General features: G+C 39.3%; 55 protein-coding genes and 1 tRNA gene (1 of these 56 running past the window's edge). 18 read left to right on the plus strand and 38 right to left on the minus strand.

Annotated elements, in window-relative coordinates:
* The first annotated feature begins 121 nt into the window (after positions 1-121).
* Positions 122-197, plus strand: a tRNA-Val gene (locus ACXVWB_RS04720).
* A gap of 117 nt (positions 198-314) precedes the next feature.
* Here ACXVWB_RS04720 and ACXVWB_RS04725 read toward each other — a convergent pair.
* The 3 genes from ACXVWB_RS04725 to ACXVWB_RS04735 form a co-directional block, all read right to left on the minus strand.
* On the minus strand, positions 315-1,307 hold the full coding sequence (locus tag ACXVWB_RS04725; RefSeq protein ID WP_049374946.1) for an amidohydrolase family protein: 993 nt from the start codon (positions 1,305-1,307) through the stop codon (positions 315-317).
* A 190-nt stretch (positions 1,308-1,497) separates the two neighbouring features.
* A complete protein-coding gene (locus ACXVWB_RS04730) occupies positions 1,498-3,240 on the minus strand; it encodes a DUF3413 domain-containing protein (protein ID WP_458485222.1) in 1,743 nt (580 codons plus the stop codon).
* Between the two features lies 1 nt (position 3,241).
* Complete coding sequence (locus ACXVWB_RS04735; RefSeq protein WP_014064863.1) at positions 3,242-3,460, minus strand: YejL family protein; 219 nt, start codon at positions 3,458-3,460, stop codon at positions 3,242-3,244.
* A gap of 140 nt (positions 3,461-3,600) precedes the next feature.
* On the opposite strand from ACXVWB_RS04735, the gene yejK reads away from it, so the two are divergent.
* The 4 genes from yejK (at position 3,601) to cpxA (ending at position 7,257) form a co-directional block, all read left to right on the plus strand.
* Positions 3,601-4,617, plus strand: coding sequence for a nucleoid-associated protein YejK (gene yejK, locus ACXVWB_RS04740; protein WP_289901517.1), 1,017 nt, complete (start codon positions 3,601-3,603; stop codon positions 4,615-4,617).
* A gap of 61 nt (positions 4,618-4,678) precedes the next feature.
* Complete coding sequence (gene bamE, locus ACXVWB_RS04745) at positions 4,679-5,092, plus strand: outer membrane protein assembly factor BamE (RefSeq protein WP_289901518.1); 414 nt, start codon at positions 4,679-4,681, stop codon at positions 5,090-5,092.
* A gap of 63 nt (positions 5,093-5,155) precedes the next feature.
* Positions 5,156-5,854 (plus strand): response regulator, encoded by a 699-nt coding sequence (locus ACXVWB_RS04750; protein ID WP_458485223.1) that lies wholly within the window; start codon positions 5,156-5,158, stop codon positions 5,852-5,854.
* On the plus strand, positions 5,854-7,257 hold the full coding sequence (gene cpxA, locus ACXVWB_RS04755; RefSeq protein WP_289901520.1) for an envelope stress sensor histidine kinase CpxA: 1,404 nt from the start codon (positions 5,854-5,856) through the stop codon (positions 7,255-7,257). The genes ACXVWB_RS04750 and cpxA overlap by 1 nt, the downstream gene beginning before the upstream one ends.
* Positions 7,258-7,294: 37 nt before the next feature.
* Here cpxA and ACXVWB_RS04760 read toward each other — a convergent pair whose 3' ends face one another.
* Together ACXVWB_RS04760 and ACXVWB_RS04765 are read right to left on the minus strand one after the other, a co-directional pair.
* Positions 7,295-9,463: a heavy metal translocating P-type ATPase gene (locus ACXVWB_RS04760; RefSeq protein ID WP_289901521.1), complete on the minus strand. Its 2,169-nt coding sequence runs from the start codon at positions 9,461-9,463 to the stop codon at positions 7,295-7,297.
* On the minus strand, positions 9,450-9,659 hold the full coding sequence (locus ACXVWB_RS04765) for a heavy-metal-associated domain-containing protein (protein WP_289901522.1): 210 nt from the start codon (positions 9,657-9,659) through the stop codon (positions 9,450-9,452). The genes ACXVWB_RS04760 and ACXVWB_RS04765 overlap by 14 nt, the downstream gene beginning before the upstream one ends.
* A gap of 80 nt (positions 9,660-9,739) precedes the next feature.
* Here ACXVWB_RS04765 and cueR point away from each other — a divergent pair, with 80 nt between their 5' ends.
* A complete protein-coding gene (gene cueR, locus ACXVWB_RS04770) occupies positions 9,740-10,126 on the plus strand; it encodes a Cu(I)-responsive transcriptional regulator (protein ID WP_289901523.1) in 387 nt (128 codons plus the stop codon).
* Between the two features lies 1 nt (position 10,127).
* Here the strand turns inward: cueR and metJ are convergent, their stop codons facing one another.
* From metJ to ACXVWB_RS04815, 9 genes are all read right to left on the minus strand, one after another.
* Positions 10,128-10,445, minus strand: a complete 318-nt coding sequence (metJ, locus tag ACXVWB_RS04775) for a met regulon transcriptional regulator MetJ (protein WP_049356368.1) — start codon at positions 10,443-10,445, stop codon at positions 10,128-10,130.
* Positions 10,446-10,576: 131 nt separating this feature from the next.
* Positions 10,577-11,464, minus strand: coding sequence for a UTP--glucose-1-phosphate uridylyltransferase GalU (galU, locus tag ACXVWB_RS04780; protein WP_049356366.1), 888 nt, complete (start codon positions 11,462-11,464; stop codon positions 10,577-10,579).
* 221 nt (positions 11,465-11,685) lie between these two features.
* On the minus strand, positions 11,686-11,877 hold the full coding sequence (gene csrA, locus ACXVWB_RS04785; protein ID WP_049363188.1) for a carbon storage regulator CsrA: 192 nt from the start codon (positions 11,875-11,877) through the stop codon (positions 11,686-11,688).
* A gap of 78 nt (positions 11,878-11,955) precedes the next feature.
* Positions 11,956-14,580: an alanine--tRNA ligase gene (alaS, locus tag ACXVWB_RS04790; protein ID WP_458485225.1), complete on the minus strand. Its 2,625-nt coding sequence runs from the start codon at positions 14,578-14,580 to the stop codon at positions 11,956-11,958.
* Positions 14,581-14,766: 186 nt separating this feature from the next.
* Positions 14,767-15,192, minus strand: a complete 426-nt coding sequence (gene uspA, locus ACXVWB_RS04795) for a universal stress protein UspA (RefSeq protein ID WP_005696761.1) — start codon at positions 15,190-15,192, stop codon at positions 14,767-14,769.
* 104 nt (positions 15,193-15,296) lie between these two features.
* Positions 15,297-16,589, minus strand: a complete 1,293-nt coding sequence (gene pepP, locus ACXVWB_RS04800; protein WP_458485226.1) for a Xaa-Pro aminopeptidase — start codon at positions 16,587-16,589, stop codon at positions 15,297-15,299.
* A 12-nt stretch (positions 16,590-16,601) separates the two neighbouring features.
* The gene (locus tag ACXVWB_RS04805) at positions 16,602-17,150 is read right to left on the minus strand and encodes a YecA/YgfB family protein (RefSeq protein ID WP_289901527.1); all 549 of its coding nucleotides are present in this window, start codon (positions 17,148-17,150) and stop codon (positions 16,602-16,604) included.
* A 111-nt stretch (positions 17,151-17,261) separates the two neighbouring features.
* Positions 17,262-18,908, minus strand: a complete 1,647-nt coding sequence (gene groL, locus ACXVWB_RS04810; RefSeq protein WP_005696764.1) for a chaperonin GroEL — start codon at positions 18,906-18,908, stop codon at positions 17,262-17,264.
* 22 nt (positions 18,909-18,930) lie between these two features.
* Positions 18,931-19,221, minus strand: a complete 291-nt coding sequence (locus tag ACXVWB_RS04815; protein WP_126470663.1) for a co-chaperone GroES — start codon at positions 19,219-19,221, stop codon at positions 18,931-18,933.
* Positions 19,222-19,389: 168 nt separating this feature from the next.
* Here ACXVWB_RS04815 and ureA point away from each other — a divergent pair, with 168 nt between their 5' ends.
* The 8 genes from ureA to aspA all read left to right on the plus strand — a co-directional run bounded on the left by ureA (position 19,390) and on the right by aspA (position 26,288).
* Positions 19,390-19,692, plus strand: a complete 303-nt coding sequence (gene ureA / locus ACXVWB_RS04820) for an urease subunit gamma (RefSeq protein ID WP_049356356.1) — start codon at positions 19,390-19,392, stop codon at positions 19,690-19,692.
* A 76-nt stretch (positions 19,693-19,768) separates the two neighbouring features.
* Entirely contained in the window at positions 19,769-20,074 is a 306-nt protein-coding gene (gene ureB, locus ACXVWB_RS04825) for an urease subunit beta (protein WP_289901529.1), read from the plus strand.
* A gap of 11 nt (positions 20,075-20,085) precedes the next feature.
* Complete coding sequence (gene ureC / locus ACXVWB_RS04830) at positions 20,086-21,804, plus strand: urease subunit alpha (RefSeq protein ID WP_289901530.1); 1,719 nt, start codon at positions 20,086-20,088, stop codon at positions 21,802-21,804.
* Between the two features lie 69 nt (positions 21,805-21,873).
* Positions 21,874-22,431: an urease accessory protein UreE gene (ureE, locus tag ACXVWB_RS04835; RefSeq protein ID WP_126470655.1), complete on the plus strand. Its 558-nt coding sequence runs from the start codon at positions 21,874-21,876 to the stop codon at positions 22,429-22,431.
* Positions 22,416-23,123, plus strand: coding sequence for an urease accessory protein UreF (locus ACXVWB_RS04840; protein ID WP_289901531.1), 708 nt, complete (start codon positions 22,416-22,418; stop codon positions 23,121-23,123). Before ureE ends, ACXVWB_RS04840 begins: the two co-directional genes overlap by 16 nt.
* An 84-nt stretch (positions 23,124-23,207) precedes the next feature.
* Positions 23,208-23,843, plus strand: a complete 636-nt coding sequence (gene ureG, locus ACXVWB_RS04845; protein ID WP_126470651.1) for an urease accessory protein UreG — start codon at positions 23,208-23,210, stop codon at positions 23,841-23,843.
* A 53-nt stretch (positions 23,844-23,896) separates the two neighbouring features.
* Positions 23,897-24,709, plus strand: a complete 813-nt coding sequence (locus ACXVWB_RS04850) for an urease accessory protein UreD (protein WP_297568806.1) — start codon at positions 23,897-23,899, stop codon at positions 24,707-24,709.
* A gap of 160 nt (positions 24,710-24,869) precedes the next feature.
* Positions 24,870-26,288, plus strand: coding sequence for an aspartate ammonia-lyase (gene aspA, locus ACXVWB_RS04855; protein ID WP_049356345.1), 1,419 nt, complete (start codon positions 24,870-24,872; stop codon positions 26,286-26,288).
* A 54-nt stretch (positions 26,289-26,342) separates the two neighbouring features.
* On the opposite strand, the gene ACXVWB_RS04860 is transcribed toward aspA, so the two are convergent.
* The 14 genes from ACXVWB_RS04860 to pyrH all read right to left on the minus strand — a co-directional run bounded on the left by ACXVWB_RS04860 (position 26,343) and on the right by pyrH (position 41,274).
* Complete coding sequence (locus tag ACXVWB_RS04860) at positions 26,343-28,199, minus strand: SLC13 family permease (protein WP_458485227.1); 1,857 nt, start codon at positions 28,197-28,199, stop codon at positions 26,343-26,345.
* 34 nt (positions 28,200-28,233) lie between these two features.
* Complete coding sequence (rnhB, locus tag ACXVWB_RS04865; RefSeq protein ID WP_289901534.1) at positions 28,234-28,836, minus strand: ribonuclease HII; 603 nt, start codon at positions 28,834-28,836, stop codon at positions 28,234-28,236.
* On the minus strand, positions 28,829-29,998 hold the full coding sequence (lpxB, locus tag ACXVWB_RS04870) for a lipid-A-disaccharide synthase (RefSeq protein ID WP_289901535.1): 1,170 nt from the start codon (positions 29,996-29,998) through the stop codon (positions 28,829-28,831). Before lpxB ends, rnhB begins: the two co-directional genes overlap by 8 nt.
* Before the next feature lie 95 nt (positions 29,999-30,093).
* The gene (gene lpxA / locus ACXVWB_RS04875) at positions 30,094-30,882 is read right to left on the minus strand and encodes an acyl-ACP--UDP-N-acetylglucosamine O-acyltransferase (RefSeq protein WP_128787711.1); all 789 of its coding nucleotides are present in this window, start codon (positions 30,880-30,882) and stop codon (positions 30,094-30,096) included.
* 23 nt (positions 30,883-30,905) lie between these two features.
* Positions 30,906-31,355 (minus strand): 3-hydroxyacyl-ACP dehydratase FabZ, encoded by a 450-nt coding sequence (gene fabZ / locus ACXVWB_RS04880; RefSeq protein WP_128787712.1) that lies wholly within the window; start codon positions 31,353-31,355, stop codon positions 30,906-30,908.
* Positions 31,356-31,451: 96 nt separating this feature from the next.
* Positions 31,452-32,477 (minus strand): UDP-3-O-(3-hydroxymyristoyl)glucosamine N-acyltransferase, encoded by a 1,026-nt coding sequence (gene lpxD / locus ACXVWB_RS04885; RefSeq protein ID WP_297568815.1) that lies wholly within the window; start codon positions 32,475-32,477, stop codon positions 31,452-31,454.
* 12 nt (positions 32,478-32,489) lie between these two features.
* Positions 32,490-33,098: an OmpH/Skp family outer membrane protein gene (locus ACXVWB_RS04890; protein WP_297568817.1), complete on the minus strand. Its 609-nt coding sequence runs from the start codon at positions 33,096-33,098 to the stop codon at positions 32,490-32,492.
* A 101-nt stretch (positions 33,099-33,199) separates the two neighbouring features.
* A complete protein-coding gene (gene bamA, locus ACXVWB_RS04895; protein ID WP_297568819.1) occupies positions 33,200-35,587 on the minus strand; it encodes an outer membrane protein assembly factor BamA in 2,388 nt (795 codons plus the stop codon).
* A 25-nt stretch (positions 35,588-35,612) separates the two neighbouring features.
* Positions 35,613-36,944 carry a sigma E protease regulator RseP gene (gene rseP, locus ACXVWB_RS04900; protein ID WP_128787714.1) on the minus strand — a complete coding sequence of 444 codons (1,332 nt, stop codon included), beginning with the start codon at positions 36,942-36,944 and terminating at the stop codon, positions 35,613-35,615.
* Between the two features lie 8 nt (positions 36,945-36,952).
* Entirely contained in the window at positions 36,953-37,819 is an 867-nt protein-coding gene (locus ACXVWB_RS04905) for a phosphatidate cytidylyltransferase (protein WP_128787715.1), read from the minus strand.
* Between the two features lie 11 nt (positions 37,820-37,830).
* A complete protein-coding gene (gene uppS, locus ACXVWB_RS04910) occupies positions 37,831-38,550 on the minus strand; it encodes a polyprenyl diphosphate synthase (RefSeq protein WP_128787716.1) in 720 nt (239 codons plus the stop codon).
* A gap of 39 nt (positions 38,551-38,589) precedes the next feature.
* Complete coding sequence (ispC, locus tag ACXVWB_RS04915; RefSeq protein ID WP_289901539.1) at positions 38,590-39,789, minus strand: 1-deoxy-D-xylulose-5-phosphate reductoisomerase; 1,200 nt, start codon at positions 39,787-39,789, stop codon at positions 38,590-38,592.
* A gap of 89 nt (positions 39,790-39,878) precedes the next feature.
* A complete protein-coding gene (gene frr / locus ACXVWB_RS04920) occupies positions 39,879-40,436 on the minus strand; it encodes a ribosome recycling factor (RefSeq protein WP_049356323.1) in 558 nt (185 codons plus the stop codon).
* Positions 40,437-40,560: 124 nt separating this feature from the next.
* Positions 40,561-41,274 (minus strand): UMP kinase, encoded by a 714-nt coding sequence (pyrH, locus tag ACXVWB_RS04925; RefSeq protein ID WP_005696785.1) that lies wholly within the window; start codon positions 41,272-41,274, stop codon positions 40,561-40,563.
* Positions 41,275-41,399: 125 nt separating this feature from the next.
* Between pyrH and ACXVWB_RS04930 the strand changes: the two genes are divergently transcribed.
* Positions 41,400-42,959, plus strand: a complete 1,560-nt coding sequence (locus tag ACXVWB_RS04930) for a phosphoethanolamine transferase (protein ID WP_289901540.1) — start codon at positions 41,400-41,402, stop codon at positions 42,957-42,959.
* A 74-nt stretch (positions 42,960-43,033) separates the two neighbouring features.
* Here ACXVWB_RS04930 and tsf read toward each other — a convergent pair whose 3' ends face one another.
* The 4 genes from tsf to mtr form a co-directional block, all read right to left on the minus strand.
* Positions 43,034-43,885, minus strand: a complete 852-nt coding sequence (tsf, locus tag ACXVWB_RS04935) for a translation elongation factor Ts (protein WP_049365655.1) — start codon at positions 43,883-43,885, stop codon at positions 43,034-43,036.
* A 133-nt stretch (positions 43,886-44,018) separates the two neighbouring features.
* On the minus strand, positions 44,019-44,741 hold the full coding sequence (gene rpsB, locus ACXVWB_RS04940; RefSeq protein ID WP_005698638.1) for a 30S ribosomal protein S2: 723 nt from the start codon (positions 44,739-44,741) through the stop codon (positions 44,019-44,021).
* A gap of 169 nt (positions 44,742-44,910) precedes the next feature.
* Positions 44,911-45,684: a class I SAM-dependent methyltransferase gene (locus ACXVWB_RS04945; protein ID WP_289901541.1), complete on the minus strand. Its 774-nt coding sequence runs from the start codon at positions 45,682-45,684 to the stop codon at positions 44,911-44,913.
* Between the two features lie 71 nt (positions 45,685-45,755).
* Positions 45,756-47,012: a tryptophan permease gene (gene mtr / locus ACXVWB_RS04950; RefSeq protein ID WP_289901542.1), complete on the minus strand. Its 1,257-nt coding sequence runs from the start codon at positions 47,010-47,012 to the stop codon at positions 45,756-45,758.
* Between the two features lie 124 nt (positions 47,013-47,136).
* On the opposite strand from mtr, the gene ACXVWB_RS04955 reads away from it, so the two are divergent.
* Positions 47,137-47,916 (plus strand): M48 family metallopeptidase, encoded by a 780-nt coding sequence (locus tag ACXVWB_RS04955; protein ID WP_289901543.1) that lies wholly within the window; start codon positions 47,137-47,139, stop codon positions 47,914-47,916.
* A 115-nt stretch (positions 47,917-48,031) separates the two neighbouring features.
* On the opposite strand, the gene acrB is transcribed toward ACXVWB_RS04955, so the two are convergent.
* The 6 genes from acrB to pssA form a co-directional block, all read right to left on the minus strand.
* Positions 48,032-51,136 carry a multidrug efflux RND transporter permease subunit AcrB gene (gene acrB, locus ACXVWB_RS04960; protein WP_289901544.1) on the minus strand — a complete coding sequence of 1,035 codons (3,105 nt, stop codon included), beginning with the start codon at positions 51,134-51,136 and terminating at the stop codon, positions 48,032-48,034.
* A gap of 13 nt (positions 51,137-51,149) precedes the next feature.
* A complete protein-coding gene (gene acrA, locus ACXVWB_RS04965; protein WP_289901545.1) occupies positions 51,150-52,346 on the minus strand; it encodes a multidrug efflux RND transporter periplasmic adaptor subunit AcrA in 1,197 nt (398 codons plus the stop codon).
* A gap of 27 nt (positions 52,347-52,373) precedes the next feature.
* A complete protein-coding gene (locus ACXVWB_RS04970) occupies positions 52,374-52,955 on the minus strand; it encodes a TetR/AcrR family transcriptional regulator (RefSeq protein WP_289901546.1) in 582 nt (193 codons plus the stop codon).
* A gap of 155 nt (positions 52,956-53,110) precedes the next feature.
* A complete protein-coding gene (locus ACXVWB_RS04975) occupies positions 53,111-53,743 on the minus strand; it encodes an FKBP-type peptidyl-prolyl cis-trans isomerase (protein WP_005696813.1) in 633 nt (210 codons plus the stop codon).
* A 22-nt stretch (positions 53,744-53,765) separates the two neighbouring features.
* Entirely contained in the window at positions 53,766-54,635 is an 870-nt protein-coding gene (gene asd, locus ACXVWB_RS04980) for an archaetidylserine decarboxylase (RefSeq protein WP_289901547.1), read from the minus strand.
* Positions 54,636-54,760: 125 nt separating this feature from the next.
* Positions 54,761-56,128: a CDP-diacylglycerol--serine O-phosphatidyltransferase gene (gene pssA / locus ACXVWB_RS04985; RefSeq protein WP_289901548.1), complete on the minus strand. Its 1,368-nt coding sequence runs from the start codon at positions 56,126-56,128 to the stop codon at positions 54,761-54,763.
* Positions 56,129-56,277: 149 nt separating this feature from the next.
* Between pssA and ACXVWB_RS04990 the strand changes: the two genes are divergently transcribed.
* Together ACXVWB_RS04990 and gss are read left to right on the plus strand one after the other, a co-directional pair.
* Positions 56,278-57,351: a tRNA/rRNA methyltransferase gene (locus ACXVWB_RS04990; protein ID WP_289901549.1), complete on the plus strand. Its 1,074-nt coding sequence runs from the start codon at positions 56,278-56,280 to the stop codon at positions 57,349-57,351.
* A gap of 170 nt (positions 57,352-57,521) precedes the next feature.
* Positions 57,522-57,671, plus strand: the 5' end (the start) of a protein-coding gene (gene gss / locus ACXVWB_RS04995) for a bifunctional glutathionylspermidine amidase/synthase (protein ID WP_289901550.1). 1,740 nt of this gene lie beyond the right edge of the window; the window shows 150 of its 1,890 coding nt (coding positions 1-150); it begins with the start codon at positions 57,522-57,524; its stop codon lies beyond the right edge, outside the window.

Below are 57,671 nucleotides of genomic sequence, written 5' to 3' on the forward strand. Positions count from 1 at the left end.
GCGATTAGCTCAGTTGGGAGAGCACCTCCCTTACAAGGAGGGGGTCACTGGTTCGAGACCGGTATCGCCCACCACTTAATTTTAGTGTTTAAATAAATCCGAATACCTTTTCAGGTGCATCGGGCGATTAGCTCAGTTGGGAGAGTACCTCCCTTACAAGGAGGGGGTCACTGGTTCGAGACCGGTATCGCCCACCACTTTCTTACAATCCTTATTTAAATCATTCAAAGTCACATTAATTCTGTTTTATTTTATAAATAAAAACGGCCACAAAATTTTTCATTTTATGACCGCACCTCTATCTAATTTTGGGATTAAACTGGCTCTAAACCTAACACTTTACGTCCATTGATGCTCGCAATATCAACCATTGCATCAAGATGTGGAAAACGACAACCTGCAGCAAGTAAGCTGAGTTCTTGCCATAAATCCCCTTCACAAAGTGGCACCATATAATCACAGATATTATCTGTACCTAACGCGACTGTAATTCCTTCCGGAATCATTTCATCTGCCGGTGTCAAGGCATTATGGAAAGGCATTAAATCTTCTTTTCGATTACTATCAATCCAGGCCATTGGGCAAGCAATCATCATCATTTTTGCCTGTCGCATTTTCTCATAAAGTTTATAGCGATATTCTTTGCTGTGGGCACCAATGGAAATACCATGGATCGCCACGACTCGACCTTCCATACCATGTTCGATGGTCTTATCGCAAAGCTGTTCGGTTTCTTTTTCTTTCGGAGAGTTAAATTGATCCACATGCACATGACACATAATGCCGCGAGATTTAGCTGCATCAAGCAGAATATCCATTGCTTCAAGGCCGCGACCATAATCAAGCTCATCGCGATAAGGTAAACCACCAATCATATCCACCATATCAGAGCCAATATCAAACCATTTGCGAGCTTCAGGCTCAATGACCCCTTTTAAGGTTTGATTCGCAAATTTCAAAATAATGTCATGCTTATAAACTTCGCGAGCTTTGTGTGCAGCAATGATGGCTCGGTCTTCACAAATCGGGTCGATATCCACAAAAGTACCAAATGCCGTCACCCCTTGGGAAATCATCAGCTCAATCGATTGACAGAAACGGGCGTAATAATCATCAACACTGGATGTACGTTTGACTTCATCCACTAAATCCCATTTTTGTTGAAGATTACTATTGTGATAAATACCGATTTTTTCGGGTGTCATTGTAAAAGCACGATCTGCGTGAGCGTGGGCATTGACCCAGCCACCTTTTTTAATAATTTCGTCTCGAATAAACGTTTTAAAGCTACGAACGTGATTTCTCATAATAACTCCGCCAAAAAAGAAAGGAAAAGAGAGACGAGAAGTGTATTAATTGAAAAGCAAACCCAATAAGGATCTGATCTATTGTGAATTGTTTACAATGTTATGAAAAATTCGCAGATTTTAATTAATAACATCTTTTCAGTCTTTCAACTGGGTGCAAAGTATAAAATTTTAAACACAAAAAAGCTACCTATTTATTGACAAAAGAACGCTCTTGTTTGAAAACCTCTAAGAATAAGCCGAGCGGTGGGCGGCTAGAAGATTGCTCAGTATAAGTGCGGTCAAATTTCTTATAGTTTCCTTTGCGATCAATATGATACTGTGTGCCATCTGGCTGAATAATGACATTCCAGCGGAAATTCGATGCTAACACCCAAGCATCGCTATTAAGCTCAAATAAATTGCGACCTTGTGCATAATCCGAAACTGGATTTTTCACTTTAAAGATCGATGACATCAATGCTGGTAATAAATCCGTATGGCTTGTTAATTTTGTCACTTCTTGTACCGGTAAATCTTTCCAGTAAACAATAAACGGCACTTGGATTTCATCACGACTAAAATAATTTTCTTGCGCTTTTTCATCCAGCTTATTAAAGGTTGTACCATGTTCTGCTGTAATAATAACAATCGTATTCTCTAAAGAAACTGATGCTAAGGTTTCATCAATCTGTTGGTCTATATCTGCAAGCGATTTGGTGTAATTTTCTTCCGTTTTATCCGTAATATCTAAATCCACATAAGCAAACCAAGGCTTATCATTTTTTAAGAGTGATAAAACACCATTTCTCGCTTCTTTTGACGAAGAGGCTTTCACTTTAGGCAATTTCACATTACGGAATAAGGCTTGTTTAAATAAGCTATCTTTAAATGCCGTAGACGAATAAGCAACAAATTGATATTTCTCATCTTGTAGCTTTGTAATTAATACCGACGGTGTGTGATTACTCAAAATACTGTCCGTATAATTTGCATTAAGTCCATAGAATAAGCCCACTAAGCCGGCATTGTTCGTATTACCACTACTGTAATGATTCGTAAATTGAGTAGAACTTGTGGCAAACTCAAACAATTTAGGCATTTTCTCACTAGTTAGCGCATCATAACGTAAGCCTGAAACGGTAATCACGAGAATATTTGGTTTGTTCTCAACTTGCTCAAACCGAAGGTCTTTTTTCGGATAATCAAGTTTTAATGCGTCTAAACGCCCTTCTTGCTCTAAGCGCTGAGAATATGCTTCCGCATTAATAAATCCTTGTTTTTCCAAAAAGGTTCGAGCAGTCATGGGATAAGAAAGTGGGAAATTTGAGCGTTGCATGGTAATCGGACGATATAAAAATGCATCCGCCCAAGCGTAAATTAAATGTGTTGCAACAAAAGTAGATGTCAGCACGAATCCGACTTTCTTCAGCCATTTTTGACGTTCTAAACTACGTAATTTTTCCCAACTCCAGCGGGAGAAAAGCATTTGAATCAGTAAAATAATCGGCATTGGCGTAAAGAAAATTTGCCAATCTCGTGAAAGCTCACCCTTTTCAGGGTTAACTAATAAATTCCAAACGATAGAAGAAAGATGGATATTGAAGCGATTAAATACTTCCGTATCAAACAGTAATAAAGTGGTGCAAATTGTCGTGATAATCACCGTTAATCCACGGAAAGTGCGGTGATTTTTGATGATGAAACTCAGCGGAAAAATAACCAGCAAATACAAGGCAAAAACACAAAAGCTGAAATGTCCTAATAAGCTGATAAAGAAATAAATCTTACCGAATAAGGTGTCAGGCCAGTCAATGAGAAAGGCGTAACGACTGCCAATAAGAATGGCGATGATAATGTTAAAAAAAGCAAACCAATGTCCCCACGAAATTTTTCGTGAGGTTTCTTCACGGTATTCACGTCCGTTAAATTTGCTCTTTTTAAACCACCACATTTTATTTTGTTTTCACCGAATTCATCAGAGAGTTGGCAAAGGCTTGAGCGAGCGCTTCACGCTGTGCGGCTGGTACGCTAGTGGTCAATAAATTACTGGCCATATTGCCTAAAGCAATAAGAGAAAGATCAACGGGTGCTTTGTGAGTTTCAAGTACGCTAATCATGTCGTTAATGATGGCATTAACTTGCCCATCGGAATACTTTGAATGTTGAGCCATTTGGAATGTTTTAAACCTGTTCTAAATACAAAAAAACTTCTCATATCATACCCGATAATTTACTCAATCTGAATAATTTCTTTTTTCTTGCTTAAAAAGTGCGGTTATAATTTAAGGTAAATTTTACAAAGGAAAAAATTATGAGCATTACGGTTAATCAAATCGTGCTACATCAATTAGTTAAGCACGCTGAAAATGAAACCACTACCATGGAAAGCGTGTTGCGTGATGAACTTCTCACCATTACGCCAGAAGTCGAACAAATGATGTTGCAATTACATCAAGGCTATCAAAATAAAGGTAAAGCATTTGGTGTCTTCCAAGAGAACTCTATTTTTGCACAAGATCTGAATCGTTTATTAGAAAATGAAATCAACTTTTTAAATTTCAGCCAACAATCCACAAAATTATTAGCGCAAGAATTAGGTAAATATAATTTTGCAGACAGTGGTACGCTTATCCTGTGTCAATATAATTTTTTAGCGACGGATTACCTATTCATTGCTTTGTTGGATAGCCGTATCAGTATGTTAGTTGACGAAAATCTTGAAATTCGCCGTACAGAATACTTAGATATCACACAATTTGATATTGCGGCACGTATCAACTTAACGGATTTGCAAGTGAACGCAAACTCAAACCGCTACCTTACCTTCATTAAAGGTCGTGTTGGCCGTAAAATCAGTGACTTCTTTATGGATTTCTTGGGGGCTGAAGAAGGATTAAATCCACAAGTTCAAAACCAATGCTTATTACAAGCGGTAAGTGACTACTGTGAACAAGGTGAACTAAATAAAGAACAAACCCAAGCAGTCAAAAAACAGGTATTTGAGTACTGCAAAGGTCAATTAGCTAGCGGCGGCGAGATCGCATTAACTGAACTTTCAGCTAATTTGCCGACTCTAAACGAGCGCCCTTTTGTCACCTTTACAGAAGAGCAAGATTACGGCTTGGAAGAAACGATTCCACCAGTACGTTCAGCCTTAAAAACATTAACGAAATTTTCAGGTTCCGGTAAAGGGGTGACATTAAGTTTTGATGTGGATTTATTGAATAACCGTATTGAATGGGATCCACTTACAGATACTTTAACAATCAAAGGGATACCACCAAATTTGAAAGATCAACTTCAAAAAGCATTAAAGTGCGATAATTAATTTGGCAAGATCATAAAGTTTCGGTATCATTCGACATAACTTTGCAGTAAAAGGTAAAAATATGCAATTAAAAACATTTTTAGGTGCAGTTGTTTTAGCATTAAGCTTAACTTCTTGTTCAACTGTACAAAAAGTCGTTTATCGTATTGATGTACCACAAGGTAACTATTTAGAGGCTGCCACGGTGGCACAAGTAAAACCAGGCATGACAGCCCAACAAGTTCAATATTTACTTGGTACACCGGTTTTAATTGATCCTTATAGTAACTTAACTTGGTATTACGTGTTCTTACAACAACACTCTTACCAAAAACCGGAACAACACACCTTCACGGTAAAATTTGATAAAAATGGCTTAGTCAGCAGTGCTGAATTAGATAAACCGCTACCTAAAGTAGCAAAACAAGATGAAAATAATACAATCATCCGTGCGCCTGATAACCCAGACAAAAAAAGCTGGTGGAAATTTTGGTAATCATTAAAGAATAATACCTGCTTGTTAAACCAAGCAGGTTTGTTATATTAAAAGGGAATAAAAATGTCAAAAATTCTATTAGTTGATGATGTTGAACTTACAGATTTACTTGCTAAGATTTTACAACTTACAGGCTTTGAAGTCGACGTCGCCAATAATGGTGAAGAGGCATTAGAAAAACTGAATGAAAGCCACCAGTTAGTTTTACTAGACGTTATGATACCTGTATTAAATGGTATTGAAACACTCAAAAAAATTCGTCAAATATCAAATATTCCTGTGATGATGCTTACTGCACGAGGTCAAGAAATCGACCGTGTAATTGGCCTAGAACTGGGTGCAGATGATTATTTACCAAAACCCTTTAATGACCGAGAGTTGGTTGCTCGTATCAAAGCGATTTTGAGACGTACGAGTCAATCCGAAGACGTACAAAATACGCCTTCATCATCAGAAGAAAATACATTGGAATTCGAAGGTCTATTACTTCATTCAGGGCTTCAACAAGCCTCTTATGAAGGTCAAGATCTCGGTCTAACCGGTTCTGAGTTTGCTCTACTTTATAAACTCGTACTTCGACCAGGAGAAATTATCTCTCGGGAAGAGTTAAGTCTAAACGCGCTAGGCAAAAATCTCTCACCTTTTGATCGCTCCATTGATATGCATATGTCAAACTTACGTAAAAAACTTCCTGAAAGAAAAAATGGTTTGCCATGGCTGAAAACATTACGTGGGCATGGTTACCTATTGGTATGTGAATAATGCGTGTCAAAAAATTTAGCTTAAATCAGCTCACTATACGCACATTTATTGTCTTTTGGTTAGCATTCTTTACGATGGCTGCGCTCTTAGTGGCACTACCTCATTATGATAGCCGCCTATATTCAGACTTAAATCAAAATGACATATCGAACTATCAGAAGAAGCTTTTTGAATCCATTCGAAATAATAAAATTAGCAGCATTCTTGCGGGTGTTCCAGTCCTTCCCGTAGATAAGTTTGATTCTTATCGTCCTGTCATCATGACACCTGAACAAGAAATTTTAGGAGCTTTAGACAAAGAAAAAAGGTTCATCACTCGCTTTGCCCAAGAGGCAAATGATTTTTCTACCCCTCAGCGTCGAGTATTCAACGATATCGAAATCGCAGGTCCATTTAAATTCTATATTGGAGATTCAGAAACGACATCAAAATTATTCTTTGTGTCTAGAACAAACGATCAACAAGAAATTTTACGTTATATCCTTGATCAGCCTTGGATTTTATTGATTTTAATGTTAATCATTACAACACCTTTGCTGTGTTGGTTTACTCGCACTATTGTAAAACCTATCACTCATTTGCAAAAAGCCGCTAATAGCATAGCCTCAGGAAACTTCAAAGTTAATAAGGAATTAGCTAATTATGGTCCATCGGAATTACGAGACGTTGGTCAAAGTTTTAACAATATGTCAATTGCGGTTGATAATTTAATTTCAAATCAACACAACCTACTTTCGTCCATCTCGCATGAATTAAAAACACCACTAACCCGTTTACAACTCGCTACAGCGCTCATTCGCCACCAAATTGGTGATACAGAGCCTGTAAAACGTATTGAAAAAGAGATACAACAAATGGATAAAATGATCAGCGAATTGCTACTCGTTTCCCATCAAAAAATGGATTCGCAAATGAAGCACCATTTATTTTCTATTGTTCAGCTTTGGGATGAGGTCATAGAGGATGCATTATTTGAAGCACAGCAACGCCGGATTACTTGTGATGTTAATATCGCTATTTTGCATCCTGAGGAATATGTGATTTCTGGCAATCTAAGTTTACTAGCCAGTGCGGTTGAAAACATTATTCGTAACGCATTAAAATATACTAAGAACCGTATATGCCTCACTATCAATTTATATAGAAATGAAAATGATGATGACTTTCTACAAATTAGAGTGGATGATAATGGTCTAGGTTTACCTCCAGAAGAATTTCATAACATCTTTAAACCATTTTACAGAGTAGATGAAGCAAGAACTCGAGAAACTGGCGGAACAGGATTGGGCTTAACCATCGTATATAATGTCGTGAGTGAACATCAAGGAAAAGTCTGGGCTGAACAGAGTAATTTAGGTGGACTTGCCGTCACTATTCAACTTCCATTATGGAAACAAAGTTAGTCCAAACAAAAGGCGATATTTTCATATCGCCTTTTTCTTATTTAATTTTCACTCGTTTTAATCGCAACGCATTGGACAGCACAGAAAGCGAACTCATCGCCATTGCTGCGCCCGCTAATATAGGACTTAGATAGCCCAATGCGGCAAGTGGAATACCTAGCACATTGTAAATGAGAGCAAAGAATAAGTTTTGTTTAATATTCTTTAATGTCGCGCGAGAAATCATTAAGCCATCGACTAATTGATCCACCGAATGCTGCATGAGTGTCGCCGATGCGGTTTGCTCTGCAACATCAGAACCCGATTTCATCGCAAAACTGACATTAGCCATCGCTAAGGCTGGTGCATCATTCACACCATCACCAACCATTGCTACTACTTTGCCTTGCTGACGTAATGCCTTAATATAGGTTGCTTTATCACGAGGACTACAATTACCCTTCGCCGTTTTTATACCGATTTGTTGAGCAACATAATCCACGACAGATTGCTGATCACCACTCATCATCACCACATCAATATTATGTTGATGTAAACGCTGAATCGCCTGCAAGCTATCCTCTTTTAGACTATCTGCTAATGCAAAAGCACCAATTGGACTGTTATCTACAGATACTGCAACAATACTCGCAATTTGCCAAATTTGAGGCATATTATCTGGTAAGGTTAATTCACAATAAGTCGGTTTACCTACTTTAACCAAACCTATTCCATCAATGTGGGCAGAGATACCCATCCCTACTTCTGAATGAACTGAAAGTGCGGTCGGAATTTCAAGTGATTTTTCCTGTGCAGCTAAAACTATCGCTCTAGCTAAAGGATGATTGGCATTTTGCTCAACGGAAGCCGCTATACGATATAAATCTTCCTCAGAATAGACCGCACTTTGTGGTTGCCAAACTGCAGCGATTTTAAGCTCCCCTTGGGTTAGCGTTCCTGTTTTGTCTAATACCACCGTATCCACATGGGCCGCCCCTTCCATGGATGCGGCATCTTTAAACCAAATGCCTGCATTCACCGCTTTGCCCATTCCCACCATTATTGCAGCAGGTGTGGCGAGCCCTAATGCACAAGGACAAGCAATGACTAACACGGCAACAGAATGAATTAAAGCGGTTACCCAATCTCCTTTTATCCACCAAGTTAATCCAAATGTTAGTGCCGAAATCAATAACACGGCAGGTACAAATACAGCAGCGACTTTATCAGCAAAACGAGCAATCGGTGCTTTTGTACCTTGCGCCTCTGAGAGCGCTTTCATCATATCGCCCAATAGGGTTTGCTGACCAAGTTGATTAGCTCGATAAATAAGACTACCTTGTGTCACCATTGCGCCTGCAAGCACAGGGCTTTGAGATATTTTTTCTAATGGTTGAGATTCACCGGTTAAATGACTTTCATCACACCACCCTGTCCCTTGTTCAACGATACCATCCGCGGCAATACGTTCACCTTGATTAGCTCGTAAAATATCACCTATTTTCACTTGATCGAGAGAAATCGTCTGCCAACGATTTTCACGTTGAACACTCACTTGTTTTGGAGTGAGTTGTAATAATAGCCCTAAACTATTTAAGCTTTGTTTCTTCGTTCTTTCCTCAAGAAATTTCCCTAGGCTGACAAAACCAATTACCATCACCGATACTTCAAAATAGACATGAGATGCGCCATCATGCTCCATTGACTGATAATAAAACAGCATAAAGACCGAATAGAGATAAATCACCAACGTACCAGTACTCACGAGTACATCCATATTGGCCAAACCACCTCGAATACTACCAATCGCACCTTTATAAAAAGGAATGGCTAACCCAAGTTGCACAATGCTCGCAAGAACAAATTGCCACATTGGTGGTATCATCCAAGAATGATGATTAAACATCATCCCACTCATTCCGATTAAAAAAGGAATGTTAATGAACAAAAGCAACCATAAACGCGGACTAATCTTCGTTTCATTAGGTGCGCTAGGCAGCTCATTTTGCTTTAGAATGCCGTTATATCCCGCTTTTTGAATAATTGTCAAAATATCTTGTTCTGAAGCCTGAGATGAATCAAATACGACATGCGCTTCCTCTGCCGCAAAATTCACGCCCGCGTCAGAGACAAAATCATTTCGATTCAATACTTTCTCAATCCGATTAGCACAGGATTGACAGGTCATCCCCTCGATTTGAATGACTATTTTTTTATTCTGTTGCATCAAAACCTGCCTCTTCAATTGTTTCAATTAATTGTGGAATGCTGACCGCACTTTCATCAAAGGTAATCACCGCTTTACCGTCATCAAGTGTTACTACGGCTTTTTCTACGCCATTAAGCTCTTCCAACACTCTTGTGACGCTTTTCACACAACCACCACAAGTCATTCCTGTTACATGTAATGTAATTGATTTCATATTTACTCCTTAATTATTGATATAGATTGAAATTGAGATTACTATAAACATTAACACAAGGTTAAGGTCAAGGATTTTTTATGAACATTAGTGAAATAGCAAAATTAGTGGGTTTATCAAGTAAACAAATTCGAGATTATGAGAAGTCTGGCTTATTAAAACCTGCACAACGCAGCCTTTCTGGCTATCGTCATTATGAAGAAAAGGATTTAGAACGACTACGTTTTATTCGTCACTCTCGAGATGTAGGATTTTCACTCCAACAAATTCGCCAGCTTTTGCAATTACAAGATAATTCCAATCGTAGTAGCCGAGAAGTTAAAGCACTCACGACGCAACATATAAAAATGTTGAATGAACAAATTTATCACTTACAAAAAATGGTTGAGGAATTAGAACGATGGCATAACGCTTGTCAGGGCAATGATTGCCCTGAATGCAGTATTTTGGAAGGATTAAAAGGATAAATTAATATTCCCAGCTTTCAGGATCAATGCCTAAATCACGCATGATCTTTTTAGCATTTTCAGGAATCTCATCATGGCGTTCTTTCATTAAATCCGCATCCGTTGGTAATGGCTGACCCGTAAAAGCATGCAAGAATGCCTCACAAAGCAATTCGCTGTTTGTTGCATGACGCAAACTTTTTAACTGACGACGCGTACGCTCATTCGTCAAAATTTCCAATACTTTAATCGGAATAGAAACGGTAATTTTTTTGACTTGTTCGCTCTTTTTGCCATGTTCTGCATAAGGGCTAATATATTTGCCATCCCAGTTTGCCATAATGCACCTTAAATAACCTGATAATTTATCCGTATTTTAATGAAAAATAAGCAAAATGACAATCTAGACGGCTAAAAGTATAGAAATCTAGATAAGATAAATAAAAACCACCTTTCGGTGGTTTCAGTCAATTATAAGGTTTTTGCAAGATCTTTTAGGAAAGTTTTAAACTCTTTACCTAATTTATCATGACGAAGACCATATTCCACAAAGGCTTCCATATAGCCAATCTTGTCCCCACAATCAAAGCTTCTGCCAGTCATATGGAACGCTTCAACGGTCTCTTTCTCAATAAGCATATCGATCGCATCCGTTAATTGGATTTCATCGCCTACACCAACGGGTGTTCTTTCTAATAAATCCCAGATTTCGGCAGAAAATACATAACGGCCTACAACAGCAAGATTTGATGGCGCCTCTTCAACAGATGGTTTTTCCACAATACTATTGATTTTAATACTATCACCACCTTTCAACTCAACACCACCACAATCAGCAATACCATAGCTGCTCACTTCATTGGCAGAAACAGGTGCGACCATAATCTGACTCGCTTTTGTGTCATTAAAGCGTTTAATCATAGCAGAAAGATTCTCTTTCTTTTGATTTGCCGTGAAATCAGCTAAAAGCACATCAGGTAACACCACTGCAAATGGTTCATTTCCAACGACAGGACGACCACATAACACCGCATGACCTAAACCTTTCGCATTCCCCTGACGAACATGCATGATAGTTACATCTTTAGGACAAATCGAACGAACTTCTTCCAAAAGTTGACGTTTAACACGTTTTTCAAGCATGGTTTCCAACTCAAAAGACGTATCAAAGTGGTTTTCAATCGCATTTTTAGAAGAATGTGTGACTAACACGATTTCTTTAATTCCTGCTGCGACACACTCATTCACAACATATTGAATAAGTGGTTTATCCACAAGCGTTAACATTTCTTTTGGAATCGCTTTTGTTGCGGGTAACATTCGTGTACCTAAACCTGCTACGGGAATAATGACTTTCATTGATTTTCCTTTTCGTTTAAATATGGAATGACCACACTTCTATGAGAAAAGTGCGGTCATTATTTATTAAATTTTGATAGATTTAAGTTGGAAAAGTTCCTTCTCTACCTTTATAACTCAAATTCCGTTACTTTTAAAATCTGCAAACCAATGGGTTTAATTTTTGAAAAACGTTAATTAAATTATAAATAGAATGTAAAACATTCATAAAACTCGTCGGTCTAAGATGCCCCATCTATATGTTCATCTTTTGACTGCAGAATTCGTTGGTAAATTTCCTCTCGGTGAACGGATACTTCTTTAGGCGCTTGCACACCGAGTTTGACTTGGTTTCCACGTACACTCAAAACCGTGATAGAAATATCGTCTCCAATGAGAACACTTTCGCCAACTTTTCGAGTTAAGATTAACATCTTTTATCTCCTTAGTTTGCATTTATTAGATATCCCTATCAATCAAGTAAAGATCGGCATCCCACCGACCTGCTTGTACTACAGATTATTGCTTAACCAGTTTTGTGCGACAGTTAATGCTAGATTCACATTTTCTGGTTGGGAGCCTCCTGCCATTGCCATATCAGGGCGACCACCGCCTTTCCCACCAACTTGCTGAGCCATTAAATTCACTAGCTCACCAGCCTTCACTTTAGTAGTTAAATCGCTTGTTACGCCAACGACGAGGTTGACTTTATCATCTAAAATAGATGCAAATACAATTACGCCTGAACCAAGTTGATTTTTTAAATCATCAACCATCACACGTAACGATTTAGTTTCAATTCCGTCTAGTTGATGTACGATTACAGAAACATCATTAATTTTAACCGCACTTTTCACTAAATCGGACCCCGCTTGCATTGCGGCTTTTTCTTTTAATCCTTGTAATTCTTTTTCTGCTTTCTTCGCTTTATCTTGAAGTTGCTGAATTTTCTCCACAAGGGTATTAACGTCAGATTTAAATAAATCCGCACTTTGAGTAAGAATACGTTGTTGATTATGTAACCAATTCATTGCATTTTCACCCGTTACCGCTTCAATACGACGAATACCTGCTGCAACTGCAGTTTCCGCCAGAATTTTAAATAAACCGATATCACCGGTACGTTTAGCATGAATGCCACCACAAAGTTCAACGGAGAAATCACCTATTGTTAAAACACGTACCACATCAGCATATTTTTCACCGAATAACGCCATTGCACCTTTTGCTTTTGCCGCTTCGATATCCATCACGTCCGTTTGAACCACAAAATTCTCACGTACTTTCTGGTTTACCAACGTTTCAATTTCGTTAAGCTGTGCTTTGGTAATCGCTTCCGGATGAGCAAAGTCAAAACGTAATGCTGTATCAGATACTAATGATCCTTTTTGCACTACATGGTGACCTAAAACTTGACGCAATGCGGCATGTAATAAGTGTGTTGCAGAATGGTTAAGTGACGTTTGATGACGTCTTGCTGCATCCACAACCGCATTGACTGTTTGTCCGACTTTTAAAGTACCCTGTTCTAACTCTCCAATATGACCGAATACTTGACCATATTTTTGAGTATCTTTTACATTAAACTGAATGCCTTGAGAGGTTAAATAACCGCTGTCACCAATTTGGCCACCCGATTCCGCATAGAATGGAGTGTTTTCTAAAATCACCACGGCACTTTGACCTGCAGTAATACTGTCTACTGATTTACCATCATGGAAAAGTGCGGTCACTTTGGCTAAAGATTCTGATTCAGTATAACCTTCAAATTTCGTCTCACCTTCTACACGAATAACATTGTTGTAATCCATGCCGAATTGGCTTGCAGATTGTGCGCGTAAGCGTTGTGCTTCCATTTCACGCTCAAAACCTGCTTCATCAATTGCAATATCACGCTCACGACATACGTCTGCAGTTAAATCAAGTGGAAAGCCATAAGTATCATAAAGTTTAAAGGCAACTTCACCTGACAACACCCCATCTTTCACTTGAGCAAGCGCATCGTCTAATAAGCTTAATCCGCGCTCTAATGTACGAGCAAATTGTTCTTCTTCTAAACGAAGTAATTTTTCGACATTAGCTTGTTTTTCTTTAACTTCTTTGCCTGCTTCCGCCATGACTTCAATTAAAGTCGGCACAAGTTTGTAGAAGAAGGCTTCTTTTGCCCCTAACAAGTGGCCATGACGCACTGCACGACGAATAATACGACGCAATACATAACCACGACCCTCGTTTGATGGAATCACGCCATCTGCAATTAAATAGGCACAAGAACGAATGTGATCTGCAATTACTCGTAATGATTTATTGGTTAAATCTGTTGTTCCTACGATTTCTGCTGTTTTTGCAATTAATTTTTGGAAAATATCGATCTCATAGTTAGAGTTTACGTGCTGTAATACAGCAGAAATACGCTCTAACCCCATCCCTGTATCAACCGATGGACGTGGTAATTTTTCCATTGTGCCGTCTGCGAGGCGGTTAAATTGCATGAATACCACATTCCAAATTTCGATATAGCGGTCACCATCTTCTTCTGGAGAACCCGGAGGCCCACCCCAAATATGATCGCCGTGATCGTAGAAAATTTCAGTACATGGACCACAAGGACCGGTGTCACCCATTGCCCAGAAGTTATCAGATGCATAAGGCGCACCTTTGTTATCACCGATACGAATAATACGCTCTGCTGGCACACCGACTTCTTTATGCCAAATATCATAAGCTTCATTATCAGTTTCATACACGGTTACCCACAATTTTTCTTTTGGTAACCCGAGCCATTGTGGAGAAGTCAAATACTCCCAGGCAAAATTAATCGCATCATGTTTGAAATAGTCGCCAAAACTGAAGTTGCCGAGCATTTCAAAGAAAGTATGGTGACGCGCTGTATAACCGACGTTTTCTAAGTCATTATGCTTACCACCTGCGCGCACACAACGTTGTGCCGTTGTCGCACGTGAGTAAGGACGTTTGTCCATACCAAGGAACACGTCTTTAAATTGGTTCATCCCGGCATTGGTAAAAAGCAATGTCGGATCGTTTTCAGGCACAAGTGAACTACTTGCGACGACCTGATGCCCCTTGCTATGGAAAAAATCAAGGAATGACTGTCTAATTTCTGCTGTTGTTTTCATTGATAAAACCTTGTGTCTCTATCTCGATCACGATTTATAAAATAAGCTCACTATTCTTGCATATTTTGACCTAGAGAAAAAGGCTTTTTCACTGATCTTAAAAAGAAAACCGCACTCTACTGCATTAATTGAGAAGTGCGGTTAAAATTTACGTTATTTTAATAGGGCTAAAATAATTTTTGATCACTATTCGTCGCGAAGTGGCACAACCAACATATCAATTTTAATGGTATTCATCACTTGACGTGTTGAAGACATTAATTTACTCCAGAAATCTTGGTGATGACCCGTCACTAGTAAATCTACATCATACTGCTCAATAGCGTCCGTCAAAACTTGACCTAAATCACCGCTACCGCTCAATTTTTCTTTCACTGGATAACCAGCATGTTCTGCTAAATTAATTAGCGCTTTTTGTGTCTCGCTCGAAATTCTATCTTGCATTGATGACATATTGACATCAATCAAACCAGTATAGAGATCCGAGAAGTTTACATCTACATGGATAATGGAAAGTTGCGCATCATTGCGTTTTGCAATTCCCACGGCTTTTTTGAGTAGAAATTCACTTTCATCAGAAAGATCTACCGCAACTAAAACGTGTTTATACATAATCAACTCCTTACTGATTTAATTGACCTTTTGTTATCTAATTGCATAGTAACACTTTGGTTGTAGGAAAAACTTGCACTAGATCACAAATTTGAGAATTTTTCTCAATTTTTCATTAAATTCTCAATGTCATCGATTTCTTTTGGTGCCGCAGCTGTCAGATTTTTGTTGCCGTATTCAGTCATCAACAAGTTATCTTCAATACGCACACCAATGCCTTTATATTGAGCTGGTACATCCGCCTCTTCTGAAATATAAATACCTGGCTCAACAGTGATGATCATCCCCACTTCAAGCGTGCGGCTACGATCATCGTCATAGCGCCCAACATCGTGCACATCTAAACCAAGCCAATGGCCTAAACCATGCATATAAAATTGGCGATAAGCTTTCTCTTCAATCAGCTTATCTACATCCCCTTTCAGAATGCCTAAATCTACCAATCCTTGAGTCTTAATACGAATCACTTCGTCATTCGCCAGTTTAATTGAATTACCTGGCACTAATAGCTCGATCGCGCGTTTTTGAGCCTTTAAGACTAATTCATAAATCTCACGTTGTGGCTGGGTAAATTTACCATTTACAGGGAACGTACGTGTGATATCGCCTGCATACATAGCAAACTCACACCCTGCATCAATCAACACAAGATCGCCATCTTTTAATGGTTGATCATTTTCAGTGTAGTGCAAAATACAGGCATTATCGCCTCCCGCAATAATCGAATTGTAAGATGGGAATCTTGCACCGTGACAATTAAATTCATGTAGAATTTCGCTTTCAATTTCATATTCAAAACGATTTGGACGAGTCACTTGCATCGCTTTAATATGTCCGAATGCTGTAATTTGTCCCGCTTGTTGCATTAAGCGAATTTCGTTTGGAGATTTAATTAAGCGCATTTCACTTAACATCGGCTGCCAATCAAAAACAGCGTAAAATTTCACCGCACTTTCAGCTAATAATTTATCGCCCCAAGGATGACGATCTGCCACATGATAAAGTGCGGTCAATTTTTCCGTTAATTTTGGAAATTCTGTTTTAAAATCATCGATAGAATACGCTTCATTAACATTGAGTTTTTGTGGTGCGCGCTCAACGCCTAATCGGCGACCATTCCAGGTTTCAAGCAAAGGATCTCGCGGACGAAGAAATATAACCGTCTTTTCAGACTCTTCCGTTTTAATCAATAATAATACTGCATTGGGCTCATTAAATCCCGTTAAATACCAAAAGTAGCTATCTTGACGGAAAGGAAAATCGCAGTCGTTATTACGACGTTTTTCAATTTCGGAAAATAGCAACAAGGCAGAATTTGGCTGCATTTGTGCTAACACTTTTTGACGACGTTCTGTAAATTCTTCTTGCGGTAATGCCGCCATGTATGCGAGATCCATGTTTCGCTCCTTTTAATGTAATATCGGTTTTATTTCTTGTGCATCATCGTTGAAATAGGTGTAAAACAGCATGGCAATGGTGCGAACATATTCAATAATTTCTTCTAAGGCTTCGGCAAGCTCTTCTTCGTCATCTTCTTCATCATAACCAAGCTGACAAATATCTTGTAAATCATCTACCGCTTCGCCAATTTCGCCTTTTTCCTTATCCAATTCTGTCTGAACAAGCCCTAAGCCCAGTAAAAATTGGTTTGCCCAGTCTGAGAGGCTGTCTGCACGTGCAAACACGCTCTCATCTTCAGTTAATCCCAATTCAAAATCAAAACCTTCTACGTCCCCTAAGGTTTTACCAATCCGTTCATAGATTTCGGTAATTGGCTGAATTAATGCGGTTGGATAAGCGTGGTTATCGTTACTGAATTGATATAGAAGCGGTAACCAACTTTGGTCTTTTAGCCCACCACAAATTAAGCCGCTCAAAAAGCCATGTAATTCTGTTGCATTAATGCCAATACCGGCAGATTTGAGTTGTTGATTAAGTTCAGTTTGGGAAATTGTCATTGTTATACCTATAAAATCATCGAAAACCGTTAAAGTGTAGCACCACACAAATAAAAATGCGATCGCATTTCTATAAAGAAAAACGATCGCACTTTCTTTCGCAAAGGGGAATTACATCATTCCGCCCATGCCTCCCATACCGCCCATTCCGGCAGCACCTAAATCGGCTTTATCATCTTTTGGAAGATCAGTAACCATACATTCTGTGGTGATCATTAAGCCCGCTACAGAAGCCGCGAATTGTAACGCAGAACGAGTGACTTTAGTTGGATCTAGAATACCCATTTCGATCATATCGCCGTACTGTTCAGTACCTGCGTTATAACCAAAGTTTCCTTCGCCATTTTTAACCGCACTTGCCACAACCGATGCTTCTTCACCTGCGTTGGTGACGATTTGACGAAGTGGCGCTTCCATTGCACGTAATGCAAGTTTGATACCTACATCTTGTTCTTCATTATCACCTTTTAAGGTTGCTGCGACTTTAGTTGCAGCACGAACTAATGCAACACCACCACCCGCAACGATACCTTCTTCTACCGCTGCACGAGTTGCGTGTAATGCATCATCCACACGATCTTTTTTCTCTTTCATTTCAACTTCAGTTGCTGCACCGACTTTGATTACAGCCACACCGCCAGCAAGTTTAGCTACGCGTTCTTGAAGTTTTTCTTTGTCATAATCAGAGGTAGATTCTTCGATTTGCTGACGAATTTGAGCCACACGACCTTTAATTTGTGCCTCATCCCCCACACCATCGATAATCGTGGTATTATCTTTGTTGATGACTACACGTTTTGCTTGACCTAAATCTTCTAATGTCGCTTTTTCAAGTTCCATACCGATTTCTTCAGAAATCACGGTACCTGCTGTTAAGATCGCAATATCTTGTAACATTGCTTTACGACGATCACCAAAACCAGGTGCTTTTACCGCAGCAACTTTTACGATACCGCGCATAGTGTTAACCACTAAGGTTGCAAGCGCTTCACCTTCGATATCTTCAGCGATAATTAATAATGGTTTGCCCGCTTTCGCTACACCTTCTAATACTGGAAGTAATTCACGGATATTTGATACTTTTTTATCCACTAAAAGAATGTATGGGTTATCTAATTCAACAGTTGCTGTTTCTGGTTTGTTGATGAAATAAGGTGATAAGTAACCACGATCAAATTGCATCCCTTCCACAACGGCTAATTCATCGTCAAGACCTGTACCGTCTTCTACAGTAATCACGCCTTCTTTACCCACTTTTTCCATTGCTTGAGCAATTAATTGACCCACAATGCTGTCAGAGTTAGCCGAAATTGTCCCTACTTGCTCAATTTCTTTAGAAGTTTCACAAGGTTTAGATAAATTTTTAAGCTCAGAAACAACCGCACTTACCGCTTTATCGATACCGCGTTTTAAATCCATTGGATTCATACCTGCCGCCACAGCTTTTAAACCTTCATTTACAATAGCTTGAGCAAGTACTGTTGCAGTTGTTGTACCATCACCGGCTGCATCATTAGCTTTAGAGGCAACCTCTTTCACCATTTGTGCACCCATGTTTTCAAATTTATCTTCTAATTCAATTTCACGTGCGACAGATACACCATCTTTGGTGATGGTTGGTGCACCAAATGATTTATCTAAAATGACATTACGACCTTTAGGGCCAAGGGTCACTTTTACTGCATCGGCTAATACATTCACGCCTTTAAGCATTTTTACGCGTGCATCGTTACCAAATTTTACATCTTTTGCTGCCATTTTCTTTTTTCCTTAATTTAAATTATTCCACAATCGCCAAAATATCGTTTTCAGAAATGATTAACACTTCTTCATCATCGATCTTTTCACTTTTTACGCCATAACCATCATTGAAAATGACCGTATCGCCAACTTTTACATCTAAAGGTTGAACGGTACCATTTTCCAAAATACGACCTTTACCCACTGCCAATACTTTCGCACGGGTTGATTTAGTCGCTGCAGAACCGGTTAATACGATACCACCAGCTGAACGGGTTTCGACTTCTTCACGTTTAACGATTACACGATCGTGTAAAGGACGAATATTCATGATTAATTTCCTTCTTAAGAATTGATAAATACTATTCCTATATGAGGAGAGTTTTTTTCATTTCAAGGGTTATATATTAAAAAAATTTAATAAAATACTTTTCCTATTTAACTTTTTTTACGTAAAATTCATCGTACTTTACATAATACAAAAATAAGGAAAAACAGAATGCATTTAACCTCAAGAGAACAAGAAAAATTAATGCTCTTTTTAGCTGGTGAACTTGCAGCAAAACGTAAAGCTCGTGGCGTAAAATTAAACTATCCTGAGGCAATCGCGTACATTGCCAGCCATTTACAAGAAGCGGCAAGAGATGGTATGAGTGTGGCGGAAGTCATGCAATATGGAGCAACCCTACTCACCGTTGAAGATGTGATGGAAGGCGTCGCTGAGATGGTACACGAAGTACAAATTGAAGCAACTTTCCCAGATGGGACGAAACTTGTTACCGTGCATAATCCAATCAGATAACCGTAGGGTGGGCTTTAGCCCACCAAAATAAAAATATCAATGGTGGGCTAAAGCCCACCCTACAAGGAACCAAGATATGATCCCAGGTGAATACCAATTAGCCGAAGGCGATATTCTCGCTAATGCCGGCAGAAAAACAGTGATAATCGAAGTAACCAATTCAGGCGACCGTCCAATCCAAGTCGGTTCCCATTACCATTTTTTTGAGACCAATAATGCCCTTAAATTTGACCGCACTTTAGCGCGCGGAATGCGTTTAAATGTGCCATCTGGCAATGCAATACGTTTTGAACCGGGTGAAGTGAAATCCGTAGAATTAGTCGCATTTGGTGGAAAAGAAACCATTTATGGCTTTCATAATCAAATTGATGGCAAATTATAAGGTAGAGAAAAATGTCATTAACAATTTCAAGAGCACAATATGTCGCAACTTATGGTCCAACCGTCGGCGATAGAGTCCGTTTAGGCGATACCAATTTATGGGCAACCATTGAACAAGATTTATTGACCAAAGGTGATGAATGTAAATTTGGTGGCGGTAAAAGTGTGCGCGACGGCATGGCGCAAAGCGGTACCGCAACTCGTGATAATTCAAATGTATTGGATTTTGTGATTACCAATGTGATGATCATTGATGCTAAATTAGGCATTATCAAAGCCGATATTGGTATTCGCGATGGGCGTATTGTCGGCATCGGTCAAGCAGGCAACCCAGACACCATGGATAACGTCACGCCAAATATGATTATCGGTGCAAGCACGGAAGTACATAATGGCGCACATTTAATTGCGACCGCAGGCGGTATTGATACCCACATTCACTTTATTTGTCCGCAACAAGCGCAACATGCGATTGAAAGCGGAGTTACCACGTTAATTGGTGGCGGAACAGGCCCTGCTGATGGTACACACGCGACCACTTGCACACCGGGTGCATGGTATATGGAACGCATGTTCCAAGCAGCAGAAGCACTGCCTGTAAACGTAGGTTTTTTTGGTAAAGGAAACTGTTCAACTTTAGATCCACTACGTGAGCAAATTGAAGCAGGCGCATTAGGTCTAAAAATCCATGAAGACTGGGGTGCAACGCCAGCTGTGATTGATTCTGCCTTAAAAGTGGCTGATGAAATGGATATTCAAGTGGCAATTCATACCGACACGCTAAATGAAAGTGGCTTCTTAGAAGATACCATGAAAGCGATTGATGGACGTGTGATTCACACCTTCCATACCGAAGGTGCGGGTGGCGGTCATGCGCCTGACATTATTAAAGCTGCGATGTATCCAAACGTATTACCCGCTTCAACCAACCCAACTCGTCCGTTTACCAAAAACACTATTGATGAACATTTAGATATGTTGATGGTTTGCCATCACTTAGATAAACGCGTACCGGAAGACGTAGCTTTTGCCGATAGCCGTATCCGCCCTGAAACCATTGCTGCAGAAGATATTTTGCATGATATGGGCGTGTTCTCGATTATGAGTTCTGACTCTCAAGCGATGGGACGTATTGGCGAGGTAGTGATTCGCACATGGCAAACCGCAGATAAAATGAAAATGCAACGTGGTGAGCTAGGCAATGAAGGAAACGATAACTTCCGTATTAAACGCTACATTGCAAAATACACTATTAACCCGGCAATTGCACATGGTATTGCGGATCATATTGGTTCGTTAGAAGTGGGTAAAATCGCAGATATAGTGTTGTGGAAACCTATGTTCTTTGGGGTAAAACCGGAAGTGGTCATTAAAAAAGGCTTTATTAGCTACGCTAAAATGGGCGATCCAAATGCCTCTATTCCAACACCGCAACCTGTATTCTACCGTCCAATGTATGGTGCACAAGGCTTAGCCACAGCACAAACCGCGGTATTCTTTATTTCACAAGCCGCTGAAAAAGCCGATATTCGTGCAAGATTCGGTTTACACAAAGAAACCATTGCGGTGAAAGGCTGCCGCAACGTAGGTAAAAAAGATCTCGTTCACAACAATGCTACGCCTGAAATCACGGTGGATCCAGAACGCTATGAAGTGCGTGTAGATGGTGAGCTCATTACTTGCGAACCTGTGGATACGGTGCCATTAGGACAACGGTATTTCTTGTTCTAATAAAAATACACACTATTCAATAATAAAGACAGTGCGTGTATAACACGCACTACTTTCGAATTTATAAATATGAAAATCATCAACCCTATTCTGCCTATTATGGATACCGTTTTAGGCGATTTAGCTAGTCTTCAAGCTGAAGGCAAAATTACACATCAAACTATAGAATGTGTAGCATTACATTGGTATGAAAGTGAGCGCAATATTCTGCGTAAAACCACAAATACGGGGCGTGAAGTGGCATTTCGCTTGCTAAAAGAAGGACAACGTTTAAAACACGATGATGTGGTTTTTATCAGTGATGAATTAGTGATTGCGATTGAAATTTTACCGAGTGAAGTCATTCTACTTTCGCCGAAAACCTTGCCTGAAATGGCTCGCGCTTGTTATGAAATTGGCAATAAACATTCACCGCTCTTTTTAGATGGTGATGAAGTCACGTTGCCTTACGATAAGCCTATGTTTGAATGGTTAGACGCGGCAGGGTTTAACCCACAAAAAGCAGAGCGTCGTTTGAGCCAAGCCTTAAGAGCAAATTCTGCACAAGGACACGGGCATTCGCATAGCCATACGCACGATCATCATGGCTATCACCATCATGGAGACGGCAATTGGCACCAACATTAAACCGAAGCCTGACAGATTTAGGCGCATTGTTGCACTTGGTTGACCCCACTTTACCAATCGGCGGCTTTAACCATTCAAACGGTTTAGAAACCTTTGTTCAGCAAGGCGTTGTTTCGACTAAAGCAAGTCTTGAAGAATATGTTCAAACGCAGTTATTGCAGAACTGGATATATAATGATGGATCGTATCTTTCCCTCGCATTTGATGCAATGACTGCCAATGATTTTAACCGTTTGTGTGAATTAGACCATTCGTTATCTGCGACCAAAATTGCGCGAGAAAGCCGCGAAGGCAGTTTCAAGCTCGGCGTGCGGTTATTAAAAATTTTTATCCGCTATGAACAACATCCAATGTTGAGCCAATTTCAGCAAGCGATTCAAAATAAAGCCGTGCAAGGCTATTTCCCGATTGTGTTTGCTATGGTGGCGCAAGCGATGGGGCTCAGCAAAGCGGATACCTTGTATGCGTTCTACTACAATGCAGCAGTCGGCACCATTACCAATGGCGTAAAACTCATTCCCCTTAGTCAAATGGACGGGCAAGATATTTTGTTCGATTTACGAGCATCTCTTGTTCAAGCTGTGGAATTAAGTTTAGAACCCGATTTAGATTGGCTGGGTGCTGCAACGCTTGCGAATGATATACGAGCAATGCAACACGAAGTACTTTATACGCGACTTTATATGTCGTAAGTGCGATCATTTTTTATTGAGATTTTACTATCACAGAGGTGCTTATGGGCTTTTTCTGTGATCATCGAAAACGAAAGGAACATTATGCGTAACTACATTAAAATTGGCGTGGCAGGCCCTGTTGGCGCGGGCAAAACTGCCTTAATTGAAAAACTGACTCGTGAAATGGCGAGTCAATATAGCGTGGCAGTGATTACTAACGATATTTACACCCAAGAAGATGCGGAATTTTTAACTAAAAATAGTTTACTTCCGCCAGAGCGAATTATGGGGGTTGAGACAGGTGGTTGCCCACATACGGCAATTCGTGAGGATGCCTCAATGAATTTAGAAGCGGTTGATGAAATGGTGGCGCGTTTTCCTGATGTGGAAATTGTCTTTATTGAATCCGGTGGTGATAACTTATCGGCAACTTTTAGCCCCGATTTAGCAGATGTGACAATTTTCGTGATTGACGTTGCACAAGGTGAAAAAATCCCGCGTAAAGGTGGACCGGGTATTACTCGTTCTGATTTATTAGTGATTAACAAAACAGACCTTGCACCATTCGTTGGTGCGGATTTAAGCGTCATGGAACATGATGCACGCCGTATGCGTAACGGCCAACCGTTTATCTTTACCAACTTAATGAAGAAAGAAAATTTAGACGGTGTGATTGGCTGGATTGAAAAATATGCATTGTTGAAGAACGTAGAAGAGCCGAAAGCATTAGTGAGATAAAGAGTCCTCCCCTCTCTTTTAAAGAGGGGAGTTTTTTACAAATTGAAAAGATTATGAATAGTACCCTCAAACTTTCAACCAAACTTTCCTCAAACGGCAAAACTCAACTTGATGAATACTTTGCGACGCCACCTTTTAAAGTAATGACATTGTCTGCTTACGCCGATTCTTGGGAAAATGGACTTAGCGCAATGCAAATGTCTTCTTCGCCAGGGTTATTAGCTGGGGATCGAGTTGATATTCAAATAAAACTTGCAAGATCGACCGCTCTTTCTTTAAATACTCAGGCTTTCAGTCGTGTTCAGTCGATGAATGAGGACTATTTTGCTCAACAAAATACGTTCATTCAACTTGAAGAGAAGAGCCGTTTATTTTATTTGCCCCACCCATTGGTATTACATAAGGATTCTGCATTCAAACAAAAAACATTCATCAATATGCAATCTGGGAGTACGCTAATTTATGGTGAAATTGTGGCGATTGGACGAGTAGCAAATGATGAACGTTTTGAGTTTCGCCAATTTTCTTCTCATCTGAAAGTTCAGCTTTTGCAAAATAATGGGCAAACTAAACCGCTTGTATTGGATTGTATTCAATGGCAACCAGCACAAATGAAATTGACCGCATTAAGCCAAATGGAGGATTTTTCACATCAAGGCTCATTGGTTTATCTCAATTTGCAGAAAACACCAACTGAAGTTAAACAAATCGTCCAAACACTTCAACAGCAGGAATGCGAGAAATCACTACTTATTGGCGTTTCTCAATTAAATGAAGGAGGGCTTATTGTTAGAGTACTTGGGCATCGTGCTGAACTCATTCAAAAGCTCTTTGAGAAGATCGGTGAGCAATTAAAATCAGCATAAAATTAATATTGCCAGGTGATCTTCCCCTAAAAAAATTTATGCGAGAAATGAAAATATCTCTTATACGTCTTATTTGAAATGTGATCCATGTCAAATTTATTTTCTATGTAAATTCCTATAATTACCTCAAATTAATTAACAACCAAAAAAGGTGATTAAAATGACTCAATACAGAAAAGAAGTGGATTTATTAGGTGAACGTGATGTGCCAGCAGATGCGTACTGGGGGATTCATACATTAAGAGCGGTAGAAAATTTCAATATTTCTAACGTAACCATTTCTGACGTGCCTGAGTTTGTACGTGGCATGGTAATGGTGAAAAAAGCAACGGCTTTAGCCAATGGCGAATTAGGTGCAATTCCAAGTGATATTGCAAAAGCGATTGTAGCAGCTTGTGATGAAATCCTTACCACTGGGAAATGCTTAGATCAATTCCCATCAGATGTATATCAAGGTGGTGCAGGTACGTCTGTCAATATGAATACCAATGAAGTGGTTGCTAACCTTGCCCTTGAAAAAATTGGTCATAAAAAGGGCGAATATAACGTAATTAACCCAATGGACCACGTTAATGCAAGCCAATCAACCAATGATGCGTATCCTACCGGTTTCCGTATTGCGGTGTATAACAGCATCCTAAAATTGATCGATAAAATTCAATATTTACACGACGGTTTTGATAATAAAGCAAAAGAGTTTGCGAACATCTTAAAAATGGGTCGTACTCAATTGCAAGATGCAGTGCCAATGACTGTTGGTCAAGAATTTAAAGCTTTCGCCGTATTACTTGAAGAAGAAGTGCGTAACTTAAAACGTACCGCTGAGTTACTCCTTGAAGTAAACCTTGGTGCAACGGCAATCGGTACTGGTTTAAATACGCCACAAGGCTATACAGAATTAGTTGTAAAACACCTTGCTGAAGTGACTGGATTAGCTTGCGTACCGGCAGAAAACTTAATCGAAGCAACATCTGACTGTGGTGCTTATGTCATGGTTCATGGTGCATTAAAACGTACTGCTGTGAAACTTTCTAAAGTATGTAATGACTTACGTTTACTCTCTTCTGGTCCACGTGCTGGTATTAAAGAAATTAACTTACCTGAATTACAAGCTGGCTCTTCTATCATGCCGGCAAAAGTCAACCCAGTTGTTCCAGAAGTGGTGAACCAAGTATGCTTTAAAGTAATTGGTAACGATACCACTGTGACCTTCGCATCTGAAGCAGGTCAATTACAATTGAACGTAATGGAACCCGTGATTGGTCAAGCAATGTTCGAATCTATCGATATCTTAACTAATGCTTGTGTGAACTTACGTGATAAATGCGTGGATGGCATCACTGTAAACAAAGAAATTTGTGAAAACTACGTATTTAACTCAATCGGTATCGTGACTTACTTAAATCCATTTATCGGTCACCACAACGGCGACTTAGTGGGTAAAATCTGTGCGCAAACAGGTAAAGGCGTACGTGAAGTTGTGTTAGAAAAAGGTTTATTAACAGAAGAGCAATTAGATGACATTCTTTCTGTAGAAAACTTAATGAATCCAACTTATAAAGCGAAATTAAATAAATAATCTCGCTGAGAGATAAAAAGAGCGGTCAACTTTGATTTGACTGCTCTTTTTCATTTAAAATGGAAACAGTATTGGCACAATAAAAACAGTGACTAACATAACAATTAAAGTAAAAGGTACGCCTATTTTAATAAAGTCAGCAAATTTATAGCCACCAGGTCCAATTACCATAGTATTCACTGGAGAGGAAACTGGCGTCATAAAAGCAGCTGAAGCGGCAATTGCCACAACCATCGCAAATGGTACTGGAGAAACATTAAGCTGTGTAGCAAGAGAAATCGCAATCGGTGCCATCAAAATTGCTGTAGCCGTGTTCGAAATAAACAATCCAACTAATGCACAAAAAATAAAAAGTACAATCAATACGGGATACATTTCCCATCCATCAATAATTTGGGTCAGCCATTTTACGGCCAATTCAACCCCACCTGTTTTTTGAAGTGCAGTCGAAAATGGCATCATTCCAATAATCAAGATGAGGCTTGGCCATTGAATGGAATTGTATGCACTTTTTGCATCAATACATCCAAAATAAGCCAACATTAAACAGGCTATTAATGCTGCAATGACATTTGGAACAACGCCTGAAACCATTAATAATACCATGACCAAAATGGATAGTAAGGCAAACGGTGCTTGGCGCTGAGCAGGCAGTGCGCGTTCCATTTCCTTCGGATAATTCAATACCAGAAAATCTTTCCGACGATCGCGCATTGCTTGAATAAGTCGCCAATCACCGATTACCAAAAGCAAATCGCCTGAACAAAATTTTTCTTTATTAAAGGCATCACTCAGTACTACACCATCCCGTTTAATACCAACGACATTTAAGCCATATTTTGTACGAAATTGTAACTCAGCTGTCGTTTTTCCTATACAAATGGAATCTGGTACAATAATCAATTTAGCCATTCCAATAGAACGTGCTTGCTGATCAAAAGACTGCGATTTAATTTCAGCAGGCTCTAAATGAAATTCTTGGCAAAATAGGGAAAAATTGAAATCAGAGCGTTCCAAATTGACCATAAGAATATCTTTTGCCTTTATCTCTGACGTGCCAAGTGGCATAGTATAGCTTGGACGAAAGTGTTTCCATCGTTCAATCGCTAGCACATTGAGTTGATAGCTAGAACGCAAATGCAATTGATCTAAGGTTTTACCAACGAAAGGTGACATACTTTTCACAACTAAACGCTTGGTGCGATCTTTCAAACCATATTCATCAATTAACTCACTCATGGAACTTTGTTTGGTCTCTTGATTACTATTATCATTACGAACAGAAAGCCATCGACGAATAATGAGCATATAACCTATGCCAAGTACTAATATCAACACGCCAATCGGAGTGAAATCAAAAAACTCAAACCGAAGATGAGTCTCTTTAACTAACTCTGCATTCACGACAAGATTAGGGGCTGTTGCAATTAATGTCATCATCCCGCTGATTAACCCAGCCACACTTAATGGCATCATTAATCGTTTTGGTGAAATGTTCATTTGTCGACAAATCATGATAACAACAGGAATAAACACGGCAACTACGCCCGTTGAACTCATAAATGCCCCCAATCCAGCCACAGAAAGCATTAGCAAAATAAGCACCTTAGCTTCACTATTTCCTGCCACTTTCAAAATACCATCGCTTACATGATAAGCGATCCCTGTTCGGACTAAACTCTCACCCACAATGAAGAGTAAGGCGATTAATATAATATTAGGATCACTAAAGCCTACGAAAATCTCTTGGGTACTCAGAATTCCGCTTAGATAAAGAAAGAGCATCACCAATAATGCCACCACATCCATACGAATTTTATTATGCACGAATAAAATAATAGCAGCCATAAGCAACATTAATGTCAAAAATAATGGACTTACCCAAAGTGCATGATCAAAAATGGTATTCATACTCTATCCTTTAATCTTATAATCTTCTTTCTAATTACTTTTCTATACCTAACGCTTTCTTTACAGGAGAAAAACTACGACGATACTCGGGTAAAGGACCAAGCTCCGCTAATTTTTCTAAATGTAATTTGGTAGGGTAACCTTTATGTTGAGCAAAGGCATATTTAGGATACTTCTTATCTAATTCCTCCATTTCCTGATCTCGTGCGACTTTTGCCAAAATAGAGGCGGCGCTAATTTCAGCCACAAGTGAATCCCCTTTCACTACGGCCTGTGCAGGCAAATCAAGATTAGATGGAATACGATTACCATCCACCAGCACAAAGTGCGGTTGAATTTTTAACGCTTTTACTGCTCGTTCCATGGCTAACATAGAGGCATGCAGAATATTCAACTCATCGATCTCTGCTGACTCTGCTCGTCCCATTGCCCAGGCCAAGGCTTTCTCTTTAATTTCTGCTGCGAGTGCACGGCGTTTTTTCTCGCTAAGCTTTTTAGAATCTGCCAAACCAGTAATTGGATTATTCGGATCTAATATCACTGCAGCTGTTACAACTGCCCCTACTAAAGGGCCGCGTCCAACTTCATCCACTCCGGCAAATAATTGATAACCTTCAGGATAAACAAAATCAGTCATGTTTTTGCTCCAATGAATCAATCACAGCTTGTGCGGCTTGGCTATCCGCATCACATTGAATTAATTTATGTAATTCAGTAAAACGTTGAATTAAAACATGGCGAGATTTGACCGCACTTTCGTCATCGCCCAAATACTGAGAAAGTTGTTCTGCCAATTTTTGCGGTTCGCAATCTTCTTGAATCATTTCTGGCACAAGCATTTCATCCGCTAACAAATTAGGCAATGAAATATATTTTGTTTTGACCAATCGTTTTGCCAAGAAATACGTGAACGGTTTCATTCGATAGCCCACCACCATTGGCGATTTACACAACATCGCCTCAAGCGCCGCAGTCCCCGAAGCAAGCAAAGTTACTTCAGCGGCAATCATCACTTGGCGTGCTTTACCATCAATTAAATGCATATCGAGATCAGGGGCAATCTGAGCCTTTATTTCCTCAAATTGCTGGCGACTTTTTTCATTCACCAAAGGAACTAAAAACTGCAAGTCTGGATATTTTTCTTTTAATAACAAAGCGGTTTTTAGAAATGGTTCAGTCAGAAACTCGACTTCACTACCACGGCTTCCCACTAAAATGGCAAGATAACGTCCTTTTTCATCAATACCTAAGGTTTGGCAAGCTTCTGTTCGATTTGGTTTTAATGGGATGGTATCCGCCATGGTATGCCCAATAAAACGGCAAGGTACATTAAAACGATCATAAAAGGCTTTTTCAAAAGGAAGAAAGGCTAATACTTGATGGGTTGCTTTAGCAATTTTATAAATACGATTTTGACGCCAAGCCCAGACAGATGGACTCACGTAATGAATGGTTTTAATCCCTTTTTCTTTTAATTTCAGTTCAACGGTAAGATTAAAATCTGGTGCATCAATACCAATAAATACATCCGGTTTAATCGCAGAAAGTTGTTCGATGATACTGCGACGAATTTTAAGCAATCGAGGTAAATGTTTAAGCACTTCTACTAAGCCCATCACGGAAAGCTCTTCCATATCAAAAAAGCTTTCAAAACCCTGAGCAATCATTCGCTTACCACCAATCCCGACAAACTTAGCTTGCGGATAGTGGCGTTTAAGCGCTTGGATGAGACCAGCACCAAGAATATCGCCAGAGACCTCACCGGCAACAATCGCAATAGTCGGATTTTCTTTTATCATTAAATTTATCCTAAAAAACGACCGCACTTTGAGCAAATCATAGTGCGGTCTCTTTGTCATTCATCGTTTTCTCTTAACGAGAAAAGAAACATTAATTAACGAATAATGCCACGAGTAGAACGTTTGAAGAACTCCACAAAGAAACTAATTGCAGATTCAGTTTGTGCAATTTGTTCAATTTCTGGCAATACTTCTTCAAGGGTTTTACCGCTACGGTAAATCATTTTATAGACGTTACGAATCGCATGCATGGTTGGTTTATCAAAACCACGACGTTTTAATCCCTCAAGGTTTACACCAAAAGGTTGCGCATGGTTACCTTGTGCCATCACATAAGGCGGCACATCTTGGCTAACCATAGAGCCACCACCTAGCATTACGTGCGCACCGACGATCACAAATTGATGGATCGCAGACATACCACCAACAATCACGAAATCATCCAATTCAACGTGACCTGCAAGGGTTGCATTGTTTGCCAAAATACAGTTATTTTTAATTTGGCAATCATGGGCAACGTGGACATTGATCATCAATAAGTTGTTATTACCAATACGTGTTACACCACCACCTTGGATAGTACCGCGGTGAATTGTCACATGTTCACGAATAAGGTTGCCATTACCAATAATGGTTTTAGTTGCTTCGCCTTTATATTTTAAATCTTGGTTGACTTCACCAATGCTAGCGAATTGATAAATCTGGTTATCTTCGCCAATCACGGTGTCGCCTTTCACGACAATGTGAGAATTTAAAACGGTACGCGCTTTAATCTCAACGCTCCCTTCAATAATACAGAAAGGACCGATAACAACGTCTTCGCCAATAACTGCGCCATCATCAACAAGCGCGGTTGGGTGAATTTTTGCACTTGGGTGGATCATACTTACCCCTTAATTTTCTTTAATTATCGACGAGCACACATTAATTTGGCTTCACAAGCTACTTCACCGTTTACAGTTGCAATACCCGTAAATGCTGTAATACCACGACGTTCTCTAATCACTTGAACGTTCAATTCCATTTGATCTCCAGGTAATACCGGGCGTTTGAAACGCGCTTCATCAATACCTGCGAAATAGAATAATTCGCCACCTTTTAATTCATGGGTTTTAAATGCAAGTAATCCCATTGATTGTGCCAAAGCTTCAAGAATTAACACCCCGGGTAAAATTGGTTCTCCAGGGAAATGACCGGTAAAACAAGGTTCGTTTACGCTGATATTTTTAATTGCTTTTAACCATTCACCTTCTTTGTAGTCTAACACACGATCCACTAATAAAAATGGATAACGATGTGGCAATAAGGTCATAATTTCTTTTGCTTCAATTACTTTACTTGCTTGATTCTCTGACACGTCTAATACCTTTAAAATAAATAATAATAAAACACTGAGATTATACGATATTTCTGTATAAAAATAAAACGCACCCTAGGGTACGTTTTAAAAATCTTAGCCAAGTTTTTTCTCAAGGGCTTTCAGGCGTTTATTCATACCATCAATCCCCAAAGTCAGTGCAGCTGTTTTTCGCCACTCTTTATTGGTTTGTAATGGAATACCCGATGAGTAAACGCCTGGTTCAGTAATTGGACGCATTACCATCCCCATGCCAGTCACGGTTACTTTATCACAGATTTCCATGTGCCCATTGATCACACTTGCTCCGCCAATCAAACAATAACACCCCACTTTTAGACTACCCGCCATAATGACACCGCCAGCGACTGCTGTACCTGTGCCGATATGAACATTATGCGCAATTTGACAAAGGTTATCAATGATGACGTTATCTTCAATGACTGTCGCATCTAAGGCGCCACGGTCAATACAAGTGCAAGCACCGATTTCAACATTATTACCAATGATCACTTGACCAACTTGTGGAATTTTCACCCAGCGGCCACGATCATTTGCATAGCCAAAACCATCACTACCAATCACAGCACCTGATTGAATTAAGCAATTTTGTCCAATTTCTACTTCATGATAAACGCTTACATTTGCCCAAAGCTGTGTACCTGCACCAATTTTGGTGAATTTACCCACAAAACAACCCGCACCAATAATCACGTTATCGCCTAATACAACACCTTCTTCAATAACGGCATTTGCGCCAATTGAGACATTTTCACCAATTGACGCTTTTTCAGAAATAACCGCACTTGGGTGGATATTTTGAGCCGCTTTCGGAGTGGTATCCATATATTGAGCTAATACGGCGTAAGCAACATAAGGATCTTTGACGATAAGTAAGTTACTTTCAGGTGAGCAAAATTCCACATCCGCTTCTGACACCACAAGAATACCTGCTTTAGATTCAGCTAATAAAGGTCGAAATTTTGCATTAGAAATGAATGTAAGCTGATTTGCATCTGCTTTTGAAAGAGCAGCAATACTATTAACGACAACGTCGGCGTTACCGCGAAGAGTACCGCCGACCTTTATTGCTAATTCCTGTAAAGAATAGGATTTTTGCATTATGAGAACCTATTATTTTTTCTCTTCAGTTTTTGCTGGAGCTGCTTTTTCAGTTGCAGGAATAGATTTTAATACTTCTTCAGTAATATCTTTACCATCTACCGCAAACACAACAGAATTAGCATCTAAAACATAAGTATAACCTTTTGTTTTAGCTAAATCATTAGTTGCAACTTGGATACTTTCTAATAATTTAGCACGCTCTTCTGCTTGACGTTTTTCATTTTGCTCTTGGAATTCTGCTACTTTTTTATCTTGCTCTTCCATCAATTTATTTAGCTTAACTTCTTCATCTGAACCAAATTTAGTAATTTCATCTTGGCGTTTTTGAATTTCAGCTTGACGTAAACGAGGTGCATCTTTTTGTAAAGAGGCAATTTTAGCTTCTACTTTTTTACGCGATGCTACGATTTTCTCATCAATTTCTTTTTTGCTTGCTGCAAGTTTATCGGCTTTTGGCTTAAATTCTGCATCTAACTTGTCTGCAACAGCCTGGCGATCCGGATGATTTTGGAATAAGTAGCCAGCATTAATGAATGCAATATTTTCATCTGCAGCGGCAAAACCGGATGCCAACGCAAGACCTACAGATAACGCTGTTACTTTTACTACGTTTTTCATATTTTAATATCCTTAAATGAGTTTAATAAACTTTTCTGTATCAGCTAATATGCTGACACAGAAAAAAATTTTGACTTAAATAATACACTAAAGTTCAACCTTTAAAATGCACCACCAATACTGAATTGGAATTGTTCTACATCATCATTCTCATATTTTTTGATTGGTTTTGCATAAGAGAAAATCAACGGTCCAATCGGAGATTGCCACTGAAAACCGACCCCAGCAGATGCACGGACTCGACCAAACTTACCATAATCGGGTAAGTTTGTAAGAAGGGCTGATGGAAGCCCTTCCCTATCAGATTTCCATTTTGTATTCCATACACTTGCTGCATCAACAAATAATGAAGTTCTCACATTATTCTGATTTTTATCTGACACAAAAGGAGTTGGAATAATTAACTCGACACTCGCCGTAGTCATCGCATTACCACCAATTACATCAGTACTTGAAACCCAACCTTGGTTACCATAACTATCTTTTTGCCAATATATCGCATTTGGGCCAACTGCTCCATATGAAAAACCTCGTAGTGATCCAATTCCACCGGCACTATACAACTGGTAAAAAGGTACTCGCTTATTACTCAAACCATTAGCATAAGCCGCACTTGCTTTACCTGATAATACCCAAAGGTGCTGACGATCTAATGGATAATATCCTTGAATATCTGCACTTAACTTGTAATACTTATTATCCGAACCAGGAACGGTAATGCGTCCACCAATACTTGCCTTCACCCCTTTAGTTGGTAAATAGCCCCGATTTAAGCTGTTATAATTCCACCCGAATGAAACATCAAAATCGTTGGTTTTAATTGAGTTACCATCTAAATTCATAGACTTCATATATAGGTTACGATTGTATTCAGTAGCAAAATTACTGATCTTATTATAGGCGTAACCTAATCCCAAATAATATGAGTTGTTCTCATTAACTGGGAATCCTAATGTGACATTACCACCGTAAGTTGTACGTTTATAGGTTGATGAAGTATCACTTTTCGAGTTATCATAAGTTTCATAGAATACGTTTCCACCTAAACTTACCCCATCTTTAGTAAAGTATGGTTCTGTATAACCCAAGTTTACACTTGTACCATAGTCATTACGTGTACCAGCTAAACTTACCGCAGCACCAGTTCCCAAGAAGTTATCTTGTTTCACACTTGCTTGATAGCTGATACCACTCTCTGTACCATAACCGATACCAAAGTTAATACTACCAGTATTACGTTCTCTTACTTTATATACGACATCTACTTCATCGTTAGAACCAGGAATGGGTTCAATACGATTTTCTACGCTCTCAAAGAAACCTGTTCTATCTAAACGTACTTTACCTAACTCAACTAATTGTGAGTTATACCAACTCCCTTCTTGCTGACGCATTTCTTGACGCAATGTGCTATCTGCAGAAACCGTATTACCTTCAAAACGAACTTGACGTACAGATAAACGACGTCCTGCATCAACGACAAAGGTTAATGCTAATGTTTTATTTGCATCATCAAAAGTTGGTACAGTATTCACTGTTGCACTACCGTAACCACGTTCACCTAATTTATCTTTAATTAAGCTTTCTACATTTTGCACATCCGCACGACTGAATGTATCGTTTAAGTGAAGTTGACCTAATAATGGTTGTAATTCATCAGCCATACCACCTAAGTTACCGACAATACGAGCAGAACTTAAATTGTATTTTTCACCTTCACTTACATCAATAGTCACATCTGCTTTTGTATGTTCTTCATTTAATTGAACATCTGTTTTTGTCACTCTGGCTTTGGCATAACCATTATTTTGGTAGTAGTCTTGGATAGCTTGAATATCTTTATCAAACTGAGAACCATCAAACTTATTACCCCAAAGCTTCCACCAAGCATCTGGTTGGAGCTCCATTTGCTCCTGTAACTTACTACTTGAAATGGCCTCATTTCCATTAAAAGTAACAGAGTGAAGTTTTGCTGTATCATCCTCATCAATTTGAAGGGTAATTTCTGCACGGTTATTTGGCAAAGTTGTCACAATAGGTTCAACTTTCGCATTATAACGACCTACACTCTTATAATGTTCTCTTAAGGTTTTCGCAAACTCTTCTAATTTTGCTCGATTTAGTACATCACCACTTTTAAAACCATTCGCATCAAGATTTTGTTTTAACGCTTCAGTTGGAACAACTGAATTACCTTTAATATGTACTTCAGAAATAATAGGCTTAGCAATAACGCTTACAACTAAATCATCACCATCTTGGAAAGCTTTAACATCATCAAACTGCCCACTGATGAACAATGAACGTACAATATTAGCCACATCTTGATCCGTTACACGCTGACCGCTACGAACGGGAAGACTTGCTAAAATTTGCTGTTCTAAGTCTCCTTGAACGCCATCAATACGAATGTCTTTCGCTACAAATGGTGTCGCAAATACACTCGTTGTAGTACCGAATAATAAACTTGCGATTAGAAGTTTTTTCATCGACTTTATCCTATAAAAATAATAGTTATAAACGTAAGAAATCATTAAAAAGCACAACCATTGTTTGAATTAACAAGAGTATCAGCCCTATACGATAACTTAAATTTTGTACCCGTTCTGAAACAGGTTTTCCTTTGATAGCTTCCGCCGCCAAAAATACGAGATGTCCACCATCTAAAACTGGCAACGGAAATAAATTCATTATGCCTAAATTCACACTAATCAACGCAAGAAAACTTAAGAAATAAATCACACCTGCGTTAGAAGATGCGCCTGCACCTTGTGCAATTGAAATTGGCCCCGCCAAACTGGAAAATGAAAGCTCTCCACTAAATAATTTCCCGATTGCCTTCACAATAAACCAAGAAATTTGACCTGTCTTTTCTATGCCTTTCTTTAAGGCATCAAGAATACCATATTTTAGTTCAGTTCGATACTGTTCGCCAACTTTTAAGAACGTCGGACTTACCCCTACAAACCATTTACCATCTTGATTTTTTTCTGGTCGCAAGGTTTTGGCAAAAATTTCTTGATTACGTTCAACCTTAATTGTGAACGACTGACCTTGTTGTACCAGTGCGACAAAAGCTTTCCAATCAAGTGCGGTCGAATTTTCTGCTAAAATTTTATCGCCAATCAATAAGCCCGCTTTTTCTGCTGGAGAGTTTTCCACCACTTTTGATAATGTCATCTCCACTTTACTTGAAACGGGATTAATCCCTAATGTTTCAAATGCTGTTTCTTTATCTGGTTCAAATGTCCAATTTTGCAGATTAATGGTTCGTTGATAAGGTTGGTCTTCACCAAAAGGCGTTAATGTGAGTCCAACCGAATCAGAACCTAACTTATCAGTGAGCAATAAATTAATGGTTTCCCAATCGGGGGTATTCTTCCCATCAATGGCCAAAATCTGGCTATTCGGTTCAATTTGAGCCATCGCCGCCGGAGAATTTAGCGTGATATTTTCAATGACCGGTTTAACACTCGGAATCCCAACGGAATAAATTACCCAATATGCCAAAATTGCAAAAATAAAATTAGCAAGGGGGCCTGCAGCAATCACAAAAGCACGTTGCGCAACAGATTTACTTTCAAATGCCTGCGATTTTAATTCTGCGGGAACTGCTTCATTTCGCCCGTCAAGCATTTTTACATAACCGCCAAGCGGAATGGCTGAAATCGCAAACTCTGTGCCCAATTTATCTGTACGTTGCCAAATTACTTTACCAAAGCCAATGGAAAAACGATGAACTTTAATACCGCACTTTCTTGCGGCCCAAAAGTGACCGTATTCATGTACAGCAACCAGTACGGCAATTGCAACAATAAATGAGCCAAGCGACCACAAAAACGACATGTTCGATCCTATAACACAAAGAAATAGAAGTAGGTGAAGAATGGCACTGCTGCCGTTAAGCTATCAATTCGATCTAAAATACCGCCATGGCCTGGAATTAATTGACTACTGTCTTTAATGCCTGATTCACGTTTAAACATACTTTCGGCTAAGTCACCCAATACAGAAATAGCCACTGTTGCCACAGAAAGCACAATAAAACCACTCATTGCACGACTACCTAATAAGGTTTCACCTGAGAAATGGATAAACACAAATGCCAATACCGCTGCGGTGATCATGCCACCAAATACGCCTTGCCATGTTTTTCCCGGTGATACTTTAGGTGCAAGTTTGTGCTTACCAAAAGCTCGTCCCGCGAAATAGGCACCAGAGTCCGCTGCCCATACCAGTACAAACACATAAAGCAATAAGAATAAACCATGATGAGGATCAGCAGTATAATTATCTAAACGTAAACGTAAGACGGCGGCAACAAAAGGAATCAACGTAGAAAACGCAAACAACACTTGTAAAGGGATATTTTTGCCCCAAAACTTCGCAGAGCTTGGATAAGTCATCACTAACACTAATGCCAGTGCCCACCAACCGACAGAATTTAGCAATAAAAGCGGCAAGTAGTTTTCAAACACTCGACCTGCATCTAAATAACTACCCTCGTTATAAAGCCAGAGAAAGATAAATGCGCCTAAAAATGCCGCAATACAAAGGCGTACTAAAGGATTTTTAAAACGAGCAAATTGGGCCCACTCCCAAATACCAAGCGTCGCCACAAAGCCTAAGGCTAGGGCAAAATAAAATGGGGTAAATAAGAACAAGGCACATAATACCAAAGCAATCAACACAATGGCTGATAATACACGTTCTTTAAGCATAAGTTCTCCGCTTATTCTGTCGCGCCAAAACGGCGATGACGTTGTTGATAGCAGGCAATTGCCTGATTAAAATCTTTTTCATTAAAATCCGGCCAAAGCACATCTAAAAAACACAATTCCGCATACGCAATTTGCCAAAGCAAGAAATTGCTAATACGTTGTTCACCGCTCGTCCGAATTAATAAATCGACCGGCGGCTCATCTTGTGTGACTAAATGTTGCTGGAAAAGTGATTCATTAATATCACTCACCGAAATCTCATTATTTTTTACTTTTTCAGCTAATTGTTGAGTCGCTTGAACAATATCCCAACAACCACCGTAATTAGCTGCAATATTTAAAGTCAGTGCGGTATTATTTTCCGTTAACTTTTCTGCTTTTGCGATCTTCTCTTGCAATTTTTCACTAAAACGAGAAACATCACCGATAATCTTTAAACGAATATTATTTTTGTGTAATTTTTTGACTTCTCGATCAAGCGCTTGCATAAAGAGCGTCATTAAAGCGCTCACTTCTTGCTCAGGACGATTCCAGTTTTCGCTGCTAAACGCATATAATGTCAAAAATTTAACACCCGTTTGTCGTGCATAGCTCACCGCACGGCGCACGGCTGCCACCCCATTTGTATGGCCAAAAATACGCAGCTTATTTTGTTGCTTCGCCCAACGCCCATTACCATCCATTATGATGGCAACGTGTTCGGGAATATTATTGTTATCAAGTTCTTTCATTCTAAAATATTCGGATTTATAACCGCACTTTGACGCATTCTACATTAACGTTTTAATCAGCAAAGCGGCTAATTCACGTGCTTGCTTATCTACGGCTAAGACATCATCAATGCTTGAAATAATAGAAGCTGGCATTTGCTCAACCGCTGCTTGGTTAATTTTCGCAATATCCGTAAATTTAATATATCCATCCAAAAAGGCTTGTACTGCAATTTCGTTTGCTGCATTCATTGCGGTTGTCGCATACTGCCCTTCTGCAAACGCATCGATCGCTAATTTTAAATTTGGATAACGATTAAAATCAGGTTCGATAAATGTCAATTCTTTGATTTTAAAGAAGTCTAATGGTTCCACACCACTTACGGTACGATTTGGATAAGCCATGGTTTCCGCAATGGGCGTACGCATATCCGGGTTACCCATTTGAGCAATGACAGATCCATCAACATAACGCACCATTGAATGAATAATAGATTGAGGATGAATAATTACTTCCATTTCATCAGCCGATGCATTGAAGAGCCAGCGGGCTTCAATGTATTCCAAACCTTTATTCATCATCGTGGCAGAATCCACGGAGATTTTTTTACCCATTGACCAGTTTGGATGAGCGACGGCTTGTTCTGGAGTAATATGTTCAAACTCGTTTAATGGCGTATAATGGAAAGGGCCACCAGAACCGGTTAAGATAATTTTACTGACCCCTAATTCTTTCAAAGGACAGAAGCCAACTTTTTCTTGGGCTTCAGGCGGTAAAGATTGAAAAATCGCGTTATGTTCGCTATCAACAGGCAATAATTTTGCTTTTGACTGCTTCACTGCATCAATAAAGATCTGGCCACAAGTCACCAATGATTCTTTATTTGCAAGCAAGACTTTCTTACTCGCTTTTACTGCCGAAAGAGTTGGTAGTAATCCTGCAGCCCCAACAATGGCGGCCATAACTTGATCTGCGTCTGGATGTGCAGCCAACTCACAAATCGCTTTCTGTCCGGCTAAGACTTCCGTTTTAATGTGATGTGAAGCTAATTTTTCTCGCAATACTTTTGCTGCATGTTCATCGTCTAATGCAGCAAAGTGCGGTTGAAATTTCACGCATTGTTCAAACATAGTCTCAACATTTTTGCCTCCCACTAACGCAAAGGTATGGTATTTGTCAGGATTATGTTCGATAACTGAAAGGGTGCTATGACCAATAGAACCGGTTGATCCTAAAATAACAAGATTTTGTTTTTGCATAAATTTTCGACCGCACTTTGTGCTTTTATTTTTTTATCAGAATAGAACAAGGGCAGACACTTGGCCTGCCCCAAAACATGGTTCGACAATTAGAAATCCATTAATTCTTTTTCTTTATCTGCTAAGATCTCATCCACTTTTTTGATATAGCTATCAGTCACTTTTTGAATGATTTCTTCCGCTTTGTGTTGATCATTTTCGCTGATTTCTTTGTCTTTTAATAATGCTTTGATTTTATCATTTGCATCACGGCGCACGTTACGAATCGCGACTTTACCTTGTTCACCTTCGCCTTTTACGATTTTGATTAAATCACGACGACGTTCTTCAGTTAATGGAGGAAGAGGTACGCGAATTGTTGTACCCGCTGAAGATGGATTTAAACCTAAATCAGACGTTAAAATCGCTTTTTCTACTGCACTGATTAAAGAACGGTCAAATACTGTTACCGCTAAAGTACGCGCATCTTCTGCAACAACGTTAGCTAATTGACGAAGTGGGGTCGCTGCACCATAGTATTCCACTTGGATCGCGTCTAATAAGCTAGGTTGAGCACGACCTGTACGGATTTTTGCAATATGTCCACGCAACGCTTCGAGGCTTTTTTCCATACGAGCTTCAGCATCTTGTTTGATTTCATTAATCATTCATCTGTCCTTTTCAATAAATAAAGATAAAACACAGTGATTTTACTGGATTTTTAGGGAGTTTTGAATAAATTTATTCATAAAAAAGGCGAGATTGTCTCTCGCCATTTTATTCTTTAAAAAATTAACTAATCGTTGTGCCTTCTTCTGTACCAAGTACCACTTTACGTAACGCACCTGGTTTGCACATATTAAATACACGAATTGGCATACCGTGGTCACGCGCAAGTGTGAATGCTGCTAAATCCATTACTTTTAATTCTTTATCAATCACTTCTGCATAAGATAATTTATGGTATAGCTTCGCATTAGGATTTTTTGCTGGATCGCAATCATACACACCATCAACTTTAGTCGCTTTTAAAACGATATCCGCTTCAATTTCGATACCGCGTAAGCATGCCGCAGAATCTGTAGTAAAGAACGGGCTACCTGTACCGGCTGAGAAAATAACTACACGTTTTTCACGTAACATTTTAATCGCTTCAGACCAATTATAGGTATCGCAGATACCATTTAATTGGAAAGCAGACATTAATTTTGCATTCACATCTGCACGGTGAAGCGCATCACGCATCGCCAAACCATTCATCACAGTTGCAAGCATCCCCATATGGTCGCCTACTACGCGATTCATGCCGGCTTTAGCTAATTTTGCGCCACGGAATAAGTTACCACCGCCGAGCACAACACCAACTTCCACGCCCATTTCAATTAATTCTTTAATCTCTAACGCCATACGATCAAGAATCGAAGGATCGATACCGAATCCCTCATCCCCTTGTAATGCTTCACCACTTAATTTCAATAAAATACGTTTGTAAATTGGTTGGCTCATTTGTCTTTTCCTTTGTCGGTTACAAAATTTGGCTTATTCTAGCAAAAGAGAGAAAAAGTTAAAAATGGAAATTGGTCAGAAAAGTGCGATAAAATATCGCTGTTTTGATTTTATAGGTAAACTTTATGAAGATTTCAAAAACCTCACAAATTTTAACCGCACTTTTTTCTTTGGCTTGCGCCATTGCTGCCGGTTATTTGATTTTACGAGGTTCAGGGATGTTTCCTGAGCCATCTATTAGTCTGATTTTACTCACGGCTATTTTCATTATTTTATTAAGTAGTAGCCGAAAATCTTTCTATTTTATTTTATTCCCCTTAGTTTGCTTACACGCAATTTATACGCCGACAGGCTTAAATTTTGGTGCGCCAAGCTACCAATATATCGCTTCGGTTCTTGCAACAGATATGTTAGAGACCAAAGAGTTTCTCATGCAAATCCCCGTGAGTAGCTATTTAGCGGCATTGGCTATTCCACTATTAGTCTTTTTACATTACAAAAGTGCGGTCAAATTTGGCGTGAAATTTTATCGCAATAAAACATTTATCGCTTTGGCTACCTTGTTAATTGGTTATAACTTACCAATTGCTGCGCCATTAAAAGAAACCATTGATTCCACTGTTAAAATCGTTGATGAATGGCAAAAATTGAAAAAAATGTCACAGGAAAGCAACTGGGGACAATCCACATTAGAAAATTCGAAATACCAAGATTATGTGATTATTTTGGGTGAAAGTGCGAGAAAAGATTACTTGCATGCGTATGGATACCCCGTAAATGACACACCATTTATGTCATCAGTAACTGGTACACTGATTGATGGGATGACATCTGCCGGAACCAACACTGTCGCCTCATTGCGCTTAATGTTAACGTTATCTGATAAAGAAAAATGGGAACCAAACTATGATTTAAGCTTAGTGGATCTCATTAAGTCTGCAGGTCTGAAAACCTACTGGCTGTCTAATCAAGGTTTCTTAGGTGAATATGACACGCCAGTCGCCTCGCTTGCATCAAAATCTGATGAAACCATTTTCTTGAAAAAAGGTGGGAGCTTTAATTCAACAAACTACAGCGATTTTGATCTAATCCCTAAATTTGCCCAAGTTTTAGAAGATCCAACCCAAGGTAAACGCTTTATTGTATTACACATTTATGGCTCACATCCGCTTGCTTGCGATCGCGTTGAAGATTACCCGAAAATTTTCAATGACAATGACATCGAAAAAAAGAATGAATACTTAAATTGCTATATTACATCCATTAAGAAAACCGATGATTTTATTAAGAAAGTGTATGAAACCCTCAAAGAAAACGAGCAAAAAACACACCGCACTTTCTCGATGATTTATTTTTCAGATCATGGTTTATGTCATCAGGAAGATGATAAACATGGCGTCACCTTGTTTAACCAAAACTGTCACAGCCAATTACATCATAATATTCCGCTCTTTAAAATTTCATCTGATGATACCGAGCGTAAGGAATACAAAACCTTTAAATCTGGTTTAAATTTCTTGGAAGGTATTGCTCATTGGATAGGGATTAAAAATCCGAAGCTCACTTTAGAGGAAGATTTATTCTCTGAACAAGCTGACAAAGACGATTATGGACTGAAAAAACTGATTGAAGAAAAATATCGTAAAGATGCAGACCCTGCCATCGATATTCGTCCAAAGAAATAAAGCATCTCAAATTTAAGATAACAAAAAAGCCGATATTGAATATCGGCTTTTTTATAATATCTCAATGGAGAAAATTAAGCGTTACCGCCAGTGATTTTTGCAACTTCAGCTGCGAAATCTTCTTCTTTTTTCTCGATACCTTCACCTACTTCTAAACGGATGAAGTTAGACACTGAAGTATTTACTGATTTTAAGAAGTCGCCTACAGATACAGAAGGATCCATGACGAATGGTTGACCTGTTAATGAAACTTCACCAGTGAATTTCTTCATACGGCCTTCAACCATTTTCTCTGCGATTTCTTTTGGTTTGCCAGAGTTAACTGCGATATCAATTTGGATTTGACGCTCGTGTTCAACTACTTCTGCAGGTACATCTTCTGGGTTCACGAATTCTGGTTTAGATGCCGCAACGTGCATTGCCACTTTTTTAAGTTCATCAGCAGAACCTTCACCCGCAACTAACACACCGATTTTCGCACCGTGTAAGTATTGAGCAATAACTTGACCATCTAAGTAAGCAACACGACGGATGTTCATGTTCTCACCGATTTTAGCCACTAATGCAGCACGTTTTTCTTCAAATTGTGCTTGTAACGCTTCGATAGTCGTACCTTTGTGTGCTGCTGCAAAATCAGCTACTTCGTTTGCTAAACCTAAGAAGCCAGCATCTTTTGCTACGAAGTCAGTTTCACAGTTCATTTCAACTAATACACCGAAACCATTTTCTACACGAGCAAGGATAACACCTTCAGCGGCAACACGGCCTGCTTTTTTAGCAGCTTTAGCTTGACCAGATTTACGCATGTTGTCGATTGCTAACTCGATATCACCGTTTGCTTCAACTAATGCTTTTTTACATTCCATCATACCGGCACCGGTACGTTCACGAAGTTCTTTTACTAATGATGCTGTGATTTCAGCCATTTTAAAAATCCTCTGTCGAAAATGCGATTTATTTTGACCGCACTTTTAGATAAAAATATAGGGGCTAAATTTTAGCCCCTATGCCAATTAATCGTTTGATTATTAAGGGCTTCGCCTTATTGCAAAACTTAAATTATTCTGCGTCAGCTGCTAATTCTTCAGCAACTTGAGCTTCGTTACCACGACCTTCTTTAACCGCTGCTGCAGCTGCAGAAACGTAAAGTTGGATAGCACGAGTCGCATCATCGTTACCTGGGATAACGAAATCTACGCCAGCTGGAGTTGAGTTAGTATCAACGATAGCAAATACAGGAATACCTAGGTTGTTTGCTTCTTTAACCGCGATATGTTCGTGGTCTGCACCGATAACGAATAACGCATCTGGTAAGCCACCCATATCTTTGATACCGCCAAGGCTTAATTCAAGTTTTTCCATCTCACGGGTACGCATTAACGCTTCTTTTTTGGTTAATTTGTCAAAAGTACCGTCTTGAGATTGAGTTTCTAAATCTTTTAAACGTTTAATTGATTGACGAACGGTTTTCCAGTTAGTCAACATACCACCTAACCAACGGTGGTTTACGTAATATTGTTGACAGTCTAATGCTGCAGCTTGTACTGCTTCTTGAGCCGCGCGTTTAGTACCAACGAATAATACTTTACCGTTGTTGCTAGCAATACGGGTTAATTCCGCTAAAGCTTCGTTGAATAAAGGTAAAGTTTTTTCTAAGTTGATGATATGAACACCGTTACGAGCACCAAAAATGAAAGGTTTCATTTGTGGATTCCAGTAACGAGTTTGGTGTCCGAAGTGTACGCCCGCATTGATCATGTCGCGCATTGAAACTTGTGCCATAATATTTTCCTTTTGTTGGGGTTGAGCCTCCACATATCAGCTAATCGACCGTTTGGCACCCCGATTAAGCCTTAATGATATGTGTGTGTTGTTAATAATTAAAAACGCTGCTTTTGAAACCCAAAAACAGCGGTGCGATTTATACCATAAAGTGCGGTCAAAAACCAGTTTATTTTGTTAAATTCATCACTTTTCTTGCTTTAATAAACAATAAAGGGGGACGATGCCGCAAATCTTTAAATTCATCATGCCATTGTGGCTGTTCGGCTAACATTGGTTCAGCCATTTGCTCAATTTGGAAACCCGCAGCGATTAAATCATTAATAATCGTTGCTGTCGTGCGGTGATAGGTTTTGAAAGGTTGTTGAAACCAATTTCGCTCTCTCAGTCCTTCATCACGGTAATGGTTTAAACGATAAGCGACTTGCTGTTTTTTCTCATTTTTTTCCCAGCGTTCCCCTTCTTTATGGCAAGTTGTAATCGGATGCTCTTGGGAAAAAACGAGTGTGCCGTAAGGCTTAAGTTTGTTGGCAATAGAAGCTAATAAAGCGGGAAAATCTTCAACATAATGAAAAGCAAAAGAGCTGGTAATGACATCAAAATCACTTTCTGGCAATTCCGTTAATTTTTCCATCGGTAACTGATATAGCGAAAAACATCCTGAAAATTGACCGCACTTTTGCAGATCTTGTTCAGCTTGCTCTAGCATTTTAGCTGAAAGATCCGTTCCTACTACGCTCTCCGCATTGCGTTCTAAATAGAGTTGCAAATGTCCACCCGTTCCACAACCTAGATCGAGTAATTTTTTTCCTTGTAAATCAGGTAAGAGGGAAAGCATAGTCGGCTTTTCCACTATTTCATTGAGACTGATTGGGTTAGATCGAAGTTTTTGATAAAGCTCAAAGAAGTTTTCTTTATCGTAAACGCTCGTTTTGTTACACATCTCGTTTCCTATGTAAAATTAAAAAGGGCGTATTCGATACGCCCCTACAATATTAACATTAACGCGAAAACTTATCCTGTGAAATTGGCAAACCATCCTAAGTTTGCACCTACTTGTGCCACAATATTTAACACACCAAATAAGATCACAAAGCCAATCATAAAATTACCGCCATACACTTTATAAGTCGCATTTGGGAATTTTTGGCGACTGGCTTTAGCAAGCAGTGCTGGCACGATTGCTGCCCAAATGGTTGCAGCTAATCCAGCATAACCAATGGCAATCACGAAGCCATAAGGGAATTGTAAACTTAACAATAGCGGCGGTAAGAATGTCACCAATGTGGTTTTTGTTCTACCTAATACGCTGTCATCAAATTTAAATAAATCGGCAATATAGTCAAATAAACCTAACGTTACCCCTAAGAATGAGGTCGCAATGGCCATATAAGCAAAGAAATTCAATACAACCGCAATGTATTCCACCTCAATATATTTGTGTAATGCTTCTAATAATGCCGATACATCGCCGCCTTTTTCAATTACGGGTGCAAATTCTGTACGTGGTAAATTACCTTGCACCGCCAGCTGCCATAAGACGTAAATCACTAATGCTAAGCCCGTACCGATAAAGATCGATTTCATTACTCTACTACCATCACGATCGTAATATTTGACGAGGCTCGGTACATTTCCGTGGAAACCAAAGGACACTAAACAAACTGGAAGTGCGGTCAATAAATAAGGTAAATAGGTTTGCTCACCTTCTGCAATACTATTGAATAACACCTCTGTTTTCACCGAACTCAATAAACCTGCGGTAGAAAGGAAAAAAGCGACTACCATTCCAACAATCAATATAGTGGTGAAACGATCCACAGCTTTAGTAGAAAGCCATACAAAAGCTGCAAGAATAAAACAGAAAATTAAGGATCCAGAAGTACGTCCAATATCGACCGCACTTTCAGCAGAACCAAGCGCTTGATTAAGCAAGTTTTGTGTAATACCGCCGCCAGAGGTGATATAAGCATAAGTTAAAATATATAAGACGAAAGCCACAGAAAGACCGTTGATAATATTCCAACCTTTACCTAACAAATCTTTCACAATGGTGTCAAAGCTTGAGCCAGTAGGATAATGTAAGTTGGCTTCTAAAATCATCAAACCAGACGTAGTCATACAAAACCACGTGTAAATTAAGGTGAGAAGCGATCCAATAAACCATACTCCAGCTGTAGAAGTGGGGTTAGCCAACATTCCCGCACCAATTGCTGTACCTGTAATAATCATGGCTCCACCAAATAAAGATGGTAATTTTTTTGTTGTCATGCTCCCGCCTAAAAAATATATATCTCGCACTATTATAATAGTACATAAGTAAAAGGCAATCTTTTTGTATCGACAAAACGCAATAAATTCATATAATCAGTCATCTCAACAAAAAGGATAATTTATGAAAAAACAACTCAAAAGTTTTGTGTTTGCTGTATTAGCAAGTGCGGTTATCACATCTTGTGCGGATTCTGCCTCAATCAATCAAGAAGCTGCAAGTAGTTATACACAAGAAATGGGAAAAATTCGTGCACAAGGGGCAATTGATACGACATCAAATACGGCAAAACGTATTCATCATGTCTTTAATCAAATGGTCCCTTATGCAGACCAAGCGAATGAAACAGGACAACAATTTAACTGGCAAATTAATGTCATTAAATCTAAAGAACTCAATGCTTGGGCTATGCCTGGTGGAAAAATGGCTTTCTATACAGGTTTAGTGGATACGTTACAACTAAACGATAATGAAATCGCTGTCGTCATGGGACATGAAATGGCTCACGCCTTAAAAGAACACGGTAAAGCGAAAGCCAACTTTGGTACGATGAGTTCTATTGCTGGAGCCATTGGTGGAACTGCATTATCCGTTTTTATGGGAGCAGATATGACAGAGCTCGTTTCTTTAACCAAAGATTTTGCCTTAGATAAACCTTATTCTCGTAGTGCTGAAACAGAAGCTGATGAAGAAGGCTTAATGCTTATGTCGCGTGCAGGCTATAATCCGCAGGTGGCACCTGGTTTGTGGCAAAAAATGGCAAAAATGTCGGGAGGGTCAAGAGGTGCGCTTGATGTATTAGCCTCCACTCACCCGAGTGATGAATCCCGTCAAGAAAACTTACAACGCTTATTACCAGAAGCGATGGAGCTTTACAAAGCCGCTAAAAATAAAAATGGTTAAAAAATTGACCGCACTTTCATAAATAAAAAGCGAACATCATGTTCGCTTTTTTAATCTCTAAAAGAAAACCGCACTTGAAAAATCAAAGTGCGGTTTGTTTTTATCATATTTTCAATTAATGTTGTTCGTTAATGTGACCTTCGATTGGTTTTACATTTTCATCAAACACTGGTAATGGTTTGTGTTCGCTTGCAATGTAAGAATAAATCACTGGCAACACGAACAAGGTAAACAATGTACCGATTGCCAAACCCGCCACGATAACAATACCAATACTGAAACGAGATACCGCCCCCGCACCTGTTGCATAAAGCAACGGTACAAGACCTGCAATCATCGCAGCGGTTGTCATCAGAATTGGACGTAAACGTACTTTAGCCGCTTCGGTGATCGCTTCAATACGGGTTTTACCATGGTTTAACTGCTCTTCTTTCGCTACTTCACACATCAAAATACCGTGTTTTGTGATAAGTCCGACTAAGGTAATCAAACCAACCTGTGAGTAGATATTTAGCGTTGAGCCTGCAATACCCAAAAATCCGAAGGCATTTAAGGCTAACAATGCACCACTCACGGCTAAAGGAACAGAAATCATAATCACGATTGGATCGCGAATTGATTCAAATTGAATCGCCAAGACTAAGAAAATAATTACCACCGCGAGTAAGAAAGTCACGGCAAGTGCATTACCTTCTTGTACTAACTGACGCGCTTCACTTTTAAAGTCATAGTTATAACCCTGTGGTAACGTATTTTTCGCATTGTCCTGTAACCATTGGATCGCATCACCAATTGAAGTACCCGGCATTGGTACTGCACTAATTACCGCTGAGTTTAATTGGCTGAAACGTGGTAATGAACTTGGTTGTGGTTCTAGTGTTGCTGTCACCAAGCTGCTTAATGGAACAGAGGTACCATTTGCCGCAGTGACGTAATACTTATTAAAACTTTCCGGTGATAAACGATTGTCACGTTTTACTTGGGAAATAATTTTATAAGCACGGCCATCAATATCTACACGCTCAATGGTTGCGGCAGATAAGAAGCTCCCTAACGTACGGCTGATTTGTTGCATTGTAATACCGTAAGTCCCCGCTTTTTCACGATCAATCTTAATACGCATTTGAGCGGTATCAAATTTAAGATCAAGATCGGTATAAACGAACTTACTGGATTTCTGCATATCCTCTAAGAATTTACCTGCCACATTCGCTAAATCGCCATAGTCTTGAGATGTGCTAATTACGAAGCCAATTGGCGGTCCCATCTCTCCTGTATCAATTTCAGGGAACGCAAAGCCTTGTACAGATACTTCAGGAATGGATTTCGCTTTTTCATTCAACTCTTTCATGATTGCTGTTTGGCTTTTAGAGCGTTCTTTCCAATCTTTTAAAGTCACAACGTTTAAAGATTGGTTAGAGCTTGGTGCCCCTGCTATCGTCATTGCAAACTGCACTTCTGGCGTATTGGTTAAAATCTCTTGATAAGGTGCCATCGCATTTTGCACATAATCCACGTTCACGTTCGAAGGTGCAGAACCGATTGCCAAAAATGCCCCCTTGTCTTCCGTTGGTGTTAATTCACTTGAAAGTGATTTAAACAATACTGGCAAGGTTGCAAAGATAATTGCCGCAAACATCAACATACATTTACGGTTTACCATCACCAAATCAAGTACATACGCATAAGCTGCATTTACTTTACTAAGGGTATGCTCTACTCTTTGTTCCAATTTATTTGGAGCCTCGTTGGATTTCAGCAATTTACTGGTCATCATTGGTGAAAGCGTTAATGCTACGATACCCGAAATAAATACTGCTCCTGCAAGGGTTAAGGCGAACTCTTTAAACAAAGAACCCGTAATACCGCCCATTAACGCCATTGGAGAATATACCGCAATCAAGGCAATAGTCATGGAAATAACTGGGACAGCAATTTCACGCGTACCGATAATCGCCGCACGGAATGGCGTTTCCCCTAACTTAATGTGACGATCCACGTTTTCCAAAACAACAATCGCATCATCTACCACTAAACCGATAGCCAGAATCAATGCTAGCAACGTCATCAAGTTAATGGAGAAATCCAAGGTTTGAAGCAACATAATTACCCCGATTAATGAAATCGGAATGGTGATAACCGGGATTAAAATCGCACGGAATGAACCAATAAACATGGTAATCACCACCAATACGATCAGCGTTGCCTCAACAATCGTTTTGATTACTTCATTAATTGAGTTATTAATCGCAATTGTACGGTCATATAAGATGTCAGATTCAATAGCATCCGGCAGATTATTTTTAATACTGTCATACAGTGGGCGTACTTTCGCAGCTACAGTTAATGGGTTTGCTGACGAGGTTGGGTTAATCGCTAACACAACAGAATCCGCGCCATTCGCTACTGCACGTGAGCTATCGCTTGATTTATTTAATTCAACATCGGCGATATCACGTAAACGTACTAACTTATCACCGCTAGACTCAACAATTAAATTACCTAATTCTTCAACCGATTTTGTCGTGGTTTCTACTTTGTTTTTATAGGTGACAAAATAGCCATTATCATTACCCGCCGCTGTTTGAACGTTATTCGCGGATAATGCGGACATCACTTGTGTGGCTGAAAGGTTTTGAGCCGCCATTTTTTCTGGATCTAACCAAACACGAAGTGCGTACTCAGATGCACCAAAGATCTGCACACTCGCCACCCCTTCTACGGTAAAGAACTGCGGTTTGACTATGCGTTGAATATAGTCAGTCACTTGGCTTGCATCAAGTTTGTTAGAACGGAAACTAATATACATAATCCCCGAACCACCGGTTGATGAAGAAACCGTTGGATCTTCAATACCACTTGGCAATTCAGAACGAACTGAGTTAACTTTAGCTAAAACATCTGCCAAGGCTGCATTCGGATCCGTATTTAATTTCATTTTTACGGTGACTGTTGACGTACTTGGGCTAGAGCTTGAAGACATATAGTCCACATTATCCGCTTGCGCTACCGCCTCTTCAATTTTGGAAGTAACAAACGCTTGAATTAAGTTCGCATCCGCCCCTGGATATACTGTGGTCACCGTAATTACCGTTGTGGTCATTTTCGGATATTCGCGCACAGACAATTTCGAAATTGCTTGTAAACCTAAAATAATGATTAACAAGCTAATCGAAACCGCCAAAACAGGACGACGAATAAATATATCGGTAAATTTCATTCGCTTTTCCTAATTAAAGATTCGTTTTATTCGCAGGTTGTTCAGTACCTACGCCCGCTTTATCTGCAACAGACACTAATGCCCCGTTACTTAAGTTTTGCTGACCACCTGTCACAATTTTATCGCCAACTTTGACTTCATCACCTTTTAATTGTGCATAAATGCCTTGACGATCTTTCGTAAATACAGTGATTGATTTTGCACGGTACATATTTGCTGCTTTTTCTGCGCCGCCTAATTTCTCAATATCTTCATCGGAAAGTGCGGTCAAAATATAAAGCGATTCGCCATACATGTTGTAGCTCACTGCCACTTGTGGTACAACGATTTGATTATGCTCAGTTGGTAAAGCGACATTTAAGCGAGTAAACATACCGGATAATAATTTTGCACCATCTTCTGGTTCAAACGTTGCTTGAACATCGACTAAACCTGTTGAAGAATTAATTGCAGGCTCAATTGCAGTAACCTTCGCGGCAAAAGTTTCACCTTTACGCGCATCTACCGTAGCCGTTACTTTTTGACCAATATGCAATTTATCTAATTGGTTTTGAGCAATCGCAAAATCCACTTTCATAGAAGAACGATCTTCCACACGCACAATTTCAGTACCGTTTGAAACGTACTGACCAACATTCACTTTCACGATACCGGCTTTACCATCAAATGGTGCCACGATTTGGCGACGTTCAATCGCCGCTTTTAATGACTCAATATTTGCCGCTTGTGCTTCATAAGCTGCTTTTGCATTATCTAATTCTTGACGAGAAACAGCTCCGCTGCCCGCAAGGTTTGCATAACGTTGATAAGTTTGACGTAATGACACCACCTGAGCTTGCGCAGCTTGCAAACTGGCACGCTCAACTGAGCTATCTAACTCAACTAACAAATCACCTTTTTTCACACTTTGGCCATTTTGTACGAGTACTTTAGAGACGGTTCCAGCGCTTTGTGCACTTAACATTGCCCCTTGATTCGGACGAACAAGACCTGTTGTTTCAATGATCGGCGTCCATTCTGAAGGCTTGACTGTCATTGCTGTAACAGGAGAAGCTGTTTCAGGTTTATTTGCTAAGAAATCAGCTATGCCTTTTGCTTTCATATGATTAAGAAAAATCATTGCAGCAAAAATTAACACAAATACGCCTAACGCTAATTTCAAAAAGAAAATGTGTGAGCGCTTTGGTCTATTAGTTTGAGTTACACTCATTTGGAAAACTCCATTAAGACAATAAAATTACGACTTCTGAATTGCACGCCAAGAGCGTTCAATGACAGATTCTAACATCTCATCGGTCACTGCCGTACCGAGGAATTTGATATCTGAGGCTAAAACTATTGCAGTTTTAAGGCTCAACAAAAATAACATATGAGGATCTAAATCAGCCAACACATTTGCTGCTTGTCCCTTGAGACAAAACTGATCCCAACACGAATACTCCATTTCTTTGCAGGTTTCAATAAACTCCAGCAAAGATCGGTATTGGTTCATGTTTAACAGAATCGTTGGATTTTCTTGAAGAAAATGCCAAATATTCCACCACATTTTTCTATATTGCTCGAAAAAAGATTGGTTTTCATCAAAGCCTTCTTCAATCGCCACTACAAACTTATTGAACACTCGACGAGCAAATCGAGCTAATAACTCATCTTTACTCTTAAAATAAAGGTAAATTGTACCAGCGGCAATACCAGCCTCCTTGGCTAACTTATGCATAGAAAGATGATGCAATCCTTCTTTTGCCATTAGACGATCTGTTGCATCAAAGATCTGCTCACTGACATCTATCTTTGGCTTAAATTCTTCTGCTTGTCGCATAATAAAAAATAAAATTCTTAGGGTTATATATGAGAAAGGTCATTTAAGACAAACATTCAAAAATGAATGAACGTTCATTTTATGAGTTTTTACTTTTTTAGCAAGCTAAAAATAAAAAAAGTGCGGTTAAATCATTTCAACCGCACTTTTTCTTTTTAGAGGATATCGAGTAATTCGACTTCAAACACTAAGGTTGAGAATGGTGGGATAGATGCGCCCGCACCACGTTCACCGTAAGCCAGTTCGTGTGGAATAGTGAGTTTCCATTTAGAACCAACAGGCATCATTTGTAATGCTTCAACCCAACCACGAATTACGCCATTTACTGGGAATTCAGCCGGTGTTCCACGAGCAACCGAACTGTCGAATACGGTACCATCTGGTAATGTACCTGTGTAGTGAACACGTACTTTATCAGTTGCAGATGGTTTGTTACCGTTACCTTCGGTTAAAATTTCGTATTGTAAACCGCTGTCAGTGACGTTTACGCCTGCTTTTTTCGCGTTTTCTTCTAAGAATTTTTTACCTTCTTCTTCAATCGCTTTAAATTGCGCTTGTTGTGCTTCAGCAGCTTGTTGTTGAAGTGCTTGAACAGAATGCATTAAATCATTAATTTCTAATGCAGGTTGATTACGGTTCAACGCATCGAAAATGCCTTTTGCTACCGCTTCAACAGAAATATCCATTTGGCTATCAGCTAATTGCTGACCGATTTGTAAACCGATACCGTAGCTGCCTTTTTCAGAAATACTTTCTAATTTTACTTGTTCAAAAATTTGAGCTGTCATTGTTTTTCCCTTTGTTATAAAACTATTTTTTCAATGCCAAGATTTCACCCATGCGCACAGGTTCATCAACACTTAAATGATCGGCAATTTTCACTTGGCTGGCTTGGAATAAATTAATTACGGTAGAACCAAGTTGGAACCAACCCATTTCTTGACCCTTGCTTAATTTAACCGCACTTTCACCTTCATAAGTCCATACTTTCACTTCGTTATGACGTGGCGGATTAATAACGCCAGCCCAAACCGTGCCGATACTCGCAGTGATTGTTGCTCCCACTAAGATTTGTACCATGGTGCCGAATTCAGTATCAAAGACACAAATTACACGCTCATTACGAGCAAAGAGGTTCGGCACATGTTTCGCTAAAAATGGATTGACGGAGAATAAATCACCCGGCACGTAAATCATTTTGCGAAGCGTACCATCACATGGCATATGCACACGGTGATAATCACGTGGTGATAAATAAGTGGTGATGAATTCCCCATTTTTAAAGGTCTCGGTTAAATCTTGATCTTCCGCTAATAAATCATTTAAGCTGAAAAAGTGACCTTTCGCTTGTAATAGGCGGTCATCTTCAATATGTCCACATTCACTTACACGGCCATCCGCAGGGCAACAAAGTGCGGCTGGATTTTGGTTAATTGGTCGTGCATTTTCTTTTAATGGACGGATAAAGAATTCATTAAAACTGGCGTAATCACTGAATTTTTCTTTTTCAGAAATGCTCATATCAATGTTGTATTTTTTTGCAAACGCTTTAATCACAAAATGTGTCACTGCGCCCCATTTTTGTTTAGCTAACCAACCTGCTGCTTGTGTCATATAGATTTGTGGCATCACATATTGAAATGCAACTTTTAGGCGTTGCCAATAAGAAATTGGGTTCATTGATTTCTCCGATAAGATTAAAAAGTTGGGCGATTATAACAACTTATTTCACTTGTGCAATGTTAGTTGATATTTTTGCGCAAGATACAAGCAAGAAGCCAACATTTGTCGGCTTCTTTTTGTATTTATAAAATCATTTTGACCAATTTGTCTGCCTGAATCCGAGCAAACTTCTTCAATAGTTTTTGCACTGGTTCAGGATATTGCGTCAATTCTTCTAATTCAGAATAATCTTGCAATACTTTGGTATGTTGGCGGATGTGCGATAATTCTTTTTCCGCTTGTGACTGAAGTTCTTGTTTTGGATCGTGGATTAATAATCCATTTTCCGCATCTAAACGCCATGCACGAGGGTTCAGGTTGTTCCCTGTTAAAAGAATATACTGATTGTCCACCCAAACACCTTTGAGGTGATAAGTGTTATCGCCGTCTTTCCATAAACGTACCGTTAAGTGGCCATTTTTAATGTAAGCATCAAATTTCTCGCAGAAACGACGAAGATTGCTTTCATATAAATAGGGTAATGCACCTGCCATTTTAAATGGTTGCTCTGGTGGAATATAGAAATCGTTCGCGACTTTATCACCCACGATAATTTCGACACGTTTTCCTTGCTCTAATAAGCGGGCAAGTTTACTTCTTAGCGTGCGAGGAAAGTTGAAATAAGGGGTGCAAATTACCAATTTTTCCTGCACTTGTAAGAATAAATCTTCGATAACTTGGTTTAATTCATTGCCTGATGCACCTAAACCAAAAAGTGGTGAAATGGTTAAAACATCGGAAAAACCAACCGCACTTTCCAACTGATATTCAGCATGGATTGATAGGTTTTTGCGATAAGCTTTTATTGCACTACGAATTTCTTTGGTGCGAGGGCGATTAGCCACATCTAATGGGTGTACCGCACTGAAATCCAATAAATAATCATTGATGAAATTCACCATAGAATCCGCAAGTGCAGCATTGTGAATTTTTTGATAGCGGTCGTAGCGGTATTTATCTTGTTGTTGTAAATACACATTATTGATACTTGCACCGCTATAAAGGACGGTATCATCAAAGACAAATCCTTTAACATGTAATACGCCGAAGACTTCGCGGGTATTAATAGGCACACCAAAGAACATATTCGGTTCATCGGGAAGTTGATAGGTTTGGCGTTGTTCACAATACCAATCAGCGTTAGTGGCAGATTTTTCTGCACCGAGTAAATTGCGTTGTCCGCGATGCCAATCCACTAAAATTTTCACATCCAATTCTGGATGATCTTGTTTTACGCGATAAATTTCATTGAGAATTTCTTGTCCCGCTTCATCTTTTTGCCAATAAAGTGCGGTCACGTAAATGCGTTTTTTAGCTTGGCGAATTAATTCTATAATTTGTGCTTTGAATTCAAGCGGACTAAACAGAAACTCAACCTGATCTGCCTGTAAAGGAAGAAAAGGCAAATTTTTTAAATTTTGTTCTGCTCGTTTAGCTTTGTTGATTAACATAATCTATCTCTACACTAAAAATTAGTCTTCTAGTTTACAATATTTCCTTTATAGATTGATAGAAAAAAGGTTTTTTTTCGTTATAATGCTCACAAATTTTCGCATTTTTTGGCGAATTATTATCCAATTTTTCCTTCGAGAAGCAAATTATGAGCAATTCACGTAAACCATCATTCCAAACCAATTCCAGCAAATCTTTTCAAGAGCGTAGCCCAAAACGCACATTTAATGATAAAGAACGTCGCTTTGATGATCGTCGTAATAATGAAAAACATGAGGGAAATCGACCGCACTTTGATAAAAAACGGGATGATCGTAAACCTTCTCGAGGTTTCCAACAGCAAGAAGTCAGAGAGCCGAAAATTGCGGAACTTTCATTAAATAAAGCCAATGGTGAAAGTGGCTCGGTAAAAGTAACAGTAAAAAGCACTGGCGTGAGTTATAAACCGAAAGAAAAGAAAACAGGCGCATTATCACCACGCGCACCGGAGAAAATTAAAAAGAACCGCTCTGAAGAAATGAAAGTGTATGGTGAAAATGCGTGCTTGGAATTGTTTGCAGAACGTCCGGAGAGCATCGTTCGCGTATGGGCAACGGTGCAAATGGCGCATCGAATTGGCGAGATTTTCAGTTATTTAGCCGCAAATAAAAAAGTGTATCACGTGGTGGATAGTGATGAGCTAAGCTTAGTAAGCGGCACGGAGCATCACGGCGGCATTTGTATGTTAGTAAAAAAACAACGTACTTTTTCTTTACAAGGTTATTTAGATGTACCGCGTCAAGAAGACTGTTTAGTCGTGCTTGATCAAGTCAATAATGCGCAAAACCTAGGTGGCGTTGTGCGTACTTGTGCCTTCTATGGCATTAAAAATGTGGTAACAAATCAAGTTGAACAGCTTTATGCGCCCGCTGCGATGCGTGTAGCTGAAGGCGGGATGGAGCATATTCGTATTTTAGAAACAGAAAGTACTGAAATCGCGTTAGCGGCTTTACGTAAAGCTGGTTATCAGATTATTCATGTATCAACCAATAAGCAAGGCGTTGCGTTGGAACACCTCAAATTTGCAGAGAAAGTCGCGTTGGTATTGAGTGAAGGTAGTACGGATGATATTTGTGATAAACAAGATGTAAATGTGCGCCTTTCTTTAAGTAATCCATTAAAAACCGGATTAAATATTGCAGTAAATACAGGGATTTTATTAGCACATTGGTATGTGAAATAACCTTAAGTGCGGTTATTTTTAGGTTTGTTTTGGGGGCTGACATCTGTCAGCCCTTTTTCTTTTTCAAAATTGTATGGGATTCAAATTTTGATATTTCTTTTAAAAGCCTTTGGGGGGAATCAGAAAAAAGATCTATACTACTTCCATTTGTTATTTAACAGGGAGTTTTTATGCCTGAACGTTCAGCAAACATCAGTACACACGATCCTTTCGGGAGCTTATTAGGCTACGCGCCGGGTGGCATTGCGATTTATTCATCCGATTATCATACAGCAGATGAGAAAGAGTATCCCGATGATGCCGCCTTTCGCAGTTATTTG

Source organism: Haemophilus sp. SZY H53 (genome assembly GCF_054332375.1).

Excerpts from the sequence above, each read along its gene's own strand:
- ACXVWB_RS04725 (WP_049374946.1), bottom strand. The coding sequence starts at position 1,307 with ATGAGAAATCACGTTCGTAGCTTTAAAACGTTTATTCGAGACGAAATT.
- ACXVWB_RS04730 (WP_458485222.1), bottom strand. The coding sequence starts at position 3,240 with ATGTGGTGGTTTAAAAAGAGCAAATTTAACGGACGTGAATACCGTGAA.
- ACXVWB_RS04735 (WP_014064863.1), bottom strand. The coding sequence starts at position 3,460 with ATGGCTCAACATTCAAAGTATTCCGATGGGCAAGTTAATGCCATCATT.
- yejK (WP_289901517.1), top strand. The coding sequence starts at position 3,601 with ATGAGCATTACGGTTAATCAAATCGTGCTACATCAATTAGTTAAGCAC.
- bamE (WP_289901518.1), top strand. The coding sequence starts at position 4,679 with ATGCAATTAAAAACATTTTTAGGTGCAGTTGTTTTAGCATTAAGCTTA.
- ACXVWB_RS04750 (WP_458485223.1), top strand. The coding sequence starts at position 5,156 with ATGTCAAAAATTCTATTAGTTGATGATGTTGAACTTACAGATTTACTT.
- cpxA (WP_289901520.1), top strand. The coding sequence starts at position 5,854 with ATGCGTGTCAAAAAATTTAGCTTAAATCAGCTCACTATACGCACATTT.
- ACXVWB_RS04760 (WP_289901521.1), bottom strand. The coding sequence starts at position 9,463 with ATGCAACAGAATAAAAAAATAGTCATTCAAATCGAGGGGATGACCTGT.
- ACXVWB_RS04765 (WP_289901522.1), bottom strand. The coding sequence starts at position 9,659 with ATGAAATCAATTACATTACATGTAACAGGAATGACTTGTGGTGGTTGT.
- cueR (WP_289901523.1), top strand. The coding sequence starts at position 9,740 with ATGAACATTAGTGAAATAGCAAAATTAGTGGGTTTATCAAGTAAACAA.
- metJ (WP_049356368.1), bottom strand. The coding sequence starts at position 10,445 with ATGGCAAACTGGGATGGCAAATATATTAGCCCTTATGCAGAACATGGC.
- galU (WP_049356366.1), bottom strand. The coding sequence starts at position 11,464 with ATGAAAGTCATTATTCCCGTAGCAGGTTTAGGTACACGAATGTTACCC.
- csrA (WP_049363188.1), bottom strand. The coding sequence starts at position 11,877 with ATGTTAATCTTAACTCGAAAAGTTGGCGAAAGTGTTCTCATTGGAGAC.
- alaS (WP_458485225.1), bottom strand. The coding sequence starts at position 14,580 with ATGAAAACAACAGCAGAAATTAGACAGTCATTCCTTGATTTTTTCCAT.
- uspA (WP_005696761.1), bottom strand. The coding sequence starts at position 15,192 with ATGTATAAACACGTTTTAGTTGCGGTAGATCTTTCTGATGAAAGTGAA.
- pepP (WP_458485226.1), bottom strand. The coding sequence starts at position 16,589 with ATGGATCTCGCATACATGGCGGCATTACCGCAAGAAGAATTTACAGAA.
- ACXVWB_RS04805 (WP_289901527.1), bottom strand. The coding sequence starts at position 17,150 with ATGACAATTTCCCAAACTGAACTTAATCAACAACTCAAATCTGCCGGT.
- groL (WP_005696764.1), bottom strand. The coding sequence starts at position 18,908 with ATGGCAGCAAAAGATGTAAAATTTGGTAACGATGCACGCGTAAAAATG.
- ACXVWB_RS04815 (WP_126470663.1), bottom strand. The coding sequence starts at position 19,221 with ATGAATATTCGTCCTTTACACGATCGTGTAATCGTTAAACGTGAAGAA.
- ureA (WP_049356356.1), top strand. The coding sequence starts at position 19,390 with ATGCATTTAACCTCAAGAGAACAAGAAAAATTAATGCTCTTTTTAGCT.
- ureB (WP_289901529.1), top strand. The coding sequence starts at position 19,769 with ATGATCCCAGGTGAATACCAATTAGCCGAAGGCGATATTCTCGCTAAT.
- ureC (WP_289901530.1), top strand. The coding sequence starts at position 20,086 with ATGTCATTAACAATTTCAAGAGCACAATATGTCGCAACTTATGGTCCA.
- ureE (WP_126470655.1), top strand. The coding sequence starts at position 21,874 with ATGAAAATCATCAACCCTATTCTGCCTATTATGGATACCGTTTTAGGC.
- ureG (WP_126470651.1), top strand. The coding sequence starts at position 23,208 with ATGCGTAACTACATTAAAATTGGCGTGGCAGGCCCTGTTGGCGCGGGC.
- ACXVWB_RS04850 (WP_297568806.1), top strand. The coding sequence starts at position 23,897 with ATGAATAGTACCCTCAAACTTTCAACCAAACTTTCCTCAAACGGCAAA.
- aspA (WP_049356345.1), top strand. The coding sequence starts at position 24,870 with ATGACTCAATACAGAAAAGAAGTGGATTTATTAGGTGAACGTGATGTG.
- ACXVWB_RS04860 (WP_458485227.1), bottom strand. The coding sequence starts at position 28,199 with ATGAATACCATTTTTGATCATGCACTTTGGGTAAGTCCATTATTTTTG.
- rnhB (WP_289901534.1), bottom strand. The coding sequence starts at position 28,836 with ATGACTGATTTTGTTTATCCTGAAGGTTATCAATTATTTGCCGGAGTG.
- lpxB (WP_289901535.1), bottom strand. The coding sequence starts at position 29,998 with ATGATAAAAGAAAATCCGACTATTGCGATTGTTGCCGGTGAGGTCTCT.
- lpxA (WP_128787711.1), bottom strand. The coding sequence starts at position 30,882 with ATGATCCACCCAAGTGCAAAAATTCACCCAACCGCGCTTGTTGATGAT.
- lpxD (WP_297568815.1), bottom strand. The coding sequence starts at position 32,477 with ATGCAAAAATCCTATTCTTTACAGGAATTAGCAATAAAGGTCGGCGGT.
- ACXVWB_RS04890 (WP_297568817.1), bottom strand. The coding sequence starts at position 33,098 with ATGAAAAACGTAGTAAAAGTAACAGCGTTATCTGTAGGTCTTGCGTTG.
- bamA (WP_297568819.1), bottom strand. The coding sequence starts at position 35,587 with ATGAAAAAACTTCTAATCGCAAGTTTATTATTCGGTACTACAACGAGT.
- rseP (WP_128787714.1), bottom strand. The coding sequence starts at position 36,944 with ATGTCGTTTTTGTGGTCGCTTGGCTCATTTATTGTTGCAATTGCCGTA.
- ACXVWB_RS04905 (WP_128787715.1), bottom strand. The coding sequence starts at position 37,819 with ATGCTTAAAGAACGTGTATTATCAGCCATTGTGTTGATTGCTTTGGTA.
- uppS (WP_128787716.1), bottom strand. The coding sequence starts at position 38,550 with ATGAAAGAACTTGATAACAATAATATTCCCGAACACGTTGCCATCATA.
- ispC (WP_289901539.1), bottom strand. The coding sequence starts at position 39,789 with ATGCAAAAACAAAATCTTGTTATTTTAGGATCAACCGGTTCTATTGGT.
- frr (WP_049356323.1), bottom strand. The coding sequence starts at position 40,436 with ATGATTAATGAAATCAAACAAGATGCTGAAGCTCGTATGGAAAAAAGC.
- pyrH (WP_005696785.1), bottom strand. The coding sequence starts at position 41,274 with ATGAGCCAACCAATTTACAAACGTATTTTATTGAAATTAAGTGGTGAA.
- ACXVWB_RS04930 (WP_289901540.1), top strand. The coding sequence starts at position 41,400 with ATGAAGATTTCAAAAACCTCACAAATTTTAACCGCACTTTTTTCTTTG.
- tsf (WP_049365655.1), bottom strand. The coding sequence starts at position 43,885 with ATGGCTGAAATCACAGCATCATTAGTAAAAGAACTTCGTGAACGTACC.
- rpsB (WP_005698638.1), bottom strand. The coding sequence starts at position 44,741 with ATGGCACAAGTTTCAATGCGCGACATGATCAATGCGGGCGTACACTTC.
- ACXVWB_RS04945 (WP_289901541.1), bottom strand. The coding sequence starts at position 45,684 with ATGTGTAACAAAACGAGCGTTTACGATAAAGAAAACTTCTTTGAGCTT.
- mtr (WP_289901542.1), bottom strand. The coding sequence starts at position 47,012 with ATGACAACAAAAAAATTACCATCTTTATTTGGTGGAGCCATGATTATT.
- ACXVWB_RS04955 (WP_289901543.1), top strand. The coding sequence starts at position 47,137 with ATGAAAAAACAACTCAAAAGTTTTGTGTTTGCTGTATTAGCAAGTGCG.
- acrB (WP_289901544.1), bottom strand. The coding sequence starts at position 51,136 with ATGAAATTTACCGATATATTTATTCGTCGTCCTGTTTTGGCGGTTTCG.
- acrA (WP_289901545.1), bottom strand. The coding sequence starts at position 52,346 with ATGAGTGTAACTCAAACTAATAGACCAAAGCGCTCACACATTTTCTTT.
- ACXVWB_RS04970 (WP_289901546.1), bottom strand. The coding sequence starts at position 52,955 with ATGCGACAAGCAGAAGAATTTAAGCCAAAGATAGATGTCAGTGAGCAG.
- ACXVWB_RS04975 (WP_005696813.1), bottom strand. The coding sequence starts at position 53,743 with ATGACAGCTCAAATTTTTGAACAAGTAAAATTAGAAAGTATTTCTGAA.
- asd (WP_289901547.1), bottom strand. The coding sequence starts at position 54,635 with ATGAACCCAATTTCTTATTGGCAACGCCTAAAAGTTGCATTTCAATAT.
- pssA (WP_289901548.1), bottom strand. The coding sequence starts at position 56,128 with ATGTTAATCAACAAAGCTAAACGAGCAGAACAAAATTTAAAAAATTTG.
- ACXVWB_RS04990 (WP_289901549.1), top strand. The coding sequence starts at position 56,278 with ATGAGCAATTCACGTAAACCATCATTCCAAACCAATTCCAGCAAATCT.